This window comes from Litchfieldia stipae (assembly GCF_014837155.1).
Classification (GTDB): domain Bacteria; phylum Bacillota; class Bacilli; order Bacillales; family Bacillaceae_L; genus Litchfieldia.
The window spans coordinates 115,343-173,013 of the sequence record NZ_JACYHA010000006.1 but is presented as its reverse complement, the minus strand read 5'-3'; the positions used below and the strand labels follow the sequence as shown (position 1 = coordinate 173,013).

The 57,671-nt window shown below is 33.5% G+C and carries 53 protein-coding genes, 1 other RNA gene and 2 pseudogenes (2 of these 56 running past the window's edge); 43 read left to right on the top strand and 13 right to left on the bottom strand.

Features of this window, described 5'->3' with window-relative positions; translation table 11 throughout:
- The 3 genes from aspS to F7888_RS09965 form a co-directional block, all read left to right on the top strand.
- On the top strand, positions 1–23 hold the final stretch of the coding sequence (gene aspS, locus F7888_RS09975) for an aspartate--tRNA ligase (protein WP_191779034.1). It extends 1,747 nt beyond the left edge of the window; the window shows 23 of its 1,770 coding nt (coding positions 1,748–1,770); the start codon falls outside the window, past its left edge; the stop codon is at positions 21–23.
- Positions 24–98: 75 nt separating this feature from the next.
- A non-coding RNA gene (gene ssrS / locus F7888_RS09970) (6S RNA) lies at positions 99–288 on the top strand.
- Positions 289–506: 218 nt separating this feature from the next.
- Positions 507–1,274 (top strand): tRNA threonylcarbamoyladenosine dehydratase, encoded by a 768-nt coding sequence (locus F7888_RS09965; RefSeq protein ID WP_191779033.1) that lies wholly within the window; start codon positions 507–509, stop codon positions 1,272–1,274.
- A gap of 47 nt (positions 1,275–1,321) precedes the next feature.
- On the opposite strand, the gene F7888_RS09960 is transcribed toward F7888_RS09965, so the two are convergent.
- Positions 1,322–2,050: an RsfA family transcriptional regulator gene (locus tag F7888_RS09960; protein WP_191779032.1), complete on the bottom strand. Its 729-nt coding sequence runs from the start codon at positions 2,048–2,050 to the stop codon at positions 1,322–1,324.
- Positions 2,051–2,244: 194 nt separating this feature from the next.
- Here F7888_RS09960 and F7888_RS09955 point away from each other — a divergent pair, with 194 nt between their 5' ends.
- Positions 2,245–3,165 carry an ABC transporter ATP-binding protein gene (locus tag F7888_RS09955; RefSeq protein WP_191779031.1) on the top strand — a complete coding sequence of 307 codons (921 nt, stop codon included), beginning with the start codon at positions 2,245–2,247 and terminating at the stop codon, positions 3,163–3,165.
- A complete protein-coding gene (locus F7888_RS09950) occupies positions 3,158–4,102 on the top strand; it encodes an ABC transporter permease (RefSeq protein ID WP_191779030.1) in 945 nt (314 codons plus the stop codon). Before F7888_RS09955 ends, F7888_RS09950 begins: the two co-directional genes overlap by 8 nt.
- A 32-nt stretch (positions 4,103–4,134) precedes the next feature.
- On the opposite strand, the pseudogene F7888_RS09945 reads toward F7888_RS09950, so the two are convergent.
- Positions 4,135–4,467: pseudogene (locus F7888_RS09945) on the bottom strand (AAA family ATPase); the annotation flags it as partial.
- A gap of 415 nt (positions 4,468–4,882) precedes the next feature.
- Here F7888_RS09945 and F7888_RS09940 point away from each other — a divergent pair.
- From F7888_RS09940 to F7888_RS09920, 5 genes are all read left to right on the top strand, one after another.
- Positions 4,883–6,781: a hypothetical protein gene (locus tag F7888_RS09940; RefSeq protein WP_191779029.1), complete on the top strand. Its 1,899-nt coding sequence runs from the start codon at positions 4,883–4,885 to the stop codon at positions 6,779–6,781.
- Positions 6,781–9,492 carry a site-specific integrase gene (locus tag F7888_RS09935; protein ID WP_191779028.1) on the top strand — a complete coding sequence of 904 codons (2,712 nt, stop codon included), beginning with the start codon at positions 6,781–6,783 and terminating at the stop codon, positions 9,490–9,492. The genes F7888_RS09940 and F7888_RS09935 overlap by 1 nt, the downstream gene beginning before the upstream one ends.
- Before the next feature lie 18 nt (positions 9,493–9,510).
- Positions 9,511–11,997: a hypothetical protein gene (locus F7888_RS09930; protein WP_191779027.1), complete on the top strand. Its 2,487-nt coding sequence runs from the start codon at positions 9,511–9,513 to the stop codon at positions 11,995–11,997.
- A 1-nt stretch (position 11,998) separates the two neighbouring features.
- A complete protein-coding gene (locus tag F7888_RS09925) occupies positions 11,999–12,793 on the top strand; it encodes a hypothetical protein (RefSeq protein WP_191779026.1) in 795 nt (264 codons plus the stop codon).
- Positions 12,794–13,235: 442 nt separating this feature from the next.
- On the top strand, positions 13,236–13,988 hold the full coding sequence (locus tag F7888_RS09920) for a DNA-methyltransferase (RefSeq protein ID WP_191779025.1): 753 nt from the start codon (positions 13,236–13,238) through the stop codon (positions 13,986–13,988).
- Positions 13,989–14,108: 120 nt separating this feature from the next.
- On the opposite strand, the gene F7888_RS09915 is transcribed toward F7888_RS09920, so the two are convergent.
- Together F7888_RS09915 and F7888_RS09910 are read right to left on the bottom strand one after the other, a co-directional pair.
- Positions 14,109–14,423: a type II toxin-antitoxin system PemK/MazF family toxin gene (locus F7888_RS09915; RefSeq protein ID WP_191779024.1), complete on the bottom strand. Its 315-nt coding sequence runs from the start codon at positions 14,421–14,423 to the stop codon at positions 14,109–14,111.
- Between the two features lie 76 nt (positions 14,424–14,499).
- The gene (locus F7888_RS09910) at positions 14,500–14,796 is read right to left on the bottom strand and encodes a helix-turn-helix domain-containing protein (protein WP_191779023.1); all 297 of its coding nucleotides are present in this window, start codon (positions 14,794–14,796) and stop codon (positions 14,500–14,502) included.
- Positions 14,797–15,002: 206 nt separating this feature from the next.
- Between F7888_RS09910 and F7888_RS09905 the strand changes: the two genes are divergently transcribed.
- From F7888_RS09905 to F7888_RS22525, 5 genes are all read left to right on the top strand, one after another.
- Entirely contained in the window at positions 15,003–16,664 is a 1,662-nt protein-coding gene (locus tag F7888_RS09905; RefSeq protein WP_191779022.1) for a DUF262 domain-containing protein, read from the top strand.
- Positions 16,665–17,009: 345 nt separating this feature from the next.
- Complete coding sequence (locus F7888_RS09900; protein ID WP_191779021.1) at positions 17,010–17,243, top strand: hypothetical protein; 234 nt, start codon at positions 17,010–17,012, stop codon at positions 17,241–17,243.
- A gap of 1 nt (position 17,244) precedes the next feature.
- Positions 17,245–18,312: a hypothetical protein gene (locus tag F7888_RS22535; RefSeq protein ID WP_225228710.1), complete on the top strand. Its 1,068-nt coding sequence runs from the start codon at positions 17,245–17,247 to the stop codon at positions 18,310–18,312.
- Between the two features lie 248 nt (positions 18,313–18,560).
- A complete protein-coding gene (locus tag F7888_RS22530; protein WP_225228709.1) occupies positions 18,561–18,863 on the top strand; it encodes a hypothetical protein in 303 nt (100 codons plus the stop codon).
- A 5-nt stretch (positions 18,864–18,868) separates the two neighbouring features.
- A complete protein-coding gene (locus F7888_RS22525) occupies positions 18,869–19,177 on the top strand; it encodes a hypothetical protein (protein ID WP_225228708.1) in 309 nt (102 codons plus the stop codon).
- A 145-nt stretch (positions 19,178–19,322) separates the two neighbouring features.
- Here F7888_RS22525 and F7888_RS09890 read toward each other — a convergent pair whose 3' ends face one another.
- Positions 19,323–21,455: a heavy metal translocating P-type ATPase gene (locus F7888_RS09890; RefSeq protein ID WP_191779020.1), complete on the bottom strand. Its 2,133-nt coding sequence runs from the start codon at positions 21,453–21,455 to the stop codon at positions 19,323–19,325.
- Positions 21,448–21,816, bottom strand: coding sequence for a Cd(II)-sensing metalloregulatory transcriptional repressor CadC (cadC, locus tag F7888_RS09885; protein WP_191779019.1), 369 nt, complete (start codon positions 21,814–21,816; stop codon positions 21,448–21,450). Before cadC ends, F7888_RS09890 begins: the two co-directional genes overlap by 8 nt.
- 997 nt (positions 21,817–22,813) lie before the next feature.
- Between cadC and F7888_RS09880 the strand changes: the two genes are divergently transcribed.
- The 6 genes from F7888_RS09880 (at position 22,814) to F7888_RS09855 (ending at position 32,228) form a co-directional block, all read left to right on the top strand.
- Positions 22,814–24,301, top strand: a complete 1,488-nt coding sequence (locus F7888_RS09880) for a type I restriction-modification system subunit M (protein WP_191779018.1) — start codon at positions 22,814–22,816, stop codon at positions 24,299–24,301.
- A complete protein-coding gene (locus tag F7888_RS09875; RefSeq protein WP_225228707.1) occupies positions 24,291–25,457 on the top strand; it encodes a restriction endonuclease subunit S in 1,167 nt (388 codons plus the stop codon). The genes F7888_RS09880 and F7888_RS09875 overlap by 11 nt, the downstream gene beginning before the upstream one ends.
- A gap of 47 nt (positions 25,458–25,504) precedes the next feature.
- Positions 25,505–28,846 (top strand): DEAD/DEAH box helicase family protein, encoded by a 3,342-nt coding sequence (locus F7888_RS09870; protein WP_191779017.1) that lies wholly within the window; start codon positions 25,505–25,507, stop codon positions 28,844–28,846.
- Positions 28,847–28,940: 94 nt separating this feature from the next.
- Entirely contained in the window at positions 28,941–29,825 is an 885-nt protein-coding gene (locus tag F7888_RS09865; protein ID WP_191779016.1) for a hypothetical protein, read from the top strand.
- 27 nt (positions 29,826–29,852) lie between these two features.
- On the top strand, positions 29,853–31,034 hold the full coding sequence (locus tag F7888_RS09860) for an AAA family ATPase (RefSeq protein WP_191779015.1): 1,182 nt from the start codon (positions 29,853–29,855) through the stop codon (positions 31,032–31,034).
- 84 nt (positions 31,035–31,118) lie between these two features.
- Positions 31,119–32,228: a hypothetical protein gene (locus F7888_RS09855; RefSeq protein ID WP_191779014.1), complete on the top strand. Its 1,110-nt coding sequence runs from the start codon at positions 31,119–31,121 to the stop codon at positions 32,226–32,228.
- 148 nt (positions 32,229–32,376) lie between these two features.
- On the opposite strand, the gene F7888_RS09850 is transcribed toward F7888_RS09855, so the two are convergent.
- Entirely contained in the window at positions 32,377–33,690 is a 1,314-nt protein-coding gene (locus F7888_RS09850; RefSeq protein WP_191779013.1) for a replication-associated recombination protein A, read from the bottom strand.
- A gap of 57 nt (positions 33,691–33,747) precedes the next feature.
- A complete protein-coding gene (locus tag F7888_RS09845; protein ID WP_191779012.1) occupies positions 33,748–34,044 on the bottom strand; it encodes a hypothetical protein in 297 nt (98 codons plus the stop codon).
- Positions 34,045–34,388: 344 nt separating this feature from the next.
- Between F7888_RS09845 and F7888_RS09840 the strand changes: the two genes are divergently transcribed.
- Complete coding sequence (locus F7888_RS09840; protein ID WP_191779011.1) at positions 34,389–35,009, top strand: YdhK family protein; 621 nt, start codon at positions 34,389–34,391, stop codon at positions 35,007–35,009.
- 153 nt (positions 35,010–35,162) lie between these two features.
- Here the strand turns inward: F7888_RS09840 and F7888_RS22520 are convergent, their stop codons facing one another.
- Positions 35,163–35,243 (bottom strand): four-helix bundle copper-binding protein, encoded by an 81-nt coding sequence (locus F7888_RS22520; protein ID WP_225228721.1) that lies wholly within the window; start codon positions 35,241–35,243, stop codon positions 35,163–35,165.
- A 446-nt stretch (positions 35,244–35,689) separates the two neighbouring features.
- On the opposite strand from F7888_RS22520, the gene F7888_RS09830 reads away from it, so the two are divergent.
- Entirely contained in the window at positions 35,690–36,421 is a 732-nt protein-coding gene (locus F7888_RS09830) for an urease accessory protein UreH domain-containing protein (RefSeq protein WP_191779009.1), read from the top strand.
- Between the two features lie 245 nt (positions 36,422–36,666).
- Positions 36,667–37,287, top strand: a complete 621-nt coding sequence (locus F7888_RS09825) for a hypothetical protein (RefSeq protein ID WP_225228706.1) — start codon at positions 36,667–36,669, stop codon at positions 37,285–37,287.
- Positions 37,288–37,493: 206 nt separating this feature from the next.
- Here F7888_RS09825 and F7888_RS09820 read toward each other — a convergent pair whose 3' ends face one another.
- Positions 37,494–38,687, bottom strand: coding sequence for a YncE family protein (locus F7888_RS09820; RefSeq protein ID WP_191779008.1), 1,194 nt, complete (start codon positions 38,685–38,687; stop codon positions 37,494–37,496).
- A gap of 305 nt (positions 38,688–38,992) precedes the next feature.
- Between F7888_RS09820 and F7888_RS09815 the strand changes: the two genes are divergently transcribed.
- From F7888_RS09815 to F7888_RS09780, 8 genes are all read left to right on the top strand, one after another.
- Positions 38,993–39,334: a hypothetical protein gene (locus tag F7888_RS09815; protein WP_191779007.1), complete on the top strand. Its 342-nt coding sequence runs from the start codon at positions 38,993–38,995 to the stop codon at positions 39,332–39,334.
- Positions 39,335–39,666: 332 nt separating this feature from the next.
- On the top strand, positions 39,667–40,665 hold the full coding sequence (locus F7888_RS09810) for a F510_1955 family glycosylhydrolase (protein ID WP_191779006.1): 999 nt from the start codon (positions 39,667–39,669) through the stop codon (positions 40,663–40,665).
- A 29-nt stretch (positions 40,666–40,694) separates the two neighbouring features.
- Positions 40,695–41,360, top strand: a complete 666-nt coding sequence (locus F7888_RS09805) for a response regulator transcription factor (protein ID WP_191779005.1) — start codon at positions 40,695–40,697, stop codon at positions 41,358–41,360.
- A 64-nt stretch (positions 41,361–41,424) separates the two neighbouring features.
- Complete coding sequence (locus tag F7888_RS09800) at positions 41,425–41,625, top strand: hypothetical protein (RefSeq protein WP_191779004.1); 201 nt, start codon at positions 41,425–41,427, stop codon at positions 41,623–41,625.
- Between the two features lie 196 nt (positions 41,626–41,821).
- Complete coding sequence (locus F7888_RS09795) at positions 41,822–42,154, top strand: metal-sensitive transcriptional regulator (protein WP_191779003.1); 333 nt, start codon at positions 41,822–41,824, stop codon at positions 42,152–42,154.
- Positions 42,155–42,220: 66 nt separating this feature from the next.
- On the top strand, positions 42,221–42,427 hold the full coding sequence (gene copZ, locus F7888_RS09790) for a copper chaperone CopZ (protein ID WP_191779002.1): 207 nt from the start codon (positions 42,221–42,223) through the stop codon (positions 42,425–42,427).
- Positions 42,428–42,501: 74 nt separating this feature from the next.
- The gene (locus F7888_RS09785; RefSeq protein WP_191779001.1) at positions 42,502–44,931 is read left to right on the top strand and encodes a heavy metal translocating P-type ATPase; all 2,430 of its coding nucleotides are present in this window, start codon (positions 42,502–42,504) and stop codon (positions 44,929–44,931) included.
- A 113-nt stretch (positions 44,932–45,044) separates the two neighbouring features.
- Complete coding sequence (locus F7888_RS09780) at positions 45,045–45,671, top strand: NAD(P)/FAD-dependent oxidoreductase (protein ID WP_191779000.1); 627 nt, start codon at positions 45,045–45,047, stop codon at positions 45,669–45,671.
- 166 nt (positions 45,672–45,837) lie between these two features.
- On the opposite strand, the gene F7888_RS09775 is transcribed toward F7888_RS09780, so the two are convergent.
- Together F7888_RS09775 and F7888_RS09770 are read right to left on the bottom strand one after the other, a co-directional pair.
- Positions 45,838–46,350 carry a hypothetical protein gene (locus tag F7888_RS09775; RefSeq protein WP_225228705.1) on the bottom strand — a complete coding sequence of 171 codons (513 nt, stop codon included), beginning with the start codon at positions 46,348–46,350 and terminating at the stop codon, positions 45,838–45,840.
- Between the two features lie 353 nt (positions 46,351–46,703).
- Positions 46,704–46,955, bottom strand: a complete 252-nt coding sequence (locus F7888_RS09770) for a hypothetical protein (RefSeq protein WP_191778999.1) — start codon at positions 46,953–46,955, stop codon at positions 46,704–46,706.
- Positions 46,956–47,153: 198 nt separating this feature from the next.
- On the opposite strand from F7888_RS09770, the gene F7888_RS09765 reads away from it, so the two are divergent.
- The 5 genes from F7888_RS09765 to F7888_RS09745 all read left to right on the top strand — a co-directional run bounded on the left by F7888_RS09765 (position 47,154) and on the right by F7888_RS09745 (position 51,775).
- Positions 47,154–48,533 carry a sensor histidine kinase gene (locus F7888_RS09765; RefSeq protein ID WP_191778998.1) on the top strand — a complete coding sequence of 460 codons (1,380 nt, stop codon included), beginning with the start codon at positions 47,154–47,156 and terminating at the stop codon, positions 48,531–48,533.
- 51 nt (positions 48,534–48,584) lie between these two features.
- Complete coding sequence (locus F7888_RS09760; RefSeq protein WP_191778997.1) at positions 48,585–49,133, top strand: TVP38/TMEM64 family protein; 549 nt, start codon at positions 48,585–48,587, stop codon at positions 49,131–49,133.
- Between the two features lie 273 nt (positions 49,134–49,406).
- Positions 49,407–49,550: a helix-turn-helix domain-containing protein gene (locus F7888_RS22515; RefSeq protein ID WP_225228704.1), complete on the top strand. Its 144-nt coding sequence runs from the start codon at positions 49,407–49,409 to the stop codon at positions 49,548–49,550.
- 415 nt (positions 49,551–49,965) lie between these two features.
- Entirely contained in the window at positions 49,966–50,730 is a 765-nt protein-coding gene (locus F7888_RS09750) for a phospholipase D-like domain-containing protein (RefSeq protein ID WP_191778995.1), read from the top strand.
- A 169-nt stretch (positions 50,731–50,899) separates the two neighbouring features.
- Positions 50,900–51,775 (top strand): hypothetical protein, encoded by an 876-nt coding sequence (locus F7888_RS09745; protein WP_191778994.1) that lies wholly within the window; start codon positions 50,900–50,902, stop codon positions 51,773–51,775.
- A 375-nt stretch (positions 51,776–52,150) separates the two neighbouring features.
- Here the strand turns inward: F7888_RS09745 and F7888_RS09740 are convergent.
- A pseudogene (locus tag F7888_RS09740) lies at positions 52,151–53,095 on the bottom strand (replication-associated recombination protein A); the annotation flags it as partial.
- A 269-nt stretch (positions 53,096–53,364) separates the two neighbouring features.
- Here F7888_RS09740 and F7888_RS09735 point away from each other — a divergent pair.
- From F7888_RS09735 to recD2, 6 genes are all read left to right on the top strand, one after another.
- The gene (locus F7888_RS09735) at positions 53,365–54,042 is read left to right on the top strand and encodes a YczE/YyaS/YitT family protein (RefSeq protein WP_191778992.1); all 678 of its coding nucleotides are present in this window, start codon (positions 53,365–53,367) and stop codon (positions 54,040–54,042) included.
- 16 nt (positions 54,043–54,058) lie between these two features.
- On the top strand, positions 54,059–54,475 hold the full coding sequence (gene cymR / locus F7888_RS09730; protein ID WP_191778991.1) for a cysteine metabolism transcriptional regulator CymR: 417 nt from the start codon (positions 54,059–54,061) through the stop codon (positions 54,473–54,475).
- 18 nt (positions 54,476–54,493) lie between these two features.
- Positions 54,494–55,639: a cysteine desulfurase family protein gene (locus F7888_RS09725; RefSeq protein ID WP_191778990.1), complete on the top strand. Its 1,146-nt coding sequence runs from the start codon at positions 54,494–54,496 to the stop codon at positions 55,637–55,639.
- A gap of 32 nt (positions 55,640–55,671) precedes the next feature.
- A complete protein-coding gene (gene mnmA / locus F7888_RS09720) occupies positions 55,672–56,787 on the top strand; it encodes a tRNA 2-thiouridine(34) synthase MnmA (RefSeq protein WP_191778989.1) in 1,116 nt (371 codons plus the stop codon).
- A gap of 106 nt (positions 56,788–56,893) precedes the next feature.
- Complete coding sequence (locus F7888_RS09715) at positions 56,894–57,559, top strand: tetratricopeptide repeat protein (RefSeq protein WP_191778988.1); 666 nt, start codon at positions 56,894–56,896, stop codon at positions 57,557–57,559.
- A gap of 73 nt (positions 57,560–57,632) precedes the next feature.
- Positions 57,633–57,671: the 5' end (the start) of an SF1B family DNA helicase RecD2 gene (gene recD2 / locus F7888_RS09710; RefSeq protein WP_191779083.1), read on the top strand. Its footprint extends 2,319 nt past the window's final position; only the first 39 of its 2,358 coding nucleotides appear in the window; its start codon is at positions 57,633–57,635; the stop codon falls past the right edge of the window.

The window sequence follows — 57,671 nt, the reverse complement described above, 5'->3', positions numbered from 1 at the left end:
TGTCACTAAATGTTGAAAAATAGAGGAATTTTAACCATTGAGTTATCTTGAAAAGGCGATTTTTATATGTTATTATTTTGACATAAGTTAAGATCATAAAAGTCCTGAGGTGTTCGTCGTATAACCTATTGTTTTGACCGAACAATAAGTTATACGGGAGCCCGGAGTTTTCATATTAAGTACATGCCTTATCGCTTTGATTAGAGGACGTGCGAAACCTGAAACAGGGCACCCACCTGCGCGATGCGGGTTCAAAACGAAGGCATCGACGGCACGATTGGGACTTTTGTGATTTGTTATATCAGAATAATTATCCCTGACTGAACAGTGTGACTCAGCAGGGTTTTTATATGTTCAAATACAAAGTATTCAGATAAAGTTAATGAACGACTTATGAAATTTTCGGGAAGTATGATATAGTCATATTCGGGTGGTGCCAGGCACCAAAAGTGGGACAGGATGTGTCCCGCTGATGAAGTAGAATTATCGGTAATGGAGTGGATAGCATGTTACACCAGTTTTCAAGAAATGAATTGGCGATTGGGAAGCAAGGGTTAGATACAATGAAAAATAGCACAGTGGCAGTGCTTGGGATAGGCGGTGTAGGTTCATTTGCTGCTGAAGCATTAGCTCGTTCTGGAGTAGGTAGATTAATTCTAGTTGATAAAGATGATGTTGATATTACAAATGTAAATCGACAAATCATTGCCCTTCTTTCAACTGTTGGACAGCAGAAAGTTGAAGTAATGAAGAATCGAATCGCGGACATTAACCCAGAGTGTGAGGTCATTGCTTTAAAAATGTTCTATACAGAAGAAACGTATGAACAGTTTTTTGATTATGGACTTGATTATGTCGTCGATGCGTCTGATACGATTTCTTATAAGATCCATCTAATGAAAGAGTGTCTAAAAAGAAATATCCCTGTTATTTCAAGTATGGGAGCAGCAAACAAAATGGATCCAACAAGATTTCAAATCGCAGATATTTCAAAAACACATACAGATCCTATTGCAAAGGTCATTCGTACTCGACTGCGCAAGGAAGGAATTCATAAGGGAATTAATGTCGTATTCTCTGATGAGAGTCCAATTGTTATAAGGGAAGAAATTCGAAAAGAAATCGCAAATGATCAAGCGAAAATTAGAAAAGCAAAGATGCCACCATCTTCTAATGCGTTCGTACCGTCTGTTGCTGGCTTAATTATGGCAAGTAGAGTGGTTAGTGACTTATTAAAGGACGTTAAAATTAGTCGAGTAAGTGACGGAAAATAGCCCTCAAAAAAAAGGCTTTCAAGAATAAACTTGAAAAGCCTTTTTTTTTATTTAGCTACTTGTTCAAGATTTCCGTTTTGATCCATTCTGAATGTTGGAGTATTACGGTCTTCATTATCTTCAAACATGACCATTCGGCGAGCACGATCCATAATTTGCACAAGTGCTTGATAATCTTCTTGAATGGTTGTCTGTTCTTGAGTGAGTTTTTCGATTCTTTTTTCTAATTGATTATTCTTAGACCTTAAATCATCGTTTTCTCTCTGTAATTGATCATTTTCCATTTTTAAAATGTAAGATTGTCGATCCTGATTCTTTAGATTTGATAGAAAGGAAATACAATCTTCGAGCGTAATAGATTCAATCGAACGTGTCGGTACTTGGTTTACTGGTAATAGTTCAGTAGAAAATTCCTCAACCTGTTGTTGACGTTCCTCTTGAACCAATTCATGACGTGTTTCACCCATGAAGCTTGGGGTAGTAACTGGTTCACTGTAAGTAGTAACAGGTGTCTCACCTGCTGTCGTTTTGTTCATTCGCTCTAATGCTCTTTTTCTTTCTTTTCGCTGTCTTTTCGCTATAGCAATCGCTTGCTCATAATTTTTTCTTACTTCAGCATTCCAGCGGAATCCACATGCAGCAGATGTTCGGTTAAGGTGATCACCTACTTCTTCAAATGCACCTAATTGTGTCCCACCTTCACGAATATAACGAAGAACGGTCTCAGCAAGTAATAAATCATCCTCATGTGACCAAGCATCTTGTCTAACTTTCATCTATTTAACACTCCCTACTTCATCTTTTTCGTTATGTATCTATTTCTATCATGGCCAGGATTAAACAATTTTATACATTTTAATAGTTTTATAAATCTTTTGTAAAAAAAACTTAATTTGTCTATTTTTGGAACCTTTTACTAGCTAGTTCGTAGTATCATATATTAATGTAATAAAAAATGAGGAGGAAAATAATGGAGGCAGTTCTGCAGTTAAGAGATGTGAAAAAACAAATTGGAAAAAAGAACATCATTAAAGGGATTACATTTGATTTATATCCTGGTGAGGTCTTTGGATTTTTAGGGCCAAATGGTGCGGGGAAAACAACTACAATACGAATGCTTGTTGGATTAATGAAAATTTCTTCAGGTCAGATTCTTGTGAAAGGAAACGATATCACTAAGGATTTTGAAGAAGCAATTAAGCATATAGGTGGAATTGTTGAAAACCCAGAAATGTACAAATTTTTGACGGGTTACCAAAACCTAGTTCATTATGCAAGAATGGTTGCTGGAGTAGACAAAGAGAGAATCAATGAAGTTATTGAATTAGTAGGCTTACAAAAAGTGATTAAGGACAAGGTCAAGACTTATTCACTTGGAATGAGGCAAAGATTAGGAATTGCACAAGCGCTACTTCATCGTCCATCAGTGCTCATTTTAGATGAACCAACAAATGGTCTAGATCCAGCTGGCATAAGGGAAATTCGCGATTACTTGCGCAAGCTTGCGAGAGAAGAAGGATTATCAGTCATCGTATCAAGTCACTTATTGTCTGAAATGGAAATGATGTGTGATCGAATTGGAATTATTCAACATGGAGAATTAGTAGGAGTTGAGACTGTTTCAAACTTTGTCAATGATACAGTGACATTAAAGGTTGAATTTACGATTGATCAAATAGAAGAGACTTTACATAAACTACAATCAAATTTCCCGGACCTTCAGTTCGAGATTCAAAATAGTATACTTCTTGCAACAATAGAATTAGAGATGATTCCAGTCATTGCTGAATTTTTAGTTGAAAATGGTGTGAAACTTTATGGAATAAAGCAGATTTCAAAGAGTCTTGAGGATCGATTCTTAGAAGTGACAGGAGGGAATCAAATTGTTTAATTTAATATTAAATGAGAATATGAAAATTTATCGAAAAGCATCAACCTGGATAATGATGTCAATTCTGGTAGTTGCTGTGATTTTGTTCGGGGTCATTGCAAGAATAGATAATAATCAATCAGTGAGTGAGCAGGAATGGAAAGCTAGCCTACAACAAGAAAACGAACAAATTGAACGTGATATCCAAGAGGGATATATGGGAGAACAAATTGTTGAGATGCTTGAACGAACGATCTTAATCAATGAATATAGAATTGAACATGATATGCAACCAGTAAATCAATCTGTGTGGAGTTTTACTATTGATACTTCTTTTGTGATTTCACTTATCACTTTGTTTACAATCATAGTTGGTGCTAGCAGTGTTGCATCAGAATTTTCTTGGGGAACGATTAAGCTGTTATTAATTAGACCTGTTAGTAGGTCGAAAATCTTGTTATCGAAATATTTATCAACGATTCTGTTTGCCTTACTTTGCTTAATTATCTTACTAGTGGCTTCATTACTTGTTGGGAGCATTTTGTTTGGATTTAATGGAATTGGGCAACCATATTTAACGGTCATTGATGGGGAAGTGAGAGAAAGGGCGATGCTTGTTCATGTTCTTGGTCAATATGGTCTAAGTTCTATCAATTTGATCATGATGTCAACATTTGCTTTCATGATTTCGACTGTTTTTAGAAGTAGCGCGCTATCAATTGGGCTAGCGATCTTCTTAATGTTTGCTGGTGTAAGTGCAACAGGCGTCATCGCTATGAAGTATGACTGGGCGAAATACATTCTATTTGCAAACACAGATTTATCTCTTTATTTAGAAGGAATGCCTTTAATAGAAGGGATGACGATGACATTTTCAATCATCATGCTACTTATCTATTTTGTTGTATTTAATGCACTCACATGGTTTGTGTTTAATAAAAGAGATGTAGCAGCATAATTTAAAGGGGTCTCATCAATGGATGAGACCCTTTATCTACTTAATTTAGTTAGTTTTTCATACACTTGAGCTAATGCTTGCTCAAACTTACTTGTTAATTTAGGAACATAATATTTCTTATTTTTAATTTTGTCTGGTAGATATTGTTGCTTGACCCAGCTATTTTCATAGTCATGTGGATATAAATAGTTGACACCTCTCCCAAGTGCAGCAGCTCCTTGATAGTGAGCATCCTTTAGGTGATCTGGGATCTCACCTGTTTTGCCAGAACGTAGGTCAGCAAGAGCAGCGTCTAGTGCACTATAAGCTGAATTAGACTTAGGTGATAGACATAATTCAACAACAATGTTAGCAAGAGGGATACGAGGTATCACTCGCTTTATTTCAAAAATGATAATTTACACCACTTAGAAAATTCAAAATTTACTTTAAATAGTATTAAATTAAGAAAAAACATTTTGAGGACAATTTAAATTAATTTTAAAAAGTGCAAAGTTAAACTTCTTTTTATATTTTCAGGAGAAAATAAATATTCCAGTAAAAATATAAATAAATACACCACCTTATTGGATTGGTGTATTTTTATTTTTCTTGAATAATCCTTATATATTAAGGGTTTGATGGTGGTGTTGAGTCTATATTTTAAAAAAATGATACAATAGGGATTTAAATATTTTTTAATATCTGATATAGTAAGTCTTACATTATAATGATTCAAAACATTCATTAGACTATTTTTTGTTTGGGGAAGTGGAGCACCTATGAAAGTGGATATTTTCTATGGTTAACTATTTAAACAAGGAAGAACGCATAGTAAACGGCATGTATTATATTCGGTCGTTTAATAACACTCAATTAAATGAACTGGACTTTACACATAAAAAATGGTACTTAGTCATGACACCAGAGCACAATGTTGTTAAACCTGCAATGGATTATTTGATATTTTTGTATTATTCTGGCAAGACTCAAGCTACATTAAAACGGGTTGCTACCTCAATCTCTCATTACTATAACTTTTTAAAAGTTTTCAGAATAAATGGTAGCGAGGTATTAACGTCATCGGTTTTAGAAGAACTTATAAAGTTTTTAGCTGTTTTACCAAAGGAACTTAAAAGTAAACTTCGTGGCCGCAATAAAAATAAGCCAATAGAGCCCTGGGATATAAAATATCTGCCTGTACATCCTTATGTTTCATCCGGTGGAATGAAAAATATAATTTCAATATTACAGGAATGGTTTTTTACATATTGGAATAATGGCAAGTGCGAAAATGTTACATTTTTTATCAATCCAAAGAGTTATCATTTCGATGAAGATGAGGCTGATTGGAGATATCCTTTTGAATACATAAAAGAAACTATTGATGATATATTAGATTTCCTTAACCATCTATCGATAAATAAAAATTGGAAACACAGGTTCAAGCCAATTCCTACTTCTGTTACCAAAAAGCTTCATCTGGTTAATAAACATAATAATGAACCATATACTACATGGGATGTGAATAAAAGGATAAAGAAAGTAACTGGCTTAAAAGAGTCAAAGCCAAAGAGGAAAAAAATTAGGATTTTATTTGAGAGCGAATTAAGAAAGCTTCTAAATTCTAAAATGTTAAATGGTCATACACAAAGGAGATTACTTTTTGTAATACTTCTTCTTAGTGGGGGAAGAATTTCAGAAATTCTAAACCTACTAGCTAATCAAATACGTGTATCAATTCCAAGTGATGCCTTAACGTTAAAAGAAAAAAAATTAAAAGCTATCATTAACTGGGAAGATTTATTTACAGGAATCAATAATTTTACAAACGATATTATCATTAATGAACATCTTGAGTTCGTTATAAGAATTGCAAAAAGAAGGGCATATGAAGTTCCGGGTGTCAGAGCAAATAAAAGTAGTGAAACCCGTTTTGTTACACTAACAGATTACTTCGATTTACCTAAATTACTTGATTTAAATTGTGAAAGTATTACTGTAACTTCACAAGAAATTATTAACCATTTTAGAGATGACATAATTCTTGAAAATATGGAAGAGTGTCCTGAAAAGTTTATTCCGAAAATAATTCAATATCATAAAGAACAGAAAATAAAAGGTATTCATATAAATGATCAAAGGTATGACCATTTATATAAAAATTGGGTTATGCGTATTAGAAGTCTTTTGGACAACTGTTGGCTTGGAAATTTATTAAAGGAGTATTTAGTCGAAAGAGAACTATTATTAAGAAAAGTCACTCTTGAAAATAAGATAGTTAGGAATTACCTTTTTCTGAATTTACGAAATAATAAAGGTTTTCCAATTATACCTAATACCGTCCGGGAATATTGGTTTAATGTTATTTGCGAACAAGAAGGTATAGATAGATATGGCATCCCAGTAAATGAATTAGTGACACATTATAAAAAGGGGGATATTACTGTTCACTCATTACGACACACTTACATTTCAATGAGGATTAATTTAGAGGGGTTAAAGGGTGACTTTAATCGAATTAACTTAGCGAACTTAAAGAAAGATGTAGGGCATGTACCATCCTCTGAAGTGGCTGAAACCATCTATTATTTTGCTAATTCTGAACGAAAAACCCAAGTGTATACAAACGCTTTTAAGCAATTAAAGGAAAATTTATCAAAGGTCGTATTTCTCGAAAAAGAAAGGGACGAGTCTTAATGCTTGTAGGGGAAGTGTTAGAGCTAATACAGAAGGGTACAACGTTAAGCGAATTAAGAGAGAAATACCTTTACGGCATAAGTAGACCCGCCACTACAAAATTATTAAGGGAATGTGGGATTACCCATAAATCAGGTGGTCAAGGCAAACCTATATGGATTTTCGAAAAGGGTTCAGATGATCTATCTATTAATATTGTTCATAAATTATTCTTTAAGGAATGTACAAAACCAAATATTACATATGAATGGAAAGTCTCTAGGGATATTGTTACATTGGACGAGATTAGAGATATAGTTTTAAAAATTTCAAACTACGCTGATAATCCTTATCCATCATATAATTTCTCCAATAAACCGATATCCTTACTCAAATTATGTTTATACATTAAAGAGTTTTTGGAACACCCTCTTGATGGTTTATTTGTAACAAAGGATATGCTGAAAGGAATAATCAATACTGCGGCTAGTAGTTATGTGATAGATATAATACGCTCTGTTTCATTTTGTTTGGCATTAAAACATAAGATTCATATTCCTTTTAATATATCGTTTAATGTTTTTAAATCTTATTATTTAAACTCTTTTCTCACAGACCTTGATGAAATTAAAACTACTAAAGAACGTTTAAGCGTATTTGGTAAAGTTCTTTTGGAACATGTAGAGGATGGAAATGATTTCTTAGATAAATTTGAAGCAATATATAAAAATGAGAATACGTATCGCGGTGTTTTAATTCGGGGTAACAGACTTGTTTATTATTTAGTTGGATTCTTACTATCTAAAACACAGCCCTCCAATAGATGGGGAAATTATACAACAAATGATTTAAATGTTAATCAATTGCTTTTTATTTTTGAAAATGACTTTATGGATTATAGAAAGCTTGAAACCCTAAACTGTTTTTTTTATATGACTTATGGTGTTGAAAACCTTATTTCCTCCGGCCTAGTAAAAAATTTAAGGAAAGATGAAGTAACTAAATTATTTTATAGTTTTTTGCTTTATCTTAAAATCAGAAAGCTGAGTAACTCAATCTTTTCTATTGGAGCTAAGTTAATTCCTCATAAGGGGTCTATTACTGTTATCAATGATTTAACAAAAGACAATATTTTGAATTGGATTACAAAGTATTACCATTACGCGGTACAAAATAAATTAGTTCGTAAGAATGTAGTAAGCAGTGTTGCCTGTTTTTTTTCAATATTGGCGGATATAAAAACAAATTTAGAAGATAACAACTTACATGGTTTAGTAGGAAATATACCAATAAGTAATTTTGACGTTAACACCAAATTTCGAAGATACTATAAGGATATTAATGAAGAGAGTGGTATTCCCAATGAATCCCTCCTTTACAAAGTTGCTCAAGAGTTGGGAAATAATATTCTTGAAGAAAATATAAAAAATAAGGATCAAGGAACTTTCAAGACAGAAATCCAATATGCAGATGAATTGGTTGCTGCCGTATATAATTATAAAATTACCTCCCCTAAAGGTTCTGTTGAATATTTTAATGAATTACAAAGAATTACTATGTTACGTATAATGGCTGATTCAGGTGTTCGGTCGATAGAGGTTTTTAATACTCCCTATGGTACACATTCTTACTTAAAACGATTTGATGTAAATATTTGTATTCTAGGTTGGTCTAAGTTCTTTGATAGGTTTGGAATAGTTCCAATTTCCAAAAGTACTGCACAAATGTTAGAGGAATGTACAAAAATCAGAAAAGGACAGTTCCCCGAATCATTGGTCCCAATGTCGATAAAGAATAGTAATAAAACAAAAGGAACAAGTTCAAAATATGTTCTTCAATTTGTTAATATCCACACAAAATCGAAACGTGCTCAAAGAGTTTCTGATTTAAAGCTGACTCAACAGCTAGATGATGTTTGTAAGCAAGCTGGAATTGAGAGGAGAAAAGGAAGCAGGTTTCACTTTTTTCGCCATAGGGCTGCGGAATTCTTTTTTTTCTGTGCGAGTTACTATGATTTTGATGGTAAAAATGACTATGAATACAAAGAAACTGTTGTAAAAAAATTATTACGTCATGTTGATACAGATATGACGAAAGAATATTATTGGGGTGAATTATTAGAGCTAATTGCTAAAAAAAAATTAGTGTTTTATAAAGATTTTTCCCAAATGGATGAATTTTCCAATGACCAAAATCTAAGTAAAGAAGCCAGGAAGGAAGCACAACAGCATATTGAATCTCTAAAGAAGCGAATAAATAAGGATTTAACATTCCATTTAACCCAACCGAATATTGACAAAATCATTCGACTTTTTACCGTACCTTTTAATTATATCGATGATGAAATTCTTGAAAAAGTTTCTCAAAGTAACGACTTCTCAGTGGTCTTAAAACACTTAACTAAAATAGATGGTAATAAGTCACCTGTTCCTCCTGGTTCTGCTTATTTTGGGATGTGCCTTAATTTTAGCTGTCCTAAACTAAAAGAAAAAACCACTTGTATAAGTTGTAATGATCATATCGTCGAAAAAAAAGACATACCGAGAATGATCGGAGAATTAATTCGATGCACTACTGCAATTCAGGATATTTATGTTAATTACGATAATTCCCGTAATGATCATTTGGAATCACTCCGGGCACGATCGGTATCACTTACAAATAAATTAAAGGATTTAGGTCTAAATGGAACGGATATCATTACTTTGATGAGAGAAAATATATATGATTAGGAAAGCTGGGGAAGTAAATTGGATAATAGAAATTCATTACCTTTACAAGAATCGTCTTTTATTTTAGTAAGAGAAAAGGAAAGAGAACTTTTAGATGTTAATGAGTTTATTCATTTACTTAGTGTCTGTGGGGTATCAGATGAAATAAAGACACTTGCAATCAATACTATGAAAGCTTTGAAAAAAAATCAAGTTATGGAGAAAAGTTTGAACAAAGCTATTATTATGAATCGCTTACTTGATTACAATACAGCTAAAAAGGGAATTGTCTACGATTATATTTTTTTCAATATGGTATTCGGTGGTCTTCCTATTGATAGAAAGTTTATTGAAGAGAGGGTATATAAAAACCGAAGAAGAGATAAGGTTTTTAGATTGTATGACTATTATAAACCGGATTATCTTCCCAATATGGACATTAACTTACATGACCGACTTAAATTGTTTCTAGCTACTATTTGGGTATTCTATAATAGTGATAATCTTGATGATGAGATTGTTCTTGTAGAATTAAAAAATCACCTTGGCGGCTCGAGGATGTTCGCTTATTGGGGGTTAAAGAAACCTTTAATTGAGGTGACGAAAGAATTTATTGAATATCTTGCTCCCTTTCTTATCAAAAATGGTTTTTTAGATAAAAGAGAGAATCAATTGGATTACTTATATACTCATCTTCATGGACAGAAAACTTCATTATCCAAAGAAGACGGAATTTGGGCGAAATTTGAAGAAAAAATGACTCCTTATAAAAATAGTGAATTTTATTCGACTTTTTATCATTACGTAAAAGAAAAGATGGACAAAAAAACTCTTAATATAGTTTCATTGGACAAATATATTACATATTGGTCCAGACTTGTCCATATTACAGTTGCCGAGGGTGGAACTAATATTCGAGCAATTAATTCTAAGATTAGGGATACCTATATTTGGGAATATGGTGAGAATTCATCACTTAGAGCAGATATGGACTGCTTTAGAAATGTATTAAAGTTCTATAATGAACAAACTTTTGAAGAAAATTATAAGGAATACTTTGATATATCAATCTTTAGTCAGGATCACCTAGCTAAAAGGTCCTTTGACGCTAAACACAATAGTTTTATGGATGAAGCAGAAGATGCTCTTATAGCTTCAATAGGTAGTGAGCTATTAAAGACAAGTAGTTCTTTCGAAAAACTAAATACCAGGAAAAAACAAATCTTTTTCTTATCACGAATAATTTGGTTAAAATTATTAACGGGTGCTCGTATTTCAGAAATTTTAGATTTGGATCTGGATAAAATAAAGAGTTCGATTTCATACAAAACACCGTATATAATGATTACTACATTGAAGGACAACCCTGATCGTGAATTTATACTTGAGAGAGGCAAGCCCCTTGAAAAAGGAAATTTTGAGTTGGATTGTATTCATGTAGATATTATTAATCAAACAATTGAAGCTGCGGAAAAGATGTATCTTGGTATTAAAATAAAAAAGGATAAAAAGAGATATCTGTTTCCTTCTGAAACTTTGACTGAAATTTCTTATGATTCCGTAAAGTACTATTTTAAGAATGTACAGGAGAGAAATGCAATAATTTGTGGTTCACACTACGATATTATGTCACGAGATGTTTATGAAAGTATCCCGGATATGAAATTGAAACTTGAGAATAGGAGAGCCTTGTTTAGTCTACATGAAATCAGAGATATGTTTATAAATAGGCTGTTATTACACGGAATGACAAATGCGTATGAAATAAGAGACGAAGTTGGACATGGGGCAGTTGAAAGTCAAGAAACATACAAGCAAGCACCACATGGAATGATGCAAGTGGCAAATTTTATGGAGGAAAATGGGCATTATGGAGCCCAAAATAAACTTATATCTCCTTTATCATTTAAGGTTGAGTCAGGTGTAGACAGAAAAGATATAGTTCTTGCTCCTAAAGTAGAAAACTATTTAAATGAATTGGAGAATTCAAATTCCGAAATCTATAATGTTTTAACTATCCCTTATGATCAGGCATCTAATTTTATCGATACAAAAACGATATGTGAAACTAGGTTATCGTGTGGAGACACCGGTTTTGGATGTTTAGGATGTAAAAGTTTTGTATCTGGAACAGCAACTCATGACGCATTATTAAATGTAGGTGCAATACTAGCTCACCAATTTAAAACAATCGATTATGAAATTAATAGACTAAATGAAAAGAGGCTTTACAAGAAGTCTACATTTGAAATATTTCAGAGGTTATTGAAGAGTATTTTAGTACGGTTCGAGGGGATTCAATTAGCAAAAGAACGTACTTTAACAAATCCTAATAACTTTTCTTGGGATGAGGGTAAGGCTGATAAGTATATTCTTAACATTTCAAAAAGAGTAAGGAAAAGTGATTTTTGTAAAGAAGTTGTAAGTTATATTAATGATCTAATAAAAAGGAAAAAACTAGATGAGTATATTATTTTAAGGTTACACCTTTTGACTAGTAAAACTAACAGAAAGGTGTTTAAATAAGATGAATAAAAATGAACAAAAACAATCTGAAAAGATTGATTTGGTACGTGAAGCAATCCAGTTCTTAAAAAATAACAACGTCCCACTTAAGAAAGTTAATAAAATTGATGTGGTTTTAACACTAAAAGAAAGATTGTATCCAAATAATAAGGATAAACAGATTAGCAAAAATACTTTATCTAAACCATTCTATAAAAATAACTTTGATAAATGGGTTAAAGAGATATATGGGGTTTCCAATGCTGATATCCGAGCACAAAGGTCAAAGGAAGTATTAAATAAAAACCTTTCTGAAAAATTAAAAAGAATTGAGAAATATGGAAATGAGTTAATAAATAAAATTGCTCAAGGGAAAGTTGTATGTCCTAAGTTTACAAAGAGGTTTTTAAGGGATTGGATAGTAGAAAATAAGGGGGAACAATTAAGTGAATCGATTTTCTCTTCGAGTACAGAAGGCTATAAAGAATTATATGAAAGACTTTCTGCCAAGCTATTAGCCCCAATAGAAAACAATAATAAAACCAGTGAGTTAGTAAGTCTAAATGAAGTAGCAAAATTAAAACAGGAACTACAGGTTTATAAAAAGGCTTTAGATAATTTAATAACTCAACAATTTGTTGTTCTGAATGGTGTAGAAAAGCCCTTAGTAGAAGGGGATGGAAATGAGTTTAAGGGTATATTTATTGATAAGTATACACTTTATGGGTACCTTGAGTTTATAAAAAAGAAGCTTGGCAATAAAATTGATGCTTATGAGCTTTTTAAAAGCATTGCTGACCAATGTAAAATAAAATAAGGAAACCATCTCAACCAATCAAAGTAAAAATCTACACCTCATCATCATGTTGTTAATAATTTTTTATTTATGCAACGTTAATTTTCTTACAATATTTATAGGTTCCGGGAATCCTTGTAATAGTGGAGGATAAACGTTCAAAATAACTAAGATATATTAAAGTAAAAAAGTATTTAAAAGTAATAAAGAGAGATACGATGCAATGCAATTCATTCTTAATATGGAACTGGAAAAACGCTGATCATTTCAGTGTTTTTCTTATGCCCGTTTTGTGGATATTGTATGGCGTAGGTGTAAGATATTAGTACAGATTATAATTTATAACCAAATATTACCTTATTAATAAGTGTACTTATCCACTTGTTTTTTTTTAGTCAAAAAGAATTTAATTCAGACACCTTAGCTTATCTAAGAGAATTAAATTCGATTGGGGAAATACAAAATGACTAATTATAATAAAACAGAAGAATTAAAGTTAATAAATGGTGATGTCTTTAATGAAATTAAAAAGATTGCTAGCAAATCAGTTCACTTGATCTGTACGGATCCACCATACTTTATATCTAGAAAGACAAATTTTAAAAATGGTGGCGGTGATCAAAAGAAATTTGGTTCTATTTCAATGGAATTCGGGGAATGGGATTTAGAAGAAAATAGTATAGATTGGTTTACTCTTTTAGAGGAATTTAAACGAGTCCTAGTTCCGGGTGGAACAATGGTGATTTTTTATGATATTTTTAAAATGAGTGATATCGCAGTAATCGCTGAAAAATTGAAATTAAAGCAGCCCAGAATCGGATTCTGGGAAAAAACAAACCCGGTCCCAATAAATGCGAAGATAAATTACTTATCAAACCCAAGAGAGTATTTTATTTCATATACAAAAGGGACAAAAAGGACTTTTAATTCCTACTATGACAAGTCTTCCTATGAAGCACCTATAGTTAGTGGGAAAGTAAGGTTTCACCCATGTCAAAAGCCAGTAACTGTTCTCGAGGAAATTATTGCAACTCATACCAACGAGGGAGATACAGTATTGGATTGTTTTATGGGTTCAGGATCAACAGGACAAGCTGCTATAAATTTAAATCGTAACTTTATTGGTTTCGAATTAGATAATACTTACTTTAACAAAGCTTCGAACGTTTTGTATAAAGCCTCCGCAAGCTATAAAGCAGGAAGGAGGGTGGTGTAATCTAAAACTAAGTTATACTCCAAAAACCAATTCCCTTATCCAAACACCTAATTACCTTATTGTTAATAGTAATTATGAGAAGGACCACTTTAATATAAAAGTGGTCCTTTCAAATTCTTATTATAACAGGATGGATTTTAAAACTTCCTTTACTTTGTTAATATCTTCGTCTCTTAACTTACAGATTTCTTCTGTTAAATATTCGGAATTAATTGTTGATATGCAATCCGTTCTGATAACACCATTTTTTATTGGATACACTTCTTTACTGATCGGAATATGAGAAGTTGGTGACCCCTTTGTAGAAAATAGTGGTGCAACTAAAACACAGGTGTCATTGTATTGTTCTTTTGATAATACTAAAAATGGTCTTTTACCAGATATTATAATATTATCCGGAACATTTCCCCAGTATAGATAACTTTGTTTCTTCATTTTATGTACACCTCAAAGTTGTAAATTTAAACAAAACCCTGAACTTATAATTTTAATAATATCTTTGTAATATAGATTATTTTTTAACTAAAAAGGCTTCAATCATTTCTGTAATTTTTTGTCTTTGATTCGGTGACAATTTCTTTGCAGTATTAATTAAATTTATCATATCTGCACTGTCTTCAAATAAGTGAACAATGGAATAGTCTAAAGCATCACAAATTTTTAGTAAAGTTTCAATAGATGGAGATTGAACGTTGGTTTCAATTCTAATGATTGTGGATTGATTAACGCCAGATAAAATTTCTAATTGATTACTTGAAATTCCCTTTTCATTTCTTATTTTCCTTAACTTTTCTCCAATATTTTCCATTAACCAAAACCCCACTTTTGAATAGTGATATTAAATTAATATGTATTGAAATATCATAGCAAAAATAATTTCAAAATAATTAAAATATGCGTATTCGCATATTTTTTCGTTAATTAAAGGTATTTTTATATATTTCACGTTTAGTTATATGCGAATTCGCATATAATAGAATTATTGCTGATTGCCAAATATTAGGAGTGAAAATTATGTCTATTGATACTAAGAGACTAAGCATTGGTAAAATGCTTGGAAGTGTTAATGAAGTTTACCGGGTACCCCTTTATCAAAGAACCTATAATTGGGGGAAGGATCAGTGGAATGATTTGTGGGAGGATTTGATTAAGCTTGAAGGAGAAGAAACCCATTTTTTAGGGTCTGTTATTACGATTGGTTCTGAACGCAAAAAAGGGTTTAGTTACTTCGAAGTAGTAGATGGCCAGCAACGTATTACTACTGCCTTAATTATATTAACGGCTATCAGGGATATTGCTGAGGAAATTGACGAGGATCGGGCTGGATATATAAATACCTACTTTTTAAAAAGTTCAACAATAGATGAAAAGGAAGCCAAACTAATTCTGGGTAGAAAAGACAATAAGGTTTTTAAAAGATTAGTGGAGAAAAGGGTAACTAAGGAAGAGGCTAAAACAGAGAAAATAATCCAAGCATATTTCTTTTTTAAAGAAAAGCTTCAGGAAAAAGGGGTTAAATGGCAGAATGTTTATACGAGATTATTGGAGTCGTTTGATCTTGTATTAATGGTAACCGATTCATATTATGATGCATTTAGGCTGTTTGAAACTTTAAATAATCGCGGATTATCTCTTTCTTCAGTGGATTTAATAAAGAATTATCTTTTAAGTAAAATTGCTTCTAATGAATCCACGTTAGAAGAATGCATAGAGGTATGGGACAAAATTATTGAAAATGTTGAAGAAATAGAATCTGTCAGGCATGATAAAGTTCGGTTTTTTAGGCACTATTTATTTTCAATTGAATACGGTATAGTTCCAATTCCAAAATTGTATATGAGATTTCAAAAACTCATTGATAATACCGAGAATATTTTAAACCTTGTAGATGATATCTTGCTTAAATCGGAATTATATGTAAAGTTGTATAATGGAATATTGGGTGTAAAAGAAGTAGATGAAAGGTTGAAAACCTTGGTTCGTATTGAAGCAACGACTTGTTATCCCTTACTTATAAGGTGCCTATCAATGGATCTTAAGAGTGAGCAACTAATGAGAATTTTAAAAGCAATTGAAGTTTTCACACTCAGAAGAAGTATATGTAATATCTCTACAAGGGACATCGATAGGATTTATAATCACTTGGCACTCGAATCTTTTGATAAAGAAGATCCGGTTGCTTATATAATTGACTATTTAAAAAAGAGAACCCCAAGTGATACCGAGTTCTACATAAGTTTCCATAGCAGGGACTTCACTAGGTCATCACAGACAAAATATATACTGGAAATGATTGAAAATACTTTAACAAATAACACAAAGGAAAAAATGATTAATTCCAGAACTGATGTCCATATTGAACATATAATGCCTCGCGAGTTAAGTAAAAGATCAAAAGGAAGTGTAAGAACCTGGGAAAAAGAGTTAGGATCAAGAGTTAATGAACATCAACTATTTGTAAATCGTATTGGAAACCTAACTCTTTTAGGTAGTGAATTAAACATTGGTGCTTCAAATAACCCTTTTGATGAAAAAAAACAAAGATATTCTCAGTCTAATATTTTGTTGACGAAAGAAATTTGTAAGAAAAAAAAGTGGACTTTTGAAGAAATTGAAAGTAGAAGTAAACAGCTGTCAGTTATGGCCAAACAAATCTGGAGTTTCAATAAAATTTAGTGAAAGGGAGTTTTCCGAAAGAATTTCGAAAAAAAGTGTAATAAATAGACGATACAGGTTTTTCTTAAACGTGTTCAGTTTTCGAGCTGAAAATTAACAATGTAAAAGAAGTCCAATTAGCATGAATAAAGGGTTCCGTTTTGAGGTGCTTTCTTAATAAATAACATAAGAAATGACGTATGAATTGGCATACGTCATTTTCTTGTTATATCAAGGTTTATTAAACTTTTTGATTAATTTTGACACCATAAAGTTTAGAGTTTTCCACTTTGGACAATACTTGTTGTACAATGAAAACTCGATGCCAATTATAGTGTCAAATTTATTGTCATTTAGGAGGTCATTATGCAATTCATTGAACCTAAAAAGAGATTAGAGAAAAAAGCCGACTGGCGTGTTTCAGAACACACGAAATTAACTGTAAAACATTACGCTGATTATACAGGTTACACAGAAGATGAGGTTGTTGATATCTTCTTGAAGAACCTCTTAGATGACCAAAATTTTATCGATTGGATAAATCAAAAACGTCGAAATAAGAGGATAGTGCAACAATTAGCCCTTAGTGAGGAAGCATAAGATGGCAAAGTTAAAAAGATTAACAAATAAAATGGATAATATCTTTGATGTAATTGTTCCTGTTTCCGAGGAAGAACGTTTAGAAAGAGAAAAGAACTACTCATTATTACCGGATAATCGTTTTGCAACTAAATACCGTAATGCTCTATTCGAACCTGTTACCATAAGGTACAAAGACCAAGAATATACCATTCAAATGAATAGCTGTATTAACCCTTATTGCAGTAACTTCGGAATGCCTCAAGTTCAATACGAATTAAAAGGTAAGCCTAAAAGATACAAATCGGCACTCGCAAAATCTGGCACCGAATCTAGGCTCATTTCTAATCCAGTAACACCTAGTGTTGGAGCAGTTTGGAATTGCGGGAATTATGCGATGTCTAATTGGGCTATCGCTGAAGAAATTAGAAGACTAACTGAAGTTAATTCAGTTCTACCAATGGAACCTGAATATAACTTTCATAAAGAAGGTTGTGAAACATCAGAATTAACACCTTTCAATCAAAAAGAAGCATTTAGAAGATGTGGGAAAAGTAGCGGCAATTCTCAAAAATATCAATGTAAATGCTGCAAGAAAATCACTAATGTATTGCCTTCCACAATAGAAAGTACAACTTATCATCAAAAAAGAAACGATATATTACCTTTATTTGCTGAATTAATCACAAATAGAACTCCTGTAAATAGAGTGATTGAAATCTTGGATATAGGAGCACAAACTTATTATCACAAGTTGGAATGGCTCTACAAAAAGTGCCTTGAGTTTCAAGCGAGGCACGAAACAAAGTTGAGGGACAAAGAATTTAAAGAGCTGTGGATTAATACTGATAAGATGGGTTATTTATTAAACAACGTACGCAAGAAAAATGCTGGTTCAAAATATCTTTTAGAGCAGGAAGAAAAACAGTTCCCAACGCAAGTTATTATCAGTAGTGATATATTATCTAGGTATGTTTTTAGATCAGATGTCGCTTACGATTGGGATATTACCTTAGACGACATCAATGAGCACACAAAAATGTATAAAGATGATCATTTGCATACCTTCGCTAAAAATATGGACACCTAAGATTTCCATATGCTCCTCAGCCTCCAACAGAGTTCGACACGCAAACGATTAACGAATACCAAAGAGAACGAGAGGAATTTTTCCGGAGATCCAATTACATAGATGGTTTACACACTAATTCTACCTACACAACCGTTGCTCATTTTTGGCACTTAAAACAAATATTAAATGCAAAAGAATGGCGATTTTCATCAGACCAGGATTCATCAATTATTTCAGTAATGAGGGTGTTTTCAAGAGAGGTTAAATTGAACGATTTACACCATTTCATTTATAAAATTGATAAAAGTAAATCTTTACGTGAGTCGATGGAAGATTACAAAGATTCAAGAGCTGTAATAAGAAATTGGGCATTAAACTCGAATATCGAAGACAAAAACATTACTAGATTAGCTAGATTAATGCTTGCCGAAGAATTGAAGCATCACAAATTTTACGCTGAAGTTGAAAAAGACGGAAGATTTGTTCGCAAATGGGATCAAAACCCTATTGTACATCCACTTCCATTTAAGGATACTGGATACGCAACCGTTGCTGTACAACAGATGTGAGTTCTTTGGAACCTGAAGACCTTGCTAGAATGATACAAAAAGTAAATAATAAATCAACTGTTACATTCATTAATCAAATTCGCAGAAGAATTTCTATATTAGAAAGACCATTAGTTACTTCTAGGGGAGATGGTAAGAGTTATATCTATTCCAACTTCAATCCTAAGTATGCCCAGTATGCTATAACTATCTTAAGAACATATTACAACTTTTGTATGCCTTATAAGGCTTATGGGGAATTGGCAACTCCGGCACAAAGAATTGGAATTGTAGATAAAGTATATAATTGGGAAGATATTATTTATTTTAGATAGAACACGTTCTTTGTGTATTCGATGTTAAACAAGGGGATAATAAATTTACGACTAGTGTTGGCGAATACAATCTTAGCCTGATTGTCATTTGTTGCACAAAAAAAGGCCACTTCTGGCCTTTTTTTATTTCAACTAATATTTACTTTTATTCTTTTACCTTCAATAATCGTAAGCTGTTTAATGTTACAAGCAATGTCGCTCCCATATCGGCAAATATCGCGATCCATAGTGTTAACCAACCAGGCATAACTAACAGTAAGGCTACTAATTTAATTGCTAAAGAGAAGGTAATGTTTTGCTTGATGATAGCTAATGCCTTACGGCTCAATTTTATTGTATATGGCAATTTGCTTAAATCATCAGACATTAACGCAATATCAGCCGTTTCTAACGCTGTATCAGTCCCAGCACCACCCATTGCTACACCAACAGTGGAAGCTGCAAGTGCTGGAGCATCATTCACACCATCTCCAACCATTGCCACGCTTTGATGTTTACCACGAAGTTCTTTAATGAAATTTAGCTTATCTTCTGGTAATAAATCAGCTTTAATATCAGAAACACCCACTTGTTTCCCGATGGAGGTTGCTGTACGTTGGTTATCACCAGTCAGCATTACTGTTTCAATTCCCATATTGTTCAATTTACTGATTACAGTTTTTGATGTTTCTCTCATTTCATCTGCTACGGCAATTAACGAAAGGATTTCTCTTTCCGTTCCTAGTACCATCACGGTTTTCCCTTGAGTTTGCATTTCAGCAATCATTTGTTTTCTAACACTTTCAATGCTTCCGTGTAATTCCTCGAAAAGATTTGGACTTCCTACATAATACATTTCATTATTTACTTTGGCTTTTACACCTTTACCAGTAATAGATTGGAACTCTTCGACGGTCACAGCATTAAAGTTCAAACCATTTTCTTCTGCTTTTCTCATAATCGCTGAAGCAAGTGGATGTTGTGAGCCTTTTTCAATGGCTGCCGTTATTGTCATCAATTCATTTTCATTTTCAGCATACGTCACGATGTCGGTTACAGCTGGAACACCTTTTGTTAATGTTCCTGTTTTATCAAAAGCAATAGCTTTAAGAGCTCCAGCTTCTTCTAAATGAATACCACCTTTTATCAAAACACCATTTTTCGCTGCATTTCCTATTGCAGTAACAATTGAAACAGGAGTGGAAACAACCAAGGCACACGGACAACCAACTACTAATACAGCTAAACCTTGATAAATCCATTCGCTCCAATCCCCACCAAATAGTAATGGAGGAACAACAGCAATTAAAAGAGCCAAAATCACAATCGCTGGTGTATAGTATTTCGCAAATTTATCAACAAACGCCTGAGAAGGTGCTCGTTCTGCCTGAGCTTCTTCTACAAGATGAATAATCTTTGAAAGGGTGGTGTCTTCTACTCGTTTTGTTACTTTAACTTCGAGCAATCCTTCTTCATTCAAAGTTCCTGCAAAGACTTCATCATCAATTGTTTTTGTTACTGGAACACTTTCACCTGTAATGGCAGCCTGGTTTAACGTAGATGTACCTTTAACAACTAATCCATCCATCGCCAATTTTTGACCAGGCTTTACGATCATAATATCTCCGACTTGAATATCATCAACGTGGACCATCATTTCTTCATTCCCACGACGAATTAATGCTTCTTTTGGTGCAATATCCATCAATGATTCAATGGATTGGCGAGCTTTATCCATCGAATAACGCTCTAATGCTTCACTGATAGCAAATAGGATAACAACGGTTGCTCCTTCGCCCCATTCACCAATTATTGCAGCTCCAATAATCGCAATGGTCATTAGGGTATTCATATCGAACTGTAATCTGCTTAAATTCTTAATCCCTTTAATAAATAACGAATATCCGCCAATTAGGATAGAAGCTGCGTATCCAATAGTAGGTAGTAAATGTTCCTCACCGTATTGCTCCCCTAAAAACCAACTAATAACAAGCAATATCGCTGAAATATATACCTTAATGTTTTCTTTTTGCTTCCAGAAAGGTTCACGTTCAACTCTTTGTTCTTTTTCATCCCGGATCTTTAAATTTTCAAATCCTCCAGCTTTTTCTAATTCTTCAATTGTTGTTGTACCTTTAACATAAACTTTAGATGCTCCAAAGTTTACTTTCGCATCCTGAACACCTGGTAATTCTTTAACATTATTTTCAAAAATGGCAGCACAGTTGGTACAAGTAAATCCTTGAACTCGATAGGCTTTCATTTCTTTTTCAGATAGTTTAGCTTGTTGATCAGCCATTTACCTTCACCTCTTTCTTATGTGCTAATGCAATCATCATAATCTGTCTAATGTGTTCATCATCTAACGAATAAAACGCGAGTTTTCCTTCTTTTCGAAACTTCACAACACCTTGCTTATGAAGAGTTCGCAAGTGATGGGATGCATTTGCAACTGTGGCACCTACAATATTTGCTATATCACACACACATAACTCTTCATCTTGACATAATGCATAGGTAATTTTTGCTCTATTTTCATCAGCAATCGCTTTTAACATTTGGGCAACACTAACAATATCAACCGCTTGTAAATCCCCTTGTATTCGATTGACCTTTTCTTCGTCATAACAATAAATCTCACAAGTATCTTTCTTGTTCATTTTCTCACTCCATTCTCATTCAAATGTTCGCTTGAATATAGTATACTCCTTTTTCAATATTATTCAAGTGGATACTTGAATGAATTTAAAAAAATATTCCTCCTTATTTAAAGTCTCATTTTTTAATAAAAAAACCCGTCCAAAGATAGACGAGTTTTTTGCTTTTATTCTGCCATTTTCTATGGCAATTTAGTTGTCATTTGAGCTGTTTTTTTTGAAAAAGCACCTCAAAACGGAACCCTTTATTAGCATGAACCGGACTTCTTTTGCTTATCCATTATCCTTCGAGCATCTTCAGATAAGAAGGAATTCAATTATACAAAGGAAGAATATAATCTGTTGAAAGAAATAATGTAGGTTGCTAGACGAGCAAAGTTACCCCTTCACAACATTTCTAACAAGAAATTAAAGACGAATTACAGTTTGCACTTTCATTAACTGGTGCATCTGCCTTATACGAATCATATAAAGTACTTGGAGATAAAGGGCTAATTGTTTATATAAATGAAAATGGTCAAATGGTTAACCATTACGCTGATGGTCAAATAAAAATAATTAATAAAAGTGATTAAATCACGAAGTGCTTTATTATTCCCGTATTAATCTATTATTTTTGTGTTGATTTTACTAAACCATTTATATTAAATTAGCTTGGAAGTGGAAGTTATAAGAATTTTGTTGAATGCTTAATAAAGAATATGGAATGAAAAAAGGATCGCTGAAATCAGCGATCCTTTTTGTAACAAATGGCAATCTGGCTAGGATTGTATTTGCTACTCTAATCGTAATTCAATATTATTAATTCTAATTTAAAATTTCAAATTATTAAGTTGTCTTTTTAAGAAAAAATAACAATCAAAAAATTTAACCATTATATTTTAGATGATAAATATGACTAATTTAATTTTCCAAATTAAACTAGTCATATTGTAGTATAATTAGGTTTAAGGGGATCTCTGAATGAGATTTTTTTACTATTGCAATTAGAGGTGTAAATATGATTACGGGTGAATTAAGAAATAAGGTAGATAAAATCTGGGAAACTTTTTGGACTGGTGGTATTACAAATCCATTGACGGTCATAGAACAATTTACATACCTTTTATATATTAAGGGTTTAGATGAGAAAGAAAAAGAAAGAGAAATGGATGCTGAATTATTAGGTTTACCATATGAGGGATTATTCCCGGAAGATAAGCCGCAGCTCCGTTGGTCTATTTTTTCTAATATGGGGCCTGAACAAATGTATGAAGTGATGACGGCAGAGGTCTTTCCTTTTATTAAATCTATGGGTGGAGAAGAGTCTGTATACTCATATTTTCTAAAAGATGCAATTTTTGTGATACCTACTCCATCATTACTTGCAAGAGTTGTTGCAGGAATAAGTGGCCTATTGCAATCAAGTAACAATACTGGTAAGAAAGATACGTTAGGTGATCTTTATGAATACTTACTTTCGAAGCTATCAACGGCAGGGACGAACGGGCAATTTCGGACTCCACGACATATCATCGATATGATAGTTCGTTTAATGAAACCGACACCACAAGATATTATTGTTGATCCTGCTGCTGGTTCTGCTGGATTCCTAGTCTCATCTGGGGAATATTTGAAAGAAAAACATAGTGACCTATTCTTAGATCCTGTTTTAAAGGAACATTACAATCAAGGTATGTTCCACGGTTTTGAAATGGACAGTACTATGCTCCGGATTGGAGCTATGAATATGATGTTACACGGGGTTGATAATCCGAATATTGCTTATCGAGATAGTTTGTCCGAACAGAACAAAGACATTGAACAATTTACTCTTGTTCTTGCAAATCCCCCTTTTAAAGGATCATTAGATTATGAGTCTGTTTCAGATGATTTACTAAAAATGACAAAAACTAAGAAAACAGAACTTCTCTTCTTAGCTTTATTTTTACGGATGTTAAAAAAGGGTGGTCGATGTGCATCAATTGTACCTGACGGGGTACTCTTTGGGACTTCAAATGCACATAAATCAATTCGTCAAGAGATTGTTGACAATCATAAGCTAGAAGCAATTATATCGATGCCTAGTGGCGTTTTTAAGCCATATGCAGGAGTATCTTCTGCAATTATGATATTTACAAAAACTAGTTCTGGTGGAACCGATAATGTCTGGTTCTACGATATGAAAAGCGATGGATATTCGTTAGATGATAAAAGAAACCCAATTGAGGCTAACGACATTCCTGATATTTTAAATAGATACGAGCACATCGGAGCTGAGAATGAAAGAAAAAGAACTGATCAATCATTTTTCGTTTCGGTAGATGAGATCAGGGATAATGGATATGATTTATCAATCGGTAAATATAGAGAGATCCAATACGAGGAAGTAGAATATGAAAAGCCAAAGGTAATTTTATCCAACATAAATAAATTAGAAAAAGAAATTTTGATAGGGCTAACTGAATTAACTGAAATAATAGAAAGAAGTAAATCCAATGAAAAATGATTATGAGAAATTATCACATTTTTACAATATAGCATCTGGTGGAACTCCTTCAAGGAAAGTGCCTGATTTTTATATAGATGGTAATATTCCTTGGATAAAAACCGGTGATTTGAAGAATATGTATCTTTCATCGGCAAGTGAGTATATAACAGAAAAAGCAATAGAGAAATCATCAGCTAAAATCTTTCCAAAGGATACTGTTCTTATTGCTATGTATGGTGCGACCATAGGTAATTGCTCTATCCTTTCTATCGATGCAGCTACAAATCAAGCTTGTGCAGCGTTCAAACCAAATGAAAAAATATTACCAGAATTCCTCTACTACTTTTTTTGTAGTATTAAAGAAGAACTAGTCTTAAAAGGTGTTGGAGGTGCACAACCGAATATTTCTATTTCTATCCTAAAAAACGTTGGAATCCCTAATTATTCAATTAATACTCAAAAAGAAATAATAAAATTACTTAATTTAAATAAATCCATTATTGATAAACGAAAAGCTCAAATTTTAGCATTATCAAATCTTACACAAAGTGTTTTTTTAGAAATGTTTGGTGATCCGGTAAGTAATGAAAAAAATTGGAAAGAACTGAAACTATCTGAAGCAGGTGATTTAAAGAGGGGACTTTCAAAGCATAGACCTAGAAATGCACCCGAATTACTAAATGGTCCATATCCTCTTATACAAACTGGGAATATAGGAAAACAAAATCTATTCATTTCTAAATACAATCAAACCTACTCTGAATTTGGACTAAAACAAAGTAAACTATGGCCAAAAGGAACTTTATGCATTACTATCGCTGCTAATATAGCTCAAACAGGAATCCTTTCCTTTGATGCGTGTTTTCCAGATAGTGTTGTAGCATTTATTCCCAAAATAAAAATTTCTAATATTTATGTCCATTATTGGTTTACCTTCTTTCAAAAAATAATTGAAGCTAATGCACCGGAATCGGCTCAAAAAAATATAAACTTAAAAATACTTGGTGAACTTGTAATTAACGTTCCTCCAATTGATTTTCAAACTAAATTTGAAAACATAGTGAGTAAAATTGAATACGAAAAAAAACAATTACAAGATAGTCTTTTACAACTTGAAACTAGTTACAATGCTTTATTGAAATTAGCTTTTAATGGAGAAATATTTAATGATTAACAACCTAGATTTTACATAACAAGAACGTAACCCAAGGGGGGATATACTTGTTAGCCAATTTTGAGTTTTTAAAGGAGCAATCTCAATTTAGTAGCTTTACAAATGCTTGCTTGGAGGCTGAAAAAAGCCTTCAAGTAAGTCCTGCAACGTGTGCGATATTGACACGCCGTGCGATGGAATTAGCTGTTAAATGGTTGTATAGTTCGGATAGTGAGTTAAAGTTGCCATACCAAGATAATCTTTCAAGCCTAATACACGAGCGAACATTTTTAACAGTGATTGATGAAAATTTATTCCCGTTGCTAAAGTACATTGTGAAATTAGGGAATGTTGCTGCACATACAAATTCCACGATTACTCGAGATGAAGCTGTATTAGCTTTACATAATCTCCATCAATTTGTTGATTGGCTAGATTACTGTTATTCAGATAAATATTCAGAATCAAAATTCAAGGAAGACCTCCTTTTAACTGGCGAAGAACCACGTAGAAGACCTGAAGAATATAAAGACTTGTATGAAAAGCTAAGCTCGAAGGATCGTAAGTTAGAAGAAATAATGAATGAAAATGCAAGTCTTAGAAAGAAATTGACAAAGACTCGCTTTTCTAATACTCAAAATTATGATTTCCAAGTCGAAGAAATATCAGAATTCGAAACAAGAAAGATATATATTGACCTTGAACTGAAAATGGCAGGTTGGGAATTTCGAAGAGACGTTATCGAGGAGTACCAGGTAACTGGAATGCCTAATAACCAAGGGATTGGTTTCGTGGATTATGTTTTACTTGGAGACAATGGTAAACCAATTGCTGTTGTGGAGGCAAAAAGAACTTCTGCTGATGCAAACAAAGGTAAACAGCAAGCAAAACTCTATGCAGATTGCATTGAACAAATGCATGGACAAAGACCAATAATATTCTATACCAATGGTTTTGATATTCAGTTGTGGGACGATACTTTTTATCCGGAACGAAAAGTGTCGGGATTTTATACAAAACCAGATCTCCAACTTTTAATAGACCATAGGACCATAAAAAAGCCCTTAAAAGACATTGAAATAAAAGATGAGATCTCCAACCGTTATTATCAAAAAGAAGCCATTTTCGCCGTATCAGAGGCCTTAGAAGCTAAACAACGTAAAGCACTTCTTGTTATGGCAACTGGGAGTGGGAAAACTAGAACTGCTGTTTCTTTAGTAGATGTATTGGTTCGCCATAACTGGGTGAAAAATGTGTTGTTTTTAGCTGATAGGACTGCCCTAGTACTTCAAGCTAAGAAGAATTTTAATAATCAACTTCCTTATATGACATTGTGCAATTTGTTAGATAACAAAGATAATCCAGAGTTAAGTAGAATGGTCTTTTCTACTTATCCTACTATGATGAATGCTATTGATACAAAACGAAAGGATGGTAAAAAGCTTTTTACTCCTGGCCATTTTCAGCTTATTATTATCGATGAAAGTCATAGGAGTATTTACAAAAAATACAAGTCTATTTTTGATTACTTTGACGGAATATTACTTGGACTTACAGCAACTCCAAAAGACGAAATTGATAAGAACACCTATGATATTTTTGGTTTAGAAACGGGTACTCCTACGTATGCTTATGAGCTTGAACAAGCTGTAAAGGATGGGTATCTTGTTGAGTATCGTACAAAAGAGTCCGTTTCTAAGATTCTAGATGATGGACTCCGTTATGATGAACTCTCAGAAGAAGAAAAAGAACAATATGAAGAAACATTCGATGAACAGGAAGGAGAAATTATTAGCAATTCAGCAATAAATCAATGGCTGTTTAATGACAATACTATTGATCAAGTATTGAATGATTTAATGACAAACGGCATTAAAATCGAGGGTGGAGATAAGCTTGGAAAGACAATTATTTTTGCAAATAATTCCAAGCACGCTAAACGAATTGTTGAACGTTTTAATGCTTTATATCCTGAGTATAAAGGAAAGTTTGCAGCACAAATCGATTTTAGTGTTAACTATGTTCAAATACTGATAGATGATTTTTCAACAAATGAAAAATACCCTCAAATTGCTGTTTCCGTAGATATGCTTGATACAGGAGTAGATATTCCACAGGTTGTAAATTTGGTGTTTTTCAAAAAGGTCCGGTCTAAATCAAAATTTTGGCAGATGATTGGCCGTGGTACCCGGCTAAGTCCAGATTTATTCGGAATAGGGGAAGACAAAAAATACTTTTTGGTATTTGATTATTTGCGTAATTTTGAATTTTTCCGTGCGAATCAAAAAGGTGTTGAAGGAAAGTCTGCTATAGGACTTACTGAACGGATATTTAATCTTAAAGTGGAAATTATTAGAGAACTTCAAGCTTTAGATTACCAAGAGGAAGAATATATTTTCTACAGAAATAATCTTATTGAAGATGTTTACCAAGAAATTCATAGACTAAATGAAGAAAACTTCCGAGTAAGAATGAATTTACAATTTGTTCATAAATATAAAAATCATTCAAATTGGGAAGCCCTATCAGTATTGAATGTTAATGAGATACAAGAGCACATTACTCCATTGATCATATCAATTACAGATGACGAACTCGCTAAAAGATTTGACAATGTAATGTACACAATTCAGCTTGCTAATTTGACAGGTAGGAACGCGAGTAGGCCAATTACAAGCGTTGTTGAAACAGCAGAACAACTTTCGAAGCTGGGGACTATTCCACAAATTATTGCACAAAGAGATATTCTTATCAAAGTTCAATCTGAAGATTTTTGGGAAGAAGCTAGTATTTGTGAATTAGATGAAGTAAGAAAGGTAATCCGGGAACTAGTAAAATTTCTGGAAAAAGAACATCAAAAAAATTATTATACAAATTTCAAAGATGACTTCAATATTATCGGTATGGAAGAAACAGCAATTTATACGGCCAACAATCTTCAAAATTACCGAAAGAAAGTTAGTCAATATCTAAAAGATCATCTAGACCAAACAGCTATTTATAAATTGCGAAACAATAAACCACTAACTGCACAAGACGTTCAAACACTGGAAGAAATCTTGTGGAAAGAACTAGGGACTCAGGAGGAATACACAAAGGAATTTGGAGAAACCCCTATCACAAAATTAGTGAGACAAATTGTTGGTTTAGACCAAACAGCTGCTAATGAGGCTTTTTCTGAATTTTTATCGGAAGAAAGGCTTAATGTTAACCAAATCAAATTTGTAAAACTTATTATAGATTTTGTTGTGAAAAACGGAATGCTAGAAAAGAAAGTTTTGCAAGAAGATCCTTTCCGATCCCTTGGAAGTATTTCAGAACTTTTCAAAGACAGCATCGATGATGTAAGAAAAATTATTCAAGTAATTGATGGTATCAATCGAAATACTGAGGAGTTTACCGGTTCATAAAAAGTGAATTAAAGGAAATCGAAATAGCCATAGTCAATGTCTGTGACTATGGTATTTTCATTTGACTCAATTATTTTACGATTGGAGTATCCAAATGAATTTTAATATTTATTATTTAAATTTATCAAAAGCGTATGAAATCGCAATGATTATAGATAATACAGTAACCACAACTATAGAAAGAGAAAAGCTGAACAGCAAAGAAAAAAATGAATCGATTAATGCCGGCTTATCTGGGACAATACCGGGAAAAAATAACGGGAATCTGAAAATAAATATAGGTGGGAAAAGCATTAATAGCTTAACCCTTCGCGAAATAATTGAAGTGAAAACTACGAAATCAATTTATTTATCTAAAGTAATACAGAAAAGTAATGCTGTGGATTCTGTAGAGGGATTAAAAGAGGGAGATCTATTCAAATTGAATAAGTCTCAATTATCTCTACATAATGAAGAAGAAATAAGACAATTAAAAATGTTGAATAATGGATTATTAAAAGGTGTAACCGTTGAAGAATATGATGTTAATAATCTAATTGACTCGATATTGAAAGATTATGCTTATTTACTAAAAGGTAAAAATGGAAATAAGGAATTTGTTCTAAAGATACCAATGAATATTGATAATGAATTTGAAAATGAATATAACATCGATGATATTCTGATTGGCGATGTTAGTGTTATTGGGATTTATAAGGGTGAAGTTAAATTAAACGCCATAAAAAATACATTTAACTATTTGACTAACAAAGTAGATGAAAATTCAACAAGTAATGATGAAGAAGATGAAGATGATGAATTCATTATCTCTGATCAAAGCCAAGTAGACAACCCTATTAATAATCCCAAAAATAAAGAGCGATTACTGCACTTTGTTGATGTAATTGCTATCGTTCAGGAAATCAATTTTAAAGAAGAACCCCTGGTAAATGAAAGCAGATTTAAAAGATGGTTAAGAAAAATCACACCTTGGAAATAATCATAAACACTAAGGTAGGCGAATCTAATGTCACGACAAACAATTTATACGTATTCAAAGAAATATTTTAATAATTTGTATGAAGATAAAGAAAAACAAGGGATTAAATTGATCAGTCTCTCCCAGGTTACATCTAATTCTCAATTAGAAGAATACTTCGAAGATGAACAAAATATAGAGATTGATATAACATCAGCAATCCTATATTTAAAGAAAAATGAAGAATCAGTTTACAATTTCGAAAAGTATTTGAAAACAATTATTGATGGAGGAATTTCTCTTATCGTGGAAGAAGATTACGCAGAAGATACCTTGGATATCCTATATTATACTTTTGATGAAATCAAAGCGTTGGAAAACTATTCTTCTAATGAAAGTAGCGAACTAGGGGAAAAAAATGAAACACAATTTCCAAAAACTAAAAAAATCATTAATTTAACTAATGATGGAATACAGGAATTGTATGAACACCTTGATGAAACAATAATCGGCCATAATGATTTTAAAAAGGCTTTTATTGAAAAGGTTCGAAGTTTTAAGATATTTAATGGAATCGGAGATCACAAAATTTTATCCGTTTTTTTACTTGGTCCTTCTGGAGTTGGAAAAACTGAGTTCGCTAGAAGCATTCACCATTTTCTTGACGATAAACCTCCCTTAATTAAAATTAATTTTGGAAATTATAGTAGTAAGGATTCCTTAAATAGCTTGATAGGAAGCCCAAGAGGTTATGTTGGAAGTGAAGATGGAGAATTACCTAAAAAAATAAAGAAAAGTCCCGTGGGAATTATTTTAATAGATGAATTTGATAGAGCCGATAATAAGGTATTTGATTTCTTTCTGGAACTTTTAGAAGAGGGAAGCTTTACCAACTCTTTAGGTGAAGTATTCAATTTAAATGGGTATATAATCTTTTTCACTTCTAATTTAAATCAAAATTCATTCAAAGAAAAACTGCCATCAGAACTAAGATCTCGTCTTGACTTAAAGGGTGTGTTTTCTAATTTAAATAGTGATGATAAGGAATCTTATTTTACTCATAGGCTGGATCAATTAATTAATAACTTAGAGATAGAAAATAGGGAATCCGTTAAACAAGAAATAATATTGGCTAAAAAGAATACGTTGGAAAAATATAATAACCTAAGAGAAATAAATAAAATGATACGTGATGAAATAACTAAACGATTATATGTCCTAACTTATTAATTGAGATATTTTATATATGGTGCAATGCAAAGTATTATAATTTTTATACAGAGTATATATTAGTGGGGAGAATCAAAAGGGGAAATGCAAAATATCCTGATAGGGAATGGAGTAACAATTCAATTTGGGGGAAAAGAGTACTTTAACGATAGAATAATAAAGCGAGCTATAAACAATATAAATACAAAGGATTTTCCCTCGGAGATTTATCCTAGAGAAGTAAAAGATTGGTTATTTTACCTACATAGCATTATACCTGGTGTTGTGAATGGTCAATATGACAAATACACGAATACCTTAGATATGAAAAAATCATTAACATTCTTTATAGAAAGATATAAAGGCATAGCTAATAAGGCAAAAGTTCATCAGATAGGATTTGAAGATTATTTTTTATTGAATTTTTTAGTATGCAATAAGGAAAAAATAGTAAATCCAGATAGGTTTAATATTAAGGAATCTCTACGGCTATTTTTTATTGACTCAATCTATAACAACAGTAAAATACAAGAAATACACCGGAATTATCCCAAAGATTTTATTGCATTTTTAAAAGAATTCGAGAATCTTTTTACTACTAACTATGATTGGAATATTGAAAAGGCAACAGATAGAACCGTTCAGTATTTGCACGGTTCATTCCATCAATTAGCAGAAGTTTATAACCCTGAAAGTTTTAGAAATAAATTATCAGATAGCCCTTATAAAGATACAAATATAAATAACAAATTCATCCACCTTTATTCAGATGCTCTTACAACATATTCAGGCAATGACAAAAAATTTGTTTTGGAACAACCAATTCAAGCAAATGTGGCATTAGAAAAATTTAATAAAGGCCTTAAAGAAAAACCAGAAATATGGAAAGAGGTTAATGATTGGAAGAGTTCTGATAATAAAATATTGAGAAATCTTGCGGAATCAATACAATTGAAAAGTAATGATGAGTCGTTATCCGTACTAGAAAATAGATCACTTTATGACTTATCTAAAGTAAATGGTGAAATATCGATATTGGGATTGTCTGTTTTTAATGATAATCACATTTTTGATGCTATAAATAATAATATTGAGATTTCAAAAGTTAAATATTATTATTTTAGTCCAATTGAAATGGATGCTGTTATGAATACTTTTAACAATAAAGATATTGAGTTTAAAGATGTGAAGGACTTTTGGAAAAGATTCTCGTGACAGAGTATGAGGGGGAAAAAATGTTGCCCAAAAAAGAATTTGGATTATCCAAATTCTTTTTTGGGCAACATTTTACGTTTTCAGTTACTCATTATTAAAATTATCTTAGGCTGATTCTTGAACTGACTATCGTAATTGGAGCAAAGATTTACTTATTTGTTCTTTGTTCTTTTATCTGTCTAATTTGTTCATTTTTAAATTTCGTATTAAGCCTTTTTAGCATTTCTTCTTGTCCAATTTCATCTGGTTGATAGAACCTTGTTTCAATAATATTATCTGGAAGATACTGTTGAGGAACCCAGCCACCAAATTTACCAATAGAATGATCGTGAGGATATATGTAACCAATTCCATTTCCAAGATTTTTTGCACCTTCATAATGGGCATCTTTTAAATGTTTGGGTATATTAATAGCTTTACCGGAGCGTACAAAATCAATTGCCCTATCAATTGCAAGTATAGCGTGGTTTGATTTAGGGCTAAGACATAATTCTATGACCAAATTTGCTAATGGTATTCTTCCTTCTCTTAGTCCTAACATTTCGGCTGCTTGGATTCCAGCCAGTACTTTTTCACCCATATTTTTTGCTAAACCTACATCTTCATAACAAACACATATAATTCGCCTGTATATTCCTTTTAAATCTCCGGCTTCAAGCAACATTGCTAGATAAAGTAAGCTTGCGTCTACGTCTCCACCACGCATCGATTTATGAAATGCACTTAAAGTGTTATAATGGCCATCTCCATCTTTGTCTATTTGAATATTGTTTTTTTGGGCAACTTTCTTAACGATATCTAATGTTATTTTAATTTTATCCTCATCTTGACCCGATGCTGTTAGATAAGATAATTCTAAATAATTTAAGGCCGCCCTCATATCTCCCCCAGAGAAGCTAGAAAGTGCGTTTAAAGCATCTTCGTCAATTTCTATAGTGGAACCAGCTAAATCATTTAAATCTTCTTCTATTGCCCTCTTAAGTCCAAATTTAATATCTTCCTCGGTTAATGGATTTAATTCAAAAATAACGCATCTAGATCTAATAGCAGGGTTTATATTGTGATATGGGTTTTCACTTGTTAGACCAACTAAAATTAGGACACCTTTTTCGATAAAAGGTAATAAGTATTCGATTTGTGTTTTTGAAAATCTATGAAGCTCATCTACACAAAGAACAATGGAACTGTTCATCATCTTTGCTTCATTTACTACGATTTCTAGGTCTTTTTTATTATTAGTGACAGCATTTAATTTTCGAAATGGTAGTTTTGCCGTACCAGCAATCGCACTTGCAATAGACGTTTTCCCAATCCCAGGTCTACCGTACAAAATTACGGAAGAGAGATGGCCGCTTGTGACCATCTCATATAAGGGATTTCCTTTGTTTAAAATATGTTTTTGTCCAATAACTTGATCAATAGTTTTAGGTTGCATTCTAAACGCTAGGGGAGCGTGTTTCATAAGTTATCCTCCTATAAATAAAAGAGGCTTTAGAAGTCATTGAAAATACCTAGATGGCTAATGATTATATAACGTATGTTTCGGTAATATATTTTTCTTTTCGACCAAATCAACTACGTTATCAGGCCCTTCAATTTCATTATTATATATTTTATAATCATTAGAAACCCCATTCAAAGCCTCTGAAACCAATTTACTTTTACTTGAATCTGTATTCAGGATATTCATAAATAATCCTTTATTTGAACGACCATAACGGGCAAGGTTAAAAATAGCATCTTCTTGTCGTTCTAATTTAATTTTATATTTACTGAACTCTTCTTTAAGTTTATCAATTTCCTCGCTTAATTTCACTTCTTTCTCAGCTAAATTTATGCAGAGGTTCTACAATGGTTTTAATGCTTCTATGATCTCTACTTTTTCACTTAGTTTATTAACAGTATCTTCCACATCTGGCATTTTAGTAATATTACTTACTAAGTTTTTTTACTTCGTACTACTTAGGCCATAAACTCTAGTTTTAATTTTAAATGAGGTGTACGGTAATAAATAGCTGGGGAAGGAACCTTATATCCATGTTAAATCATTTTTAAATTTATTAAAAAACACTATAAAAGTCCTACCGTATTTGCATAAAATCTGCACATTTTATTGATAATTTAATATGGACATTAAATAAGTTTGAAAGGATGGTAATGATGAAAAACAAAAAAATACTGTTAGGCTTAGCTTCATTATTGTTGGTTTTCCTATTGGCAGCATGTACAGGCAATGATGAAGCAACACCAAATGAAAGTGCAGATACTGAATCTGACACTCATGAAAATATGGATAAAACTGAAGAGGAATCTGATTCTACTGAGGAAATGGATCATTCAGGCATGCATCACTCTGGTTCTGGCGAGGTTCCAGAAGGTTTAGTGGATGCAGAAAATCCAACCTACCCAGTTGGTAGTAAAGTGATGATGCATGCGGAACATATGCCAGGGATGGATGGGGCCGAGGCAACAGTTTCGGGTGCTTTTGATACAACAGTCTATTCGGTTACATATACTCCAACAAATGGTGGTGAACCAGTAGAGGACCATAAATGGGTGGTTCATGAGGAACTTGAAAATGCTGGTGTTGAACCCTATAAACCAGGTGATGAAGTCTTATTAAATGCAGAACACATGGAAGGTATGAAAGGTGCTACTGCAACTATTGATACTGCCAAACAAACAACTGTTTATATGGTAGATTTCACTGATACAAAAACAGGAGAACAGATAACGAATCATATGTGGGTAACAGAAGATGAACTTTCATCAGTTGAATAAATATTACTAACTTTTGAAAATTCATAAAGGGATCAGCAAATTTGCTAATCCCTTTTCTGTTTTTATTTATCTAGTAAAATAAAAGCATCCAACCTATCCATGCATTTAAATAATTAGATTTACCGAATAATAGTTAAAGCAATAAATTGTAAGTTAAGCAGACATTTTCCTACACATATCCGCACAACTTCCGCAGATATTTGCACACTCTCGACAATGTGGATCCTCAAACATCCCACAATGTTTAGCACATTCTTCACATATCGTCGCACATATATTACAAACAGCAGCTGAGTAAGAACTATTACCGGCCATAAAATGTGCAGCTGTTAAACAAATTTCTACACAGTCATGCAGTGTTTGAATACACTTCACTCTGGCTTGTACATCGGGTTCTTGCAAACAAGCCGTTAAACATTCCTCACAAGCTCTCATACATCTTAAACATTCTTCGATACAAGCGTCCATATTAGATGGTGATGAAGATAAAACTCCCATACAAAGTCCTCCTTTTATTCTTTCGTAATTATTGTGTCCAGAATCCTTTATGATATAAATATCATTTAATTCTCCACAATTTCTCCATAATTCTTTGTTATTATGAAAGATAATGCAGAAAAAAGTTGCTAGTAAGAAAGTAAAAATGAAGCTACAAGGAATTCTAGGAGTGAATTGTAAAAATGTATCAAATACTTTCAGAGATTAGTAATTTTCTAAGTACACCATTTAGGAATATGTTCTATAGTGTAGAAGGCTTACCTGTACTTGCAGCATTTTTATTAGGCCTTGTAGGTGCTCTAGTTCCATGTCAGTTTACTGGAAATCTTGGGGCAATCATGATTTACGGTAACAGCTCTGTTCAAAAGAGGCTTGCATTGCAAGAAGTGATCTTTTTTATACTAGGAAAAATTGTTTTGTTTTCTGGCCTTGGGCTTTTGGTATGGTTAATGGGACAGGAATTTCAAGCAAATTCAACTGTGATTTTTCCTTGGGTTCGGAAAGTAGTTGGTCCTATTTTAATTTTTGTTGGGATTTATCTGGCTGGTTTTTTCAAAATGGGGTGGACAATCTCATTAGGGAAAATACCTGATCGATTTATCAAAAAAGGAAAGTTAGGTGCTTTTTTAATAGGATTTAGCTTTTCATTAGGATTCTGTCCGACTATGTTTGTTTTATTTTTTGTTACTTTAATGCCAATAGTTTTATCAACACCGTATGGGGCAGTATTACCAAGCATTTTTGCTATCGGAACATCAATTCCATTAATTTTGGCCATTTTTCTTATATGGTATTTTGATTTAGGAAGTGTATTTATGAAAAAAGGTAGAAAGGTTGGAACTATTGTACAAAAGACAGCTGGATGGATTATGATTGTTCTAGGAGCATTAGATACATTAACTTATTGGACTTGAGGAATTAATAAAAATCCAGTGGTATAAGTAAACATTATTCCTAATTTTCTTTAGTGAATATATGAATTTACTATATTGAATTTAGTCAAAACTAATATGTGCAAGAGTTAAATAAAGTGGTCATTGAAAATGATTGCTTTTTTCTTTTTGCAACGGATATCTTTAGTTCAATTAGAGCTAGGTTATTGTAAGGCTAATGTAAAAGATTTATGGAAGAAAAATAACTTAATAAATGGGGATCAGATATGAAGAAATTTGAAACTGATTCTAAAAAAATTGAGGAGATATTAATGTTAGATAAAATAAAGGACATTCACCTTGCTCTAACCAAAAAAAGTTATTTATCAGCACTTGCATTATCCTTAACTTTACCTGATATTTGTGGGAAAATTGAATACCCACACTTTATAGACAGCAAAGGAAATCGTAAAGTAGGAAAGCAATATGCAACCTGGTTTGATAATTGGGTAAACCAATATTTTGCAGATAACACTGGTTGGACAAAGGATTACACTAAAGCAAAAAATCCATATTTTACAGGGAAAATGTGTTATTCATTACGCTGTTCTTTCTTACATGATGGAAATTCGGATATAAAAAACTGGGGAGAAAAAGAAGATGCAGATTTTTACTATTCATATGAATTTGAATTAGCAGTAGGTGGAGCAGATTCATTTGGTTTATCTTGGGCAAGCCAAGCTAGCAATAATTCTAAAATTATGAAAACAAAAATTGTTAGAGTTAATATTGATAAATTGTGTGAGTCTATTTGTTTAGCTGCTGAGAATTATTATCGAAAAAAAGACCCATTTCTATTCAAGGACCATAAAATTAACCTCATTGATTTTAATTCTTTTTACAACTAGGTAAAAGAATTAAGTTTTCTATTGCAACAAAATGAATGCTTTATTTTAATAATACGTTAAAAAGAAAACGCTTTGAGATTTTCACACTCGGAGCGTTTTCTGTCAATAAAATGTTCCGCATTATAAATAAATGCTTGTTGTATCGCAAATAAACAATAAATATTTGGAATTATATATAAGAATTCCCACGGGACTTTTGCTTATATTTAAGGCATTACACTTATTCCATTTGGAATTTTGTCAACATCAATTGTTGCAATGACTTCATTTTTTTCATTATCTATTACACTTACTGTGTTATCAAACATGTTCGTAACGTAAACGAGCTTGTTATCTGAACTTGTGACAACTCCATGGGAGCCTTTTCCCGTTTTAATTGTAGCTACAACTTGATTGTTAGTTAGGTCTATTTTAGTAATTGAATCCGACGGGTTTTCTTCGGTACCTTGATTCGCAACAAACACATATTTATTGTCTGATTGAATATATACCTGTGCAGGTCCCTTGCCAACATCCACCTTTTCAACTTCTCCTGTTTCAACATCAACGATTGCTACTTTGTTTTCGGCATTGAGGGAGGTTACTAATATTTTGCCATCGGATGAAATACCAGATGTAACTGGTGCCTGGCCAACTTCAATTTTTTTATCCTCCTCATAAGTTTGTAAATTGATTACACTAACCGTGATGTCGCTCATATTAGCAATGTAAGCAAACTTATCATCAGAAGATATTCTAAATCCATGCGGACCTTTACCTGTTTGGATCGTATTGGTTATTTCAAATGTGTTTGTATCAATAACTGAGACATTATTATCCCCATTGTTAGTTACTAGTGCTAATTTACTATCTGAAGTAAAGACGATATGTGCTGGGTGGTTTCCAACTGTGACTTGTTTAAGTAATTCACCACTTTCAATGTCATAGAACATTGCATAACCATTAGAATGGTCGCTTGACTCATGACTAGATTGATCATCGGAATGGTCATTTGAGCTTTGATTTGAATGTCCTTCTGAATGTTCATCAGATTGCTCATTTGATCCATGATTTGAATGTTCTTCAGCAGGATTGTCAGAATTATCTCCGTGACCTCCACCAGGTACTACTGTTACGCCAAGCATTTTACCATCTGGTGAAACTTGAACATTATGGACAACACCATCCACTTTAATTGTTTCTACAACTTCATTTGTAGATGCGTCAATCTTTGATATGCTTCCACCCTCATTAGCTGTGAAAATAAATTTTGTGTTTTCCATTGGTTTCTCACTTTCTTCAGGATTAGAAGTTAAGGGTTTTTGATTTTGCTCAGTGCTTTCTTGGGTAGCAACACACCCAACAAGAACAATGCTTAATGCTAATATAGTTGTTAAGAAAATAACTATTTGTTTTTTCATTCCTGAAAGCCTCCTATATTTGATTTTTTCAAATTCATGATAAAAGCAGTTTGTATATAAAAGGTGTGATGTAATTCACTTTTAATGAAAAGAGTTAAAAATCAGAACAGTTCTGTGAAAATCCACGGTTTCTGCAAATCTTTGAATTATACTTTTCAGCTTTTAAAAAGATAAGTGTATTTTTAAAAGTTAGCTCCCGTCTATAATAAAGGCAGTATCATTTACTATTGCAAAGAAATATAATAAATTTATAAAAAGTTTTTATAGTGTATTTTAGAAAAAAATTATAAAGTGCGGTGATTACTGTGTGTGTATCAAATAACTTTATTGAGCTGCAAGCCTATGAATTTTGTGAGAAGATACGGAATGATTCACTATATAAATTTGTAGGAGTCGATTATTCGAGAAGTCATATTAACGGGAATGGATTAGAATTAATAAATACCGTAATTTTACAAGATAGTGATGGCACAGTTTACTATGTCGAGCCTAATTCGAATGGGTTGAAGTTTGCCAAACGGGAGATTACTTACAAGGAATATAAAAAATTACAGAGGAAAGAGACGATCAGTGCTATTTCGGGTTTCGTTTTAATTATTGGTTCTTTTGGTGCATTAATGGCGACCTTTGTGAGATTCTTCGGTTAATGTAAATATAGGAGTATTTTGAAAAAATATTTAAAGGTCATAATTATTTCAAATTTTATACCTTTTATTGCCCCGTTATGTTTAAGGCTTAACGGGTTTCTTACTGTGATTCGGATAGGGTTTTAATAATCCAATTTATAATAGATTAACAATTCTATTCATAATTTCTGCACAATTATATTTTAAAATAATACAATAGGGCATTCACCTTTTATTTTTAATATTAGATTTTATTTTAATGGGAGCAGTATTCTACATATTTCTTTATTATGTTAAAAAATAGGGTAACTTTATAACAAATCTAACAATTAATTACTAGGAGTGACTTTAAAGTGAAAAAAATATTGGTTTTAATTAGTACATTAATATTAGCGGTTTTTGTAAGTGCATGTGGAGACAAAAATAGTATGGATAATACTGATGGGCGAACAGGTGAGGAAACAAATCAGACGAATCAAAATTCACCAAAGTCTTCCGAGGTTGGTAATTTTGGTGACCAGCCTAATTTTAAACCATTTGACGGTTCAATCGATCATATCCATGGTTTAGGTTATGCAGGGAACCAAAATGCAATCTTTTTTGCAGCACATGATGGAATAAAAGTATTTGATAATGGTAGTTGGTACAAGACAAAAACTGAGAATAATGATTATATGGGCTTTAATGTTATTAAAGATGGCTTTATTTCTAGCGGTCATCCTGGAACAGACTCAAAATTACCAAACCCGGTAGGTATTATTAGGAGTACTGATAATGGGCAATCTCTTGAAAAGCTTGGATTACTTGGTGAAACTGACTTTCATTTGATGGGGGTAGGTTTCGAAACAAACACGATATATGCTTTACCGCCTAACAACAATTCAGAGATGAAAGCAGGAGAATTATATGTAAGCGAAGACCTAGCGAAGACATGGGAAAATGTAAGTGCTAAAAATCTAGGTGAAACCCTAATTGGACTAGCAGTACACCCTACAAATCCCCAAATTGTTGCAGCTGCTGGAGAAAAAGGAATCTATTATTCAGAAGATAAGGGAAATACATTTGAGTTACTTACAGAAAATAAGCAAGGAACATCAGTGTATTTTAGTAATGATGCTCTTTGGTTTGGTGGTTATGATGGGAACGCAGTGTTAATTAAAAAGTCATTAACTGATGGTAAGGTAGAAGAAATCAATTTACCAAAGATGGAACAAGATGCAGTTGCGTACTTGGCTCAGAATTCCAAAAATCCAGATGAGCTAGTATTTGCAAGTTTCAAGGGAAATGTTTATCGGTCAGTAGATGGGGCAAAAACATGGACAACATTGGTTGAAAATGGGGAACCTCAATAAAGTAGTTTTTTTAAAAGGAAGCGAATCATATGCCGAAAATCTTATTAATAGATGATGAGTTGCGAATGTTGCAATTACTAACCTTATATTTAGAGCATCATGGTTTTACATGCATATCAGCTAATTCTGGAGAAGAGGGAATTAAGTATCTCGAAAATAATCAGGCGGATATAATCTTATTGGATGTGATGATGCCATCTTTAAATGGTTGGGAAACAGCTTCAGAGATAAGAAAGTATTCAGACATACCAATTATCATGTTAACAGCAAGAGACACAAGTACCGATATGGTTAGAGGATTGAATATAGGAGCGGATGATTATATTACGAAACCATTTGATGAAAATGTATTAATTGCTCGTATTCAAGCTATTTTAAGAAGAACAAAACATTCCGACAAAATTGAAATGTACGGTCTTGTTTGGGATGAAAGAACTCATGCTTTGTATTATAACGAGGAAAGTATCATCCTTACCCCAAAAGAATTTGAAATGGTTGGTTTGTTAATGAAAAACAAGAATATTGTTTTTAACCGTGAAAAACTAGTAGAAACCGTATGGGGATATGACACAAATATTGAAGATCGAACAGTAGACTCCCATGTTAGGAATATACGCGATAAACTAAGAAAAGCTGGTTTTCCAATTGAAAATCATTTAAAGACTGTTTGGGGGATTGGATATAAGTGGGAATGACATTATGGAATATTTTACTGGCGTAAGTCAATTTTCTAAATTCTAATAGCAGGGAGGTCTTAAAATGGTCATTCAATCTAATATGTCTCCAAAAGCAATTGTTGAGGTTTGGAAAGAAACAGCTTCTATTTTTACCAAATTTAATTTAGCTATTACCGATAATGCATTGGAAACTATTTTAGAAACTGATACACTTTCCTCGCTTCTTATTGAATTAAATGCTGCTGTTGGAAGTTCCACTGATACTTGTATTGAAGGTGGCTGACAAATGCCGACCAATAAGGGGTAGGTTGCTCCTTATAACTATCTTCAAAGAGGGAATTATAAATTTAACCAAGTCCCTTTGAACTACAAATTGTTAAGAAATAAGGTTATAGTCATACTAAGAAAAATATTTTAGCCACCTCTTTACATACCCTCCAGGGGTATGTTATTATGTAATCAAGTTAGGAGGTTGTGCCATGGAAAAAAAAGCTGAAGAACTAGCTTGTCATTCAGAGGATGCTGTATTCGGTCGTAAAAGTCATCATCCTGAACATGTAAAACAGAATTTAACAAATCGATTAAATCGTATTGAAGGCCAGATTCGAGGCATTAAGGGAATGATTGATAAGGACGTATACTGTGATGATGTTATTACTCAGATTTCTGCAACACAATCCGCTTTAAATAGTGTAGCCAAAATTCTTTTGGAAGGTCATTTAAAAGGGTGTGTCGTAGACCGCTTATCAGAAGGTGATGATGAGGTTCTAGACGAATTAGTTGTAACCATCCAAAAACTAATGAAGAAGTAAATTTTTAAAAGCTTTATATACCCCGATGGAGTATATAATAGTATAATTTAAAAGGAGAGAAAACATATGAAAACTGTAACATTAAATGTACAAGGAATGTCATGTGGACATTGTGTAAAGGCTGTAGAAGGTAGCGTAGGACAATTAGAAGGTGTTAACGAAGTAAATGTTAAATTAGACGAAGCTTTGGTTGAAGTAGCATTTAATGAATCAAAAGTTTCTCTTGATAAAATTAAAGAAACGATTGAAGATCAAGGATATGACGTAAAATAAGAGTGCTTTTCTAAGCACTCTCTAATTTTCATCAAAATATACCCCTTAAGGGTATGGAGAAGGTAGGGAAGATCATGAGTACAGAAGCAATAAGTGCAATTAAAGCAAAAGAAGCGAGTATTCAAATTACAGGAATGACTTGTGCAGCTTGTGCATCACGTATCGAGAAAGGATTAAATAAAATGGAAGGTGTTGAGCAAGCATCCGTCAACCTAGCACTTGAAAAGTCATCGATTAAATATGATCCTTCAAAACTAAGTGAAGCTGATTTTGAAAAGAAAATTGAAGCACTCGGTTATGGTGTTGTGAAACAAAAAGCAGAATTTGAAATTACAGGAATGACGTGTGCAGCTTGTTCTACTCGTATTGAAAAAGGGTTAAATAAGATGGAGGGTGTTGCAAATGCAACCGTCAATTTAGCACTTGAGAAAGCAACGATTGAATTTAATTCATCAGAAGTAACCATTGCAGATATTATTGCAAAAGTTGAAAAACTTGGTTACGGTGCACATCAAAAGCAAGAGGATAAAGAACAGGTAGACCACCGTGAAAAGGCAATTAAAGACCAGCAACGAAAATTTATAATTTCAGCTATTTTATCATTACCTTTATTATGGACGATGGTAGGTCACTTTTCCTTTACATCATTTTTATATGTACCAGACATCTTAATGAATCCATGGATACAAATGATCTTAGCAGCACCGGTACAATTTATTATCGGGAAGCAGTTTTATATAGGTGCCTATAAATCTCTTCGTAATGGTAGTGCAAACATGGATGTACTCGTTGCTATGGGTACTTCAGCAGCCTATTTTTATAGTGTGTATCAAGCAATAGTTACTGCTGGAACACATCATCCTCCACACCTATATTTTGAAACTAGTGCAGTGCTAATTACGCTTATTGTTTTAGGTAAATTATTTGAAGCAAGAGCAAAAGGACGTTCATCTGAAGCAATTAAAAAATTAATGGGGCTTCAGGCAAAAACAGCTATGGTTGTTCGTGATGGAATTGAAAAAGAAGTTCCGTTAGAAGAAGTTGTAATAGGTGACACCATTTTAGTGAAACCAGGTGAAAAAATTCCTGTTGATGGTGAAGTAATAGAAGGAACAACCGCCGTTGATGAATCAATGTTAACAGGTGAAAGCTTACCAGTGGATAAAAATGATGGTGACGTATTATACGGGTCAACGATTAACAAAAACGGTTTTATCAAAATGACAGCAACAAAAGTGGGGCGTGACACTGCATTAGCCCAAATCATTAAAGTAGTAGAAAATGCACAAGGTTCAAAAGCACCCATCCAACGTATGGCGGACAAAATTTCAGGTATCTTTGTTCCAATCGTAATAGGGATTGCCGTCCTTACATTTCTAGTATGGATCATTTGGGTCAGTCCCGGAGAGTTTACACCAGCACTTGAAGTGTTAATTGCCATCCTTGTTATTGCTTGTCCATGTGCCCTTGGTTTAGCAACACCAACCTCCATTATGGCGGGGTCTGGTCGTGCAGCTGAGTTTGGTATTTTATTCAAAGGTGGCGAGCACTTAGAACAAACCCAAGCTATTGACACGGTAGTAGTAGATAAAACAGGTACTGTAACTCATGGTAAGCCAGTTTTAACAGATGTCGTATTAGCAGATGGTCAAGATGAAGAGTCATTTTTATCACTGATCGGAGCAGCAGAAAAACAATCAGAGCATCCACTCGCACAGGCGATTGTTGAAGGGATCCAAGAAAAAGGAATCGAACTTGGGAATGTTCAATTCTTTGAAGCGATTCCAGGTTATGGTGTCATTGCTACAGTATCGGGTCAAGGTATTGTTATAGGTACACGTAAACTGATGCAGCAATACGGTATTGATATACAAGCGGTTTTACCAACGATGGAAAAACTAGAGCGTGATGGCAAAACAGCGATGCTAGCAGGTATTAATGGACAATACGCGGGGCTAGTTGCTGTAGCGGATACCATTAAAGAGACATCTAAAGAAGCTGTCCGTCGCTTACATGATATGGGCATAAATGTCATTATGATAACAGGTGATAATGAGCGAACAGCCCAAGCCATTGGGAAAGCGGTAGGCGTTGATTCGGTTATTGCTGAAGTGCTTCCTGAAGGTAAAGCTGAAGAAGTGAAGAAACTTCAACAACAGGGTAAAAAAGTGGCGATGGTCGGTGACGGTATTAATGACGCTCCAGCACTTGCTACTGCTGATATTGGTATGGCCATTGGTACAGGTACAGATGTTGCAATGGAGGCAGCAGATATTACTCTTATTCGAGGTGACCTCAATAGCATTGCTGATGCGATTTTAATGAGCCGTAAAACAATGCGAAATATTAAACAAAACTTGTTCTGGGCATTTGCCTATAACACAATAGGGATTCCAATTGCTGCAATAGGATTACTTGCACCGTGGGTAGCCGGTGCAGCAATGGCATTTAGTTCCGTGTCAGTTGTATTAAATGCTTTGCGTTTACAAAGAGTCAAATTATAAACATGAAGTATGTCAGAAACAGAGTAAACTACGATTTATGTAGTTTACTCTATAAGTTTCATACCGAAGATCATACTTTTGGGAAAATAGATTAGTAGGATGTGAGAATGGGAATGGATCAAAAAGAAAAAAAGGTTAAATTGGCTGTGAACGGTGGAATATCATTCGGAGCAAAATTAAACGCAAAACAACTGGCTGTAATTGCTGAGTACATGAATGATGGTGATGAACTGGAGCTAACAACTTTCCAACAACTTTACATTGATGTATTAGAAAGTAAAATTGAATTGGTTAAAGAAAAATTTAAGGAAGTTGGATTGTCCTGTTACCCAGTAGGGAATTTTGTGAAAAGCTTGAGAACCTGTAATTTCTGTAAAGGCGAGGAAGAAGAAGGCATGCCTATAGCCATTGAACTTAATAAGCGAATAGCAGGAAAACCAGTTCCATATACACTTCGCCCAGCCTATACAGGTTGTCCAGTTGGTTGTGGTGAACCATTAGTTAATGATATCGGTGTAATGAAAGTAAGAGATGGATATGATTTATATATAGGTGGAAAAGCTAAAGGAAAAGATGCCAAAACAAGTACCTTATTGAAGGAGCAACTAACTCCAGAACAACTTTATGAAGTTGTTGAAAAAATTATTACAATCTATGCTGAACAGGGTAAGAAGAGAGAACCTTTTTTTAAATTCATTAATCGTTATGGTTTTGAAACCCTAAAAAATTCAATTGCATGAATCAATTAATAGTGCTTTATTTTTCTAAAAAATGCATTCCGCGAAAGGATGCATTTTTTAGAAATCTTTTTTACATACAAATTCGGATTTTGTTACTAACCTAACCAAGTTAAACGCCCCTATTGGTATGTTTCTCCATATGAGAGTAAACAAATCCTCAAAAAAATTATTCATTCAAGACATGATAATACTTTTGCAAAGTTAAAAGTTGCATTTTTTCGGTAACTTTTGGTGTAAAGTCCCCATCTATCTGTTTGATAACTTCACTGTACATTGATTGTAATTTCTCTTCTTGTAAGGCCATTTCAATGTGGGCATGCTTGACATGATGATCTTTCATCATTAGGGCGGAGGTGAAATTATCATTGGCCATTAATTTGGCTGTAGCCCTTGCCTCTAGGGTAATGTCTTTTTCCTGTTCTGTAAATTTTTCATGACCCAAGGTTAAATGTACATCTTTCATTTGATGCAAATGGACTTGACCAACTTGGTTTGGATCAATTAATACCAACATTGCTCGAACATGATCTCTTAACGTATGAATATGTGTGAGAAGTAAGTTTTTTAAAACAGGACTTCTTACAGTCGCATAATAAATTTTAAATTTATTTATCATACCCTCATGGGCCGCAAGATGTTCAGCCATTATTCCCAAATCAACGGCAGGTAAACGCATCATCTTCCCCTCCTAACCTTCACTATTATATGCATGATAGAAGGAAATGGTTAAACGCCTTTTCATAATAGACATTTTTTAGGCATAAAAGTAAGAAAAGTTACTTTTTAAATTAGAATAAGAAAAGGCAGTAGGAAATTGAAATGATCAAAATCCAACTGCTTATATTTAATAGATAAATGATTATCTAAAAGGTTAATCAAGTTTGTCCTTACCCCGGAGTGCCAATTTCACAGAAAAATAAACAACTAATCCTTTGAATAAAAGATTTATTATCCATCCAAAGCCCATCATACCCATCATTCCGAAAGTATGGCCACCCATCATATTGTAACTCCCTCATTCATGCCATTGTTCTATAAACTTTCATTCATTCCTTCTTCATTCATTATTTTGAAATTGGTGTTTTTCATTGAACCGTTTTCCCCGTGGCAGGATTCAAACATATCTTTTAACTGTGTCTCCGAAAAATCATGATGCATTTTTTGCATATAAGGCTTCATCTTTTCTAAGTTAAAGACTCCTTCACCATCACCCGATGCAAATGTAGCAGTACCTGCTCCTATAACCATTGCAGTCGTTAATATTCCGATTGCTAACTTTCTCATGTTCACCATCTCCTATGTTTTATTACAAATAAAGTACACAAAAACCATGCAGAATTTATGCAGAACATTTGAATAGATGGTGAACAATAAACTTGGATATTATTAAAAATGATAAAATTAGACAGGATACTACTATCTGCATAATTTCTTGATAGTTATAAAGTAATATAGAAAATAAAAGATATAAGGGGAAAATGAATGAATAAAATATCACTTAAGCTCGGTCTACTGTTTTTCACATTCATTTTAATTGTTGAGATCATATTATTTTCGTTTTTATATACCGGATTAGTTGACTCTCGTATTGACGAAGAGTTAACAGAACTAAAAGCAAGAGGGGAAAGTCATCGCCATGTTTTAGAAAAAAGCTTTGACGAAACGACAATTGAACATGTCGCTTTAATGGAAACAGAAGCAGAAACGGATGTTGTCATAATGACTCATAATGGAAAGGTGCTTGCTAAGTCAAATGAGCTAACATCACCGATGACAGAGCTTATGGAACGTGAAAGAGGTCCTGTTCCATTTGAGGGAATGATTGTAGAAAATCGATGGGAAACAGAGTCTTACATTTCCACTGTTAGTCCAATTATGATTGATGATCAATTAATTGGCCATGTGTATATGTTTAAGAATACAAATTCAATACAAACAATGGTTTATAAATTAAAGCAACATTTCTTGTTGGTTGGGAGTCTGACGATTATTCTAACCGTTATTACAGTGTTTTTTCTTTCTAAAGTAATAACCCTCCCTTTAATCAGAATGAAAAAAGCAACTGAAAGATTAAGTAAGGGCGATTTTACTGTTTCTGTAAGCCATAGGAGCTATGATGAATTAGGAGAACTTGCAGATAGCATTCAAACATTAGCAAATGATTTAAACCATTTAAAAAAGGAAAGGAATGAGTTCCTCGCAAGTATTTCTCATGAGTTACGAACCCCCTTAACTTATGTGAAGGGATATGCCGATGTCGCAAGGCGTGAAGGGATAAGTGAAGGGGAGAGAAATAAATATTTACAAATTATATTTGAGGAAGCTGAGCATATATCTGGTCTTGTTAAAGATTTATTTGATTTGGCTAAAATTGACGAACATAGCTTTGTAATTCAAAAGGAAAAGGTTAACCTTTGTGAATTTACAAACAAGATTGTCAAAAAGGTTCGACCGGCTTTTAATAAAAAGGGCATTGAATTAATTCATTCCTGTCCAGATGGTTTAATTTCTATGATAGACAGACCTAGATTTGAACAAGTGGTTATAAACCTACTAGATAATTCATTAAAATATTCAAACAGGAATAGTAGAGTTACATTAGAGGTAGAACACAACCAAACTAAAAATAAAATTGTGTTATCTGTAAACGATGAAGGAATAGGTATTCCAATAAAGGACATTCCTTTTATATTTAACCGTTTATATCGGGTTGAGAAGTCAAGATCACGCGAAAGAGGTGGGACTGGTTTAGGTTTGTCAATTGTCAAAGAAATTGTTGAGGCTCATGGTGGTCACATAAACATATATAGTGAGCTGGAAAAAGGTACAAAGGTAACGGTAGAATTGGAAGGTTACATATAAAAGAGATTTATACACTAGGGTTGTAGGAGCCTAAGTACACGGAGGAAGAGTATGCAAGATAAGCTAGTGGAGGTTCTAGTTAATTATAAAGAGTTGGCTGTTGTAGTCAGTTTGCTGATTAATATTCTTTTCAGCATCCTTGGAGTAATTCCCAGTGTCTTCATAACAGCTGCAAACCTCCTAGTCTTTGGTTATTGGAAGGGAACAATAATTTCCTTTTTAGGAGAGACGATAGGAGCAATTGTATCATTTTGGCTATACCGCAAGGGTTTTAAAAGATATATGGGAAAAAAGCTGGATAGATATCCACTAGTATCTAAACTCCTTGGTACTAAAGGAAAAGATGCTTTTATTCTAATACTTTCAATGCGATTATTCCCTTTTGCTCCATCGGGTTTGGTGACATTTGCCTCCGCAATAGGTGAAGTTAGTCTAATTGTATTTCTATTTGCAAGCATAATCGGAAAGATCCCGGCACTACTTATGGAAGCATATTCAGTGAACCAAGTAACCAATTGGACGACAGAAGGAAAACTTATCATAGTTATACTTTCAATAGTAGGGCTTATCTATTGTATGAGAAAAATAAGTAAAAATTAAAAGGAAAAATGGTGAGTGATACGTTTATATTTGTTTTGGTATTTCTTGTGAATAATCATAAACTATTTGACATCTTCACCATTTTTATTATGATTTAAAAATCAGTTATTCCTTATGTGTAGTCTTAGGAGGAAACTGTGTCACCAATTAACGATTTATTTAAAGCTTTATCACATGAAAAATAGTAGGAAAATGTTGGTTTTACTAAAAAAAGGTGAACTTACTACATTCTACACATTTTTTGAAATGAGTAAGATGGGAGTCGCTAAACATTTGCGTATCTTAAAAAATGCTGGATTAATAAATTCATCTAATAAGGGTCAGTACTTATATTATTCTTTAAATCCAATTGTTTTTCGTGATGTTCTTAAATGGCTTGATCAGTTTTACTCGGATGTAGAAAAACAAACGCCGTAGACTACCTATTTTTACGATTTAAGTATATATTTTTATGATAAAAGTGTATGTATAAATGTACATACACTTTTTGATAATTGTAAAAGTAATTTTACGATTTTAATTAACTTTTGTTTGGAATTTTTAAAACAATATGGCAAGTACATATAAGTCAATGGCCATAGAAGGCCAACCCCTGCGATCCCCATTTCTAAATGAATCCCTATTCTCTATAAGTCGTATTATCCACACCAATGGCTTTTACATAGACAAAGTTTATAGAAGAAATGTACTTAAACAAACAGGTGCTTACCTTCAAGAAGGAGAAGTGTATTTTTTGTAGAAATTTCTGTACTTAAGCAGCAGGTTAGTTGAAGGGATGATATAATTTTAATATTGCCAAAAGGAAAGATTATTTTTTGAAGGAGCTATATAAATGAAGCAACGGGAATTAAAACTTTATTCAACGATGATTGAGACATTGAAATATGATTCGGAAAACTATAAAGATGCAGTTGAATTATTAACAATTTTAATGTATTCAGAGATCGAATTATTGAGCTCAGGTGTTTATGCTAGAAAAAGTAATCACTATTGGGAAGATGTAATTATCCGTGCAAAAATCCCATTACTTAAAGAGGCACGTACCCTCCTTCCAAGCTTTGAAACTTTGATTGTTGACTGTTATTCCGAAGATAATAGATATGAGTTAGACAACATCCAAATTCGTCCTAAACAAATATCGAGTTCAGATGACTTGGAAATCCAATCTCATATGGCAACTTTCTCAAAAATTCGTGAGGAAATTATTCAAAGTATACGAATGGCTAAACATTCAATTTGGATAAACGTTGCATGGTTTACAGATGAGGCATTGTATCAAGAGTTGTATAATCAACAAAAGAATGGAGTTCATATTCGTATTCTTATCTCAAATGAGGAATCAAATAAGAGAATGTGCCCTAAATTGAAGGAACAATTTGAAACAATTGTTGTAAATAGATGGGGCTATAAGGAATATAATCGATTACATTCTAAGTATTGTATTATTGATTATTCGGTTGTTTTACATGGTTCATTTAATTGGACACCTACGGCTAATCAAAATGAAGAACATTTGACTATCTCAGTAGATAGACAGTTGGCTGAACAGTATACGGAAAACTTTAAGGAAATATTTCGACTATCTAATAACGGATAATTTGTAGTGCATAACAGGGCGATTATAAACTATTCTCCTTTCGAAATTAAAAGTTTTTATTGGATTGTACTTAAAGTAACTGCTTTAGTTTGATAAGAAGTTACAGCATGATAAATTTTTAAAATACAAGTCATTTGAATTTCTTTTTACTAATAAAGGGGGATTAGTAATGAAAATAGAATTACAAAGTGATTATAAAAAAGTTGTTCTACGCAAGATTCAAGAAAAGGGCTTAAGATTTTCAGAGAATCAAAGCGAAGAAAATATGATCATTCAATATTATTCTTACTTAAGAAAGAAAGCATTTGAAGGACCTCATAAAGTTTTTAAGTCTAGAGAGTTTTATTGTCCTGAAACAGTAAGAAAAGGATTTGAGAAACTAGAAAAGATAATAGAAATTGGTGGAGATATTGTCCCCTACTTTAATAGAACAGCGTCAGATTTAACAAAATATGATGATATGTTCTCCGATTGGGGAATAATGCACTTTCATTTGGGTGAAGAATTGATACCTGGAGAGAATTTGGTGAAAAGAGGAGATCCAGTATTATTTGCATATATGAATGACAATAAAGTGTATTTTATAAACATATTTTCACATGGGCACTGGTCGGATAAGGAAGTTATTCAGATGATGTACAATTATTGGCCAGAACTACTTGAAAAATATATAGCTCCAGGTGTATCTGCTATTTCCCCTGAACCGGATTCTAGTGATATAAAGAAACTCAGGGAAGCCGGAATAACATACTTTTTCAGTATCAATGATAGTGAAGGGGAAAAAGTATTCTTAATGCCGCCTGGACTAGGATTAAACAGTGCAAGAAGTTCCACTAGGGACTCTATGGTTTTAAACGACATAATGAATCAATTAAGACATATTCAAGATGAAATTATTAATAATGAAGATGAAATAGAAAAGTGGATGTCAGTAAATGGTATTAAGAAAAATCAGGAGATTACACTTGAATTAATTGACTTTAATCCAAGTGAATTAAAATTATTTGATAAATATAACGAGTTTACTTATACGATTCAGCTATAGTCACTTGATAAGTGGCTTTTTTTTCAGCTTACGGGGCAGCATTCCAGTATAATTAAATCCTCAAATGTCTCTACCACAAGCCATCTACCTTTTTAGCCAGGAAACGCTTGTCTTCAGAAATCATTATTGTTTTAATATTGCATGAATGATGGAAGGGTGAAAGTTAAAACGGTCAAAAGGATATCTTCCAATTGTCCATATTTCATCATCTGTACCTTTTCACTAAAAATATTCTTATTATTCTTACGGTCGAAAGGACAAGTGTGTGATTTTTAATGATGGTGGCTATGGTGGGATATTTTTTAAAAGTAGAAAGGAAAACCCTTACGGGTTTATAGTTTTGGAAGGATTTAAATAATAATACCGAGTGATTCTTCTCGCCTCTGGGAACCCTATTCTTTCTGCGACTTGAATTGCATCAAGCGCACGTCCCCCAGCTTGTGGGTTTGCGAGTCCAATATCTTCATAGGCGATCACTAATAATCTTCTACTAATACTTACAAGGTCCCCAGCTTCAATTAATCGAGCTAAATAGTGAAGGGCAGCATTGACATCACTACCTCTAATCGATTTTTGCAAAGCAGAAAGAACATCATAATGTGCGTCACCATTTTTATCATGAACAAAACTCTTTTTTTGGATACATTCCTCAACAGCTTCCACATCAATTTGAATGATTCCTTCTGAATTTTCATCTGTGGATAGGACAGCAAGCTCAATGGCGCTTAAAGCTGAACGTACATCTCCTCCACATGAATGTGCAATAAAGGATAATGCATCATCACTTATTTCAATCTCTTTTTCCCCTAAGCCGTCTTCTTTATCACTTATCGCTCGTTTCAGTGCTGTGACTATTTCTTCGGGTGAAAGAGGTTTTAGCTCAAAGATTTGGCATCTACTTCTAATTGCAGGATTGATGGCATGATAAGGATTACTGGTCGTCGCTCCAATTAATGTCACAAGGCCACTTTCTAAATGTGGGAGAAGAAAATCCTGCTTTGCTTTATCTAGCCGATGAACCTCATCTAAAATCAGAATGATTTTCCCCGACATTTTTCCTTCTGCAACAACGACTTCCATATCCTTTTTGTTATTCACTACGGCATTTAAGGTACGGTAGCTCACATTTGTGCTTCCTGCAATCGCTGTTGCAATCGAGGTTTTTCCAATACCTGGTGGTCCATAAAGGATCATTGAAGTTAGATGCTTTGCTTTCACCATACGAGAGAGGATTTTCCCCTCACCAACTAAATGCTGTTGTCCGATAATATCACTAATTTGTTTTGGTCTCATTCGAAATGCTAATGGTTTTTGATTCATTTATATTACTCCTATGAAATCTTAATGTTAAGATGAATTACTCCTTGAGAAAGACAACTGTTAGAATTTACTTTATCATAGATAGCAGTATGTTAAAATGTATAGTACCTATGATTTTATGCTATAATGGCAGTTGCTTACTTATAATAATATACTAATATTAAAAAGAGGATAAAGTCCTCCCTGAGTGTATACGAATCTAAAAAACTGGATTCTTAGAGCGAAAAGGCAGCAAATTGCCTTAGTAGAGGACGGAGAGTGAAACGACATTGAAAGAACACCATAGTCTTAGTCAAAACACGTTTAAGTGGGGGATTTATTTTGTTGGGCTCCTAGTTATGTCACTTGGGGTTGTGTTAACCATAAAGGCAGACCTTGGTGCGTCTCCTTGGGATGTTCTCCATATTGGATTATTTAAACAACTTGGATTCACGATTGGGACTTGGTCAATTATTGTTGGGATCGTGATTCTATCAAGCAGTGCATTGATCTCAAAAAAATTACCAGGCATCGGCGCATTTGTTAATATGCTAACGGTTGGGGTTTTTATAGATATGTATATGGCCCTTCCATTTCTTAATACACCAGATAATATTATTGGAAAATCAATCATGCTTTTAATAAGTATTATTCTTACAAGTTATGGCATGGGGCTCTATATATCAGCTAGGTTAGGTGCTGGTCCTAGGGATAGCCTAATGATAGCATTAACTGAAAAAACCGGATGGAAAGTGCAGTACATACGTTCAAGTATGGAAATCATAGTTCTTTTGATTGGATGGTTTCTGGGTGGTCCAGTATTTATTGGAACCATTATTTATAGTGTAATATTTGGTAATATTGTAGGGTTTGTATTACCACAATGCACAAGAATGTCAGATCACTTTATTGTAAAATTGGGGAAGACTAAACAAAAAACGGACCAAATGAGTCATTATATTAATTGAGACAGGGGTGCCGAGGATGAAAATTTCTACAAAAGGCAGATATGGGTTAACGATCATGATTGAGCTGGCAAAAAATCATGGGGAAGGCCCAACTTCATTAAAATCGATTGCGCAAACACATAATTTATCAGAGCATTACTTGGAGCAGCTAATTGCGCCACTTCGAAATGCTCGTTTAGTAAAAAGTATTCGAGGAGCATATGGTGGATATATTTTAGGAGAAGAGCCGTCAAATATTACAGCCGGTGACATTATTAGAGTGTTAGAGGGACCAATAAGCCCAGTAGAAGTCTTAGAGGATGAAGAGCCTGCTAAAAGACAGCTTTGGATTCGCATTCGTGATGCTGTTAAAGATGTGCTTGATAACACGACATTGGAAGACTTAGCAAGCTACACCGATGGTGAACAGGAAAATTATATGTTTTATATTTAGTGAAAAGGAGGGTGCGTTATGGAGAGAATATACATGGATCATGCGGCAACATCACCGATGCATCCTGAAGTGATTGAAAAGATGATTCCATATATGGCAGAAATGTTTGGGAATCCTTCTAGTATTCATTCCTTTGGACGAGAAAGTCGTCATGTTTTGGATAAGGCGAGACAAACGATTGCAAACAGCATTCGTGCAAAGGAGCATGAGATTATCTTTACTAGTGGAGGTACTGAAGCAGACAACACCGCGATTATTGGATATGCATTAGCGAATCGTGAAAAAGGTAATCATATTATTACCACAACCATTGAGCATCATGCGGTATTACATACATGTGAGTATCTAGAAAAACAAGGATTTCATGTCACATATTTACCAGTAGATGAAAATGGCCTGATAACAGCTGAGCAGGTTGCAAATTCTTTGACAGATGAGACAATTCTTGTCACAATCATGTTTGGCAACAACGAAGTCGGTTCGATTCAGCCGATTCATAAGATAGGATCTTTGCTTAAAGAGCATCAAGCTGTCTTTCATACAGATGCGGTACAGGCTTATGGTATTATACCCATTAATGTTGAAGAGCATGGGATTGATTTGATGAGTGTATCTGCTCACAAAATTAATGGCCCAAAGGGGACAGGCTTTCTCTATGTGCGTCTTGGATTGAAGTTGCAGCCTCAAGCTCATGGTGGAGAGCAGGAGCGAAAGCGAAGAGCTGGAACTGAAAATGTTGCAGGAGTTGTGGGACTAAGCCATGCGGTCTCAATCGCTAAGTCAACGATTGAAGAACGCACACAGGAATATACTAAGTATCGAAGCAGTTTCCTAGCAAAGCTAGATAACAGTGGAATTGTCTATCATGTAAATGGCGATATAGATCATACACTTCCACATATTTTAAATATAAGTTTTCCAGGAACAAATGTTGAATCGATGTTAGTTAATTTAGATCTTGCTGGAATTGCTGTATCAAGTGGATCAGCTTGTACAGCAGGCTCAATTGAACCATCACATGTACTTGTAGCCATGTATGGAAAGGATTCAGAACGGATTCAGAACTCGATTCGATTCAGCTTTGGTTATGGAAATACACTCACTCAGGTGGAGCGTGCAGCCGAAGAAACGGCATCCATCGTTAAGCGCCTAACTAGGCAGTAAGGAAAGTAAGGAAAGTAAGGAGGTGTTCGTCCATGAATGAAAAAGCACCAAAAGATACAAGAGTTGTTGTTGGTATGTCAGGTGGAGTGGATTCATCTGTTGCTGCTCTATTATTGAAACAACAGGGGTATGACGTCATCGGTATTTTTATGAAAAACTGGGACGACACAGATGAGAATGGATTTTGTACGGCAACAGAGGATTATGAGGACGTAATTAAAGTATGTAATCAAATTGGGATACCCTATTATGCAGTCAATTTTGAGAAGCAATATTGGGACAAAGTGTTTACGTACTTTTTAGATGAATATAAAGCTGGGCGTACGCCAAACCCAGATGTTATGTGTAATAAAGAAATTAAATTCAAGGCGTTTTTAGAGCATGCGATGACATTAGGGGCTGATTATTTAGCTACTGGTCATTATGCTAGAGTTGAGTTTCGTGATGGAGAATATAAGATGCTCCGTGGAGTTGATGAAAACAAAGACCAAACTTATTTCTTAAATCAGTTAGGGCAGGATCAGCTTTCAAAAGTGATGTTCCCAATTGGGAATATTGAAAAGTCAAAGGTTCGTGAGCTTGCAAAAGAGGCTGAATTAGCAACAGCTACAAAGAAAGACAGTACAGGAATTTGCTTTATCGGAGAACGGAACTTCAAAGAATTCCTTAGTGGTTATTTACCGGCACAACCTGGTGATATGCAAACTCTATCAGGGGAAGTAAAGGGGAAACATGATGGACTGATGTATTATACAATCGGTCAACGTCATGGTCTTGGAATTGGTGGAAGTGGTGATCCGTGGTTTGTCGTAGGTAAAGATCTAGAGAAAAACATTCTTTATGTTGACCAAGGGTTCCACAATGATTTACTGTATTCAGATTCGATTCTAGCTACAAACATCGCTTGGGTGTCAGATAAGAAGCCGGGTCATGAATTTAAATGTACAGCTAAATTTAGATATCGTCAGCCGGATAATGGAGTGACTGTTCAAATCATTGATGAGAATAATGTACGTATAATTTTTGATGAACCAATTCGTGCAATTACTCCAGGACAGGCAGTTGTGTTCTACAATGATGATGAGTGTCTAGGTGGAGGTACGATTGATCAAGTGTTCAAAGGCAATGAAGAAATTTGGTATGTGTAATTGTTAGGCAACTCTTTTTCATGAAAGAGTTGCTTTTTCTGTGTTACCAAGAGAAATAAGGTATATGCTATAATGAAAAAAAAGACTGGAAGTTGGAGTGTAATTTATGGACAAGAATAAGCAAGGAATTCAATATATGCAAGAAGGAAAGTATGAAGAAGCAGCTAAAGCATTTTCAGAAGCAATTGAGGAACAGCCAAATGAACCATTATATTATGTGAACTTTGGAAATTTATTATCTGCAGTAGGTGAGCTTGAGAAAGCTATTGCATTTTATCAAAAAGCGCTAAGCTTTGATGAAGATATGGCAACTGCTTATTATGGTGCAGGGAATGCATATTATAATTTGGGCGATTTCAACAATGCTCATAAAAGTTTTGATGAAGCGATAAAAAAAGGGCTAGATAATAGTGATTCATATTTCATGCTAGGAATGACACATTTGCAAATGGAGCAGGACAAGCTAGCACTGGTTTATTTCCAACGTGCTGTTGAACTAAATGAAGAAGATGCAGAAGCAAGATTCCAATTTGGATTATGCCTTGCAGGGAATTCTATGATCGAAGAAGCGATTGAACAATTTCAAGAAGTTGTTAACTTAGACCCATCACATGCGGATGCCTACTATAATTTGGGAGTTGCATTTGCTGGCTTTAAAGAAGATGCAGATCAAGCTTTAGCCATGTTTCAAAAGGCTTTAGATATTCAACCAGATCACATATTAGCTAGTAATGGCAAGCGAATTGTAGAAGATCACTTATCTAATAATTAACTAATTAGCGATAAAAGGGGGGAGTCAATTGTCGCAGCAAAATCTTGATCTCTTTGATGAACAACAAAAGTTTATGAAGGGTACTCATTTAGTGACAATCTTTCATAATGAA

Coding starts and splice junctions, on each gene's coding strand:
- F7888_RS09770 (WP_191778999.1), bottom strand. CDS start 46,955: ATGAGAAAGTTAGCAATCGGAATATTAACGACTGCAATGGTTATAGGA.
- F7888_RS09765 (WP_191778998.1), top strand. CDS start 47,154: ATGAATAAAATATCACTTAAGCTCGGTCTACTGTTTTTCACATTCATT.
- F7888_RS09850 (WP_191779013.1), bottom strand. CDS start 33,690: ATGAAACACGCTCCCCTAGCGTTTAGAATGCAACCTAAAACTATTGAT.
- F7888_RS09920 (WP_191779025.1), top strand. CDS start 13,236: ATGACTAATTATAATAAAACAGAAGAATTAAAGTTAATAAATGGTGAT.
- F7888_RS09875 (WP_225228707.1), top strand. CDS start 24,291: ATGAAAAATGATTATGAGAAATTATCACATTTTTACAATATAGCATCT.
- F7888_RS09955 (WP_191779031.1), top strand. CDS start 2,245: ATGGAGGCAGTTCTGCAGTTAAGAGATGTGAAAAAACAAATTGGAAAA.
- F7888_RS22520 (WP_225228721.1), bottom strand. CDS start 35,243: ATGTTTGAGGATCCACATTGTCGAGAGTGTGCAAATATCTGCGGAAGT.
- F7888_RS09725 (WP_191778990.1), top strand. CDS start 54,494: ATGGAGAGAATATACATGGATCATGCGGCAACATCACCGATGCATCCT.
- F7888_RS09905 (WP_191779022.1), top strand. CDS start 15,003: ATGTCTATTGATACTAAGAGACTAAGCATTGGTAAAATGCTTGGAAGT.
- F7888_RS09800 (WP_191779004.1), top strand. CDS start 41,425: ATGGTCATTCAATCTAATATGTCTCCAAAAGCAATTGTTGAGGTTTGG.
- F7888_RS09925 (WP_191779026.1), top strand. CDS start 11,999: ATGAATAAAAATGAACAAAAACAATCTGAAAAGATTGATTTGGTACGT.
- F7888_RS09855 (WP_191779014.1), top strand. CDS start 31,119: ATGCAAAATATCCTGATAGGGAATGGAGTAACAATTCAATTTGGGGGA.
- F7888_RS09825 (WP_225228706.1), top strand. CDS start 36,667: ATGAAGAAATTTGAAACTGATTCTAAAAAAATTGAGGAGATATTAATG.
- F7888_RS09760 (WP_191778997.1), top strand. CDS start 48,585: ATGCAAGATAAGCTAGTGGAGGTTCTAGTTAATTATAAAGAGTTGGCT.
- F7888_RS09910 (WP_191779023.1), bottom strand. CDS start 14,796: ATGGAAAATATTGGAGAAAAGTTAAGGAAAATAAGAAATGAAAAGGGA.
- F7888_RS09860 (WP_191779015.1), top strand. CDS start 29,853: ATGTCACGACAAACAATTTATACGTATTCAAAGAAATATTTTAATAAT.
- F7888_RS09820 (WP_191779008.1), bottom strand. CDS start 38,687: ATGAAAAAACAAATAGTTATTTTCTTAACAACTATATTAGCATTAAGC.
- mnmA (WP_191778989.1), top strand. CDS start 55,672: ATGAATGAAAAAGCACCAAAAGATACAAGAGTTGTTGTTGGTATGTCA.
- copZ (WP_191779002.1), top strand. CDS start 42,221: ATGAAAACTGTAACATTAAATGTACAAGGAATGTCATGTGGACATTGT.
- F7888_RS09900 (WP_191779021.1), top strand. CDS start 17,010: ATGCAATTCATTGAACCTAAAAAGAGATTAGAGAAAAAAGCCGACTGG.
- F7888_RS09805 (WP_191779005.1), top strand. CDS start 40,695: ATGCCGAAAATCTTATTAATAGATGATGAGTTGCGAATGTTGCAATTA.
- F7888_RS09785 (WP_191779001.1), top strand. CDS start 42,502: ATGAGTACAGAAGCAATAAGTGCAATTAAAGCAAAAGAAGCGAGTATT.
- F7888_RS09960 (WP_191779032.1), bottom strand. CDS start 2,050: ATGAAAGTTAGACAAGATGCTTGGTCACATGAGGATGATTTATTACTT.
- F7888_RS09865 (WP_191779016.1), top strand. CDS start 28,941: ATGAATTTTAATATTTATTATTTAAATTTATCAAAAGCGTATGAAATC.
- F7888_RS09780 (WP_191779000.1), top strand. CDS start 45,045: ATGGATCAAAAAGAAAAAAAGGTTAAATTGGCTGTGAACGGTGGAATA.
- F7888_RS09750 (WP_191778995.1), top strand. CDS start 49,966: ATGAAGCAACGGGAATTAAAACTTTATTCAACGATGATTGAGACATTG.
- F7888_RS09935 (WP_191779028.1), top strand. CDS start 6,781: ATGCTTGTAGGGGAAGTGTTAGAGCTAATACAGAAGGGTACAACGTTA.
- F7888_RS09880 (WP_191779018.1), top strand. CDS start 22,814: ATGATTACGGGTGAATTAAGAAATAAGGTAGATAAAATCTGGGAAACT.
- F7888_RS09840 (WP_191779011.1), top strand. CDS start 34,389: ATGAAAAACAAAAAAATACTGTTAGGCTTAGCTTCATTATTGTTGGTT.
- F7888_RS09890 (WP_191779020.1), bottom strand. CDS start 21,455: ATGGCTGATCAACAAGCTAAACTATCTGAAAAAGAAATGAAAGCCTAT.
- F7888_RS09965 (WP_191779033.1), top strand. CDS start 507: ATGTTACACCAGTTTTCAAGAAATGAATTGGCGATTGGGAAGCAAGGG.
- F7888_RS09745 (WP_191778994.1), top strand. CDS start 50,900: ATGAAAATAGAATTACAAAGTGATTATAAAAAAGTTGTTCTACGCAAG.
- F7888_RS09795 (WP_191779003.1), top strand. CDS start 41,822: ATGGAAAAAAAAGCTGAAGAACTAGCTTGTCATTCAGAGGATGCTGTA.
- F7888_RS09775 (WP_225228705.1), bottom strand. CDS start 46,350: ATGATGCGTTTACCTGCCGTTGATTTGGGAATAATGGCTGAACATCTT.
- F7888_RS09940 (WP_191779029.1), top strand. CDS start 4,883: ATGGTTAACTATTTAAACAAGGAAGAACGCATAGTAAACGGCATGTAT.
- F7888_RS09715 (WP_191778988.1), top strand. CDS start 56,894: ATGGACAAGAATAAGCAAGGAATTCAATATATGCAAGAAGGAAAGTAT.
- F7888_RS09915 (WP_191779024.1), bottom strand. CDS start 14,423: ATGAAGAAACAAAGTTATCTATACTGGGGAAATGTTCCGGATAATATT.
- cymR (WP_191778991.1), top strand. CDS start 54,059: ATGAAAATTTCTACAAAAGGCAGATATGGGTTAACGATCATGATTGAG.
- F7888_RS22535 (WP_225228710.1), top strand. CDS start 17,245: ATGGCAAAGTTAAAAAGATTAACAAATAAAATGGATAATATCTTTGAT.
- cadC (WP_191779019.1), bottom strand. CDS start 21,816: ATGAACAAGAAAGATACTTGTGAGATTTATTGTTATGACGAAGAAAAG.
- F7888_RS09830 (WP_191779009.1), top strand. CDS start 35,690: ATGTATCAAATACTTTCAGAGATTAGTAATTTTCTAAGTACACCATTT.